We start from the raw sequence: 57671 nt of genomic DNA, 5'->3' as shown, positions 1-57671 counted from the left end.
CAACTTCGCCAGCAGGTAGTCCGAGCCCATAAATTGTTTGAGGTGGGTCAGAGCCGGGTTGGTTTCGATCAGGTATTTGTGCGGGCTGGTTACAACGTTTGTGTCAGGCAAGCCCTGAACACGGTTGATGGTCAGGCCGTCAATCGCTGTTGCAGAACCTGCTGCACCTGAGAGGTCGACCGGTAGGGAGGGAGAGTGAACGGCCGACACAGTGCTGCTGCCCTGCCCGCTCAGGCGAAACAGGCCGTTCTGGCCCTCAGGCAAGCTGAAGCCGGGCAGCTCTACCGGGTTCACTTGTTGCTGGGCCACATCCGCTGGCAATTGGGCGTTGATGTGGATCGGTGTGGAGTAGCCACTTCCCGCGCCCGTGTCGGTTGGCGTACGGCCGGCAGCGACATAACCGTAGTACGGCCGGATCACGCTGTTGTTAAGGCTTTGCCCGGCACTGAGGTTGACGTCGCCCCCGGCTTGGATCACAGCGTCATGGGCCTGCCCGTCGATGTTTTGGGTGCGGGTGGTGTGCGATAGCTTGCCACCGCCCAGCAGGCCAATAAAGTAACTCAGGTCAGACTCAACGGTGGCCGAGGGTGTGGGGCTGTTTTTGGCATTGAAATTGGCAGCCGCCGGGATGGCCGCAAAAATCTGTGTGACATAGTTCCAGTACGTGCGGGTGGTGGTGATCTCCTGCGCTTGCACGCCCAGGTTGTTAAGGGTCTCTGCGGTGGCCGTCACGTTGCCTGTGGCGGCAATGGTGCTGCTGTGGTTATTGAGCGTCCCGGCGTGGATCTGGAGGTCCGCGCCACTGCCCAAGAGCGAAGCCGCTGTGCTTCGGGTAACGTTCAGGCGATCGATTTCATCGATTTGCCACAGGCCGTTTCGCCGCCCTTTACGACGAAAGTCACACCCGGCACCAGGTATCAAGTTGCAATCGAGCTCAGTGATGGTCACCGAGCTTTTTTCCTGGGCCGTGTATTCCAGCACATCCCGCACGTTATTCACGGTCATGGCGCGGATGCTCAGGTTCTGCGCGCTTTCAACCGTGCCGGAGCGGTTGTCCAGCAAATCGGCCTGGTTGTGATCTGTATCTTTGGCGATCAGCACATCGCCCAGGCCATAGACCGTCGCATAGGCATTGGTGAAGGTGGTGGACAGCAGCTGCATGTCACCGCCGCTGAAAATCAGACCATCGCGATTGAGTGCTGTGTCGGCAGTGAGCACAAGGTTCGCGCCAGCCCCCAGTGTGCCGGTGTTGGACACCTCATTGGCAATGAGGTTGAGGTCGGTCGCAGACGTCATCCGCCCGGCGTTGTTCAACTGTCCTGCCACTGTGACCCGGGTGCCGTCACCACCGGCCAGGGTGGCGGTTTCGCTGAAGTGCAGTTGCGCGGCGCGCAGATCCAGGGATCCGAGGCTGCTCAGCCGACCACTGGCCGAATAAGTACCCTCCAGGTTGATACTCAGAGTGCCGTCACTGGCGAGCAAACCGTTGTTGGACCAGTTCCCGCCTGCGCCAACAAAACTGTTGGATGCCAGTAACTGGCCGCCCGCAACTTGATTGAGGCTGTTGACGTTGACTGTCAGGCGCGCGGCCTGAATCACGCTGCTGTTGGTCCAGCTGTCCTGGTTGAGGGTCAGGCCACCTCGACTCACCAGACTGCCGCCAACGTTGTCGAGGATCGACGGATCAATGGCGAAAGTGCCGCTGCCGGAATGCAGTACCTTGCCACCCGCGTTCTGGAAGCTGCCCGCGAGTAACGTCAACTCAGTATTGGCGCTTTCCAGGGTGCCGTTGCGGTTGTCCAGCAGCCCGCCAATCTGGAACAAGGTATCGCCGCTGGTACCCAGCGTACGCAACTGCCCCGTCCGGTTATCCACGCTGGCGGCGCTGACACTCAGGGTTCCTGTGCTTTCGATAAGGCCTTTATGGTTATTCAGGGCGTCACTCAGATCGAGGCTGACGTGCTCTGCTGCCACACGCCCACCTGTTTCGCCGCTGTTGTCGAAGGCGTAGCCGGTTATTGTCAGCAGACGCTTGACGTAGAGATTGCCGTCGCGATTGTCAAAAGCGTCGGTGGTCACGAGGGCATCGCCCACTTGCGCTGAGATTTTCCCGCCGACGTTATCGATACTGCCCGCGATCAGATTCAGACGCAGGCCCTGGATGATCCCTGCCACACCGTTGCGCAGTACACCGACTACGCGAGCATTGAGGGCTTGCTTGAGGCTGCCAAGCTCACCACCACGGTTATCCAGGTTGGCGGCCTTGATCGCCAAATCACCGTTTTGGGCAATCAGTTTGCCACCCTGATTGTCGATATTTTCAGTAATGTCCAGTTCTAAGCCGGTCTTGCCTTGCACCTTGCCCTTGGCGTTGTCCAGGCGGCTAGCGGTAAGTTTGAGCTCGCCGTCCTGGCTGTAGATCAGGCCGTCATTGCTGTTTTGCACCAGGCCACTGACGCTAATGTCCAACTTGCCATCTGCCGCGACTGTGCCGCGATTGCGGTTGTCCAGGCCAGCGGTCATCAAGCTCAGCACGCTTCTGCTGACCAGCTCACCGCCCTGGTTGTCGATCTGCGCCGCCCGCTGGATCAATAGCGGGCCACCGCTGGACAGCTTGCCGCGGGTGTTGGTCAAGGTGCCAGGCAGGTCGAGGGTTGTGGCGGCGGCACCTTTGATACTGCCAGCACTGTTGTCGAGATCACGTGCACTCAGATACAGAGCCGCACCACTGTCAATCACCCCGCCCTCGGCGTTGTTCAGCCAACCACTGATATCAAGGGTTTGGGCGCCAGCACTGGTTATATTGCCCTGACCGCTGTTGTCCAGGTTGGCCGCTGTGACGGTCAGGTTTTTTTGGCTGACCAGAATACCTGTACCGCTATTGAGAAGGCTGGAGCTGAGATGGGCATCAAGGTTGCCGTAAAGGCTGGACAGTTTGCCGCTGTTGCGATTGTCGAGCGTTGTACCGGTGGCATTCAAGCCCTGCCAGCCGGAGATCAGCCCGCCCTGATTGAGCAGGTTGTCACCATTGATGACCAACAGGTTGTTGCTGATCAGCTTGCCGCCCGTATTATCAAGGTTGCGGACACTCAGGCTAAGGGTTTGCGTAGTGGAAATCTCGCCGCCACGGTTGTTCAGGTCACGCAGGTGCTTGAGGGTCAAAGGGCCTGCTGTGGTGATCAGGCCGCCCATATTGTTGAGATCGCCTGTGGCAGTACCCAAGTCGAGCGTGATGGCCTTGCCCTGCAGCGAACCCTTTTCGTTGTTCAACCCACCACTGCTGATAGCAAGTTGGCCTGCGCTGGAAATGCTGCCCAGGTGGTTGGACAACTCAGTCGCAGAGAGGCTTAACCCGCCGTCACTGCTGATCAGGCCCAAGGTGTTTGCCACGCCGGCACTAAGCTCAAGACGGCTGTGTTTTTCGCTGGTAAGCCTACCGCCCGTGTTGTCCAGGCGAAAACCCGTCAACGACAAACCAGCCTGGCTCGACACTTCGCCTTCACGGTTATCGATATCGGCCACATCAAGCGTCAGCCCTTGAGCGCCGCCGACCAGGCCTTTATGACGGTTGTCCAGGATATTACTGCTCAGTTGGACGGCACCTTGGCCGATCAGTTGACCTTGCTGGTTGTTTAGATCCTGCACTTGAACCTTGAGGTTCTGCTTGCCGGAAATCCGGCCGCTGCTGTTATCGAGGCGGGTTGCAGTTACGCTTGCGTTGCCGTCGGCTATCACTACGCCACTGTAGTTATGCAATGTGCCATCAACGGCCAGGCGCATCTCACCCTGACTGCTGAGCATGCCAGTGCGGTTGTCCAGGCTGCCGATCCGGGCGTCGATGCTGCTGGCTGAAACCAGACCTTGGCTGTTAAGAAACCGATCAGTTTTGAGGTCGAGACTGGCGCTACTCAGAATCCGCCCTTTGTTCTGGTTATCCAGAGTGTCTGCACGGATGCTGGCGGCCTGTTTGGCGCTCAGCGTGCCACCCTGATTGCTCAGGATTTGGGCGCTAGCTGTCAGGTGACGACTGGCAATGATGCTGGCGTTTGTGTTCGCAAGCGTTTTTGCGTCGATGTACACATCGCCATGACTGTTGCGGGAATGGTCGGCATTGACCCCGGCCTCGATAATGCCGCGATTGGTCAACTGCGCGCCGCTGGAGAGCTTGATGCTGTCACGTGCGATAAGGTTTTTACGGCTGCTCAGGTCGCCTTGAGCCTGCATATCCAGTGTGCTGCCAGCATAGATCGCCTCTTGGGCATCGAGACTTCCAGCCTTGCCTGTGATCGCACTGCTGGCCGTGACTTGAGCCATACGCAAATGCCCATTGGCATCGAGCTGTATATCCCCGCCACTGGCCGCCAGCGTGCCATCCAGCTTGACCCCGACACCGGCCTCGGTACCCACCAGCCTGATGGCGCCCGCATACATTCCGCCCAAGGCGCTGGAGTCAATTGCCAACTGCGGCTTGGCGCTGCCGTCATCCGCGCGCGCAGTGGCGTGCAGGGTCCGGGCATTGACGTCGTTGCGACCGGCAATCACCGTCAAGTGACGCGCATTGATCTGGGCGTTGATCTTCGCCGAGCGGGTGATGATGTCGAAGCGATCGATATTACTGGCGTTCAAACCCTGACCGTCAATGGTCACCGTACCGCCATCAACCTGATAACGATCCAGACGACCATTATCAAACAGGGGTTTGCCCGTGCTAAGCGTGACACTGGGAGTATTGATAAAACCGCAGCCATTACAGGTAATACCGTAGGGGTTGGCCACGATCACCTTGGCCGACTGCCCCGCCACTTCGGTATAACCGCGCAACTGGCTGGGACTGCCGCCGTTGACTTCGTTGAGGATGATATGGGCGGCGTTGCCCTGCAGGTTCGGGTTGCCTAGGATGATGCCGCCCAGTTGGGTCGACTGGGTACGGTCAATGCCGTTGTTGAGGATCAGGCCATTGGCACCGACGTTGTAGTCATTGAACTGGTTATGCGACAGACCGCTGCCATTGGGTGCAGCAATATTGACGATCGGAACGCCATTACCCGCCGCTCCCAGGCTGGTGCCTGGCCCGCTGACAACGATGCCTTCGGCCTGCACCAGCAGTGGTTGCCAGAACAGCGCATTGGCCAAAATAAAGGCCAGGCCACGTTTAGGCATGCCCAGGAAAGATTCCCGGGCATGGAGTGCTGCTGAAGACTGGCGGGCCAAGAAGGCTGAATGCCGATCATCCCTGTCGGTTTCTGGGGATAACAAACCCAGCTTGGCCAGGCTGCCCGGTACAACCGGAATTAATGACCTCATCCCGAGATAACATCCAAACATGCTTACTCCATCCGTGATTCGCCAAACTTGATGAGTGAGGCAAAGTCTTTTCAACGAGACAATTCGCAGGCAAAAGCCTTGGCGCGTCTCCGGGTGGGGTAAGTCTTGGATATGTTTGAATGAAAAGAGTTAGGACGCTTCCGATATCAATAGCGAAACGTCTCTTCAGAGCAGCTGACTGTCACTGCCATAAATTTGATCTGTCGTAGCACGCCCTAGGGTTTGAGCCAGATATGCGCCGCAATAAATGCGAAACATATCTGGCCCTACTCTGCTTCAGATCACTGGAGTGATATTGCGTAAACCCGCAGATCAGAAACGATAGGTGATCGAAGTACCAAAACCGCTCGCGCTGTTTTTGTAGGTAGAGCTGTACGCGCCCTTGGAAGCCGAGCTGTCGTTGACCTTGGTACTGTCTTCCCACAGGTAGGAGTACGCCAGGTCGATCGTCATGTTACTCACCGGCGTCCAGCCAGCGCCGAAGCTGATGGCGGTACGGTCACCGGTGGGGATACGCGGCGAACGGTTGCTGTTGTTGGTCGGCGACTCATCGACTGACAAGCCCGTGCGCAACACCCATTGCGGATTCAACTGATACGCGACGCCAATGGCGTGGGCCCAGGTGTCGTGCCAGTTCTGCTCCTCGGTAATGGTGCTCAACGAGCCGCCAAGACGCGGGCTGACATCACTGTTCTGAGCGGTAATGTCCTTGAGGCGGCTCCAGCGGGTCCAGGTGCTCCCCGCATACAGAGTCCAGTCGTCATTGAGCTGGTGAGTGACCGAGAAGTCCACGGACTCCGGCGTGTCCAGGTCCAGCTTGGCATCGTAGCTCTGGCCGCTGAGGCCCAGCAGGCTGAAGGTACCGCCAGTGACCTTGGTAGTGCCCTTGAGGTTGTAACTGACCTTGGAGTGATACGTCAGGCCCACACGGGTGCTGTCAGTGGCCTGTACCAGGATACCGGCGTTGAAACCGATGGCCGTGTCATCGCCGCTGATCTTCACCTTGCCGTCGTTACTGCCCGGGGTAAGGGCATTTGGCACTTGTGAAGTCAGTTCACCGTCAATGCGGTTGATGGTCGGACCAAACCCGATCGACACCTTGTCATTGAAGGCATAGCTGACCGTAGGCTGGAACGTCATGACTTGAATCTTGCTTTTATTGGCGAAGTAGCGGCCGGCGAAACCACTGCCATAGTCCGTAATCAAACCAAACGGCACATAGAAACCGACACCGAAAGCCCAGTGTTCATCAATCGGCTTGACGTAATAACCCATTGGCACCGCAGTCAACGGCACCATATCGCCGTCTTCCTTGCCGCCAAAGGTACTGCGGGTATGGCTGATATCGGTTTTCGCCACAAGCAAGGCAGCACCTGCACTCACCTGCTCCTGTTTCAGGCGCGCCATGCCCGCAGGGTTGCCGTATACGGTACTGGCATCATCGGCAGAGGACGAGCGGCCGGCGAAGCCAGTGCCCATGCCGCTGATACTTTGTTCATTGATTGCAAGACCGCTGGCAAGTAGCTGAGACGACGCAAGTGCAACGGCAAGACCGAGGGTGGTCTTGAAGAATAGTTTTTTCATTATTAGAGGTCCAGTGATCAACGGGGCGCAAACTACCAATATTCCTGATCCGTTGCCAGAGCCTGTTATATAGAAATCAATTGCCTTGTAGGACAATACAACAAGAGCGCGCCGTTATTCAGCGGGCGAATACCCGCTGATGGGCAGAGCTGATCAACTGATTGATTTCGCTAACATATTAAAGCGCTAAAGATCATTAAACATGATGCACTAAACATGAAATCGCAATCTGCTGTCCGGGAGCTGATGGCGCCGGACTTGAGTGAAGTGGGTCGCTGGCGGGGCAAGTGCGCTTTTCTTGAAAGAGCTGCGAACTTTAAATAAACCCATATTCAACGTCTCAATCAAACAGGCCAGGGAATAGCAAACGGTTGGGCATTTAATAGATCAATACGCTGTGTCGGGCGCACATCATTTTCAGCCCCCGGCTTCAGAAGAGCGATTCAGCATCCCCGAATAAAACGCCAGAAACGAAAAAAGGACCCGAAGGTCCTTTGTTCTGCCCTTGCGAATCCGATTGAATTCACTGGGCCATGTTTGGAGCGGGAAACGAGACTCGAACTCGCGACCCCGACCTTGGCAAGGTCGTGCTCTACCAACTGAGCTATTCCCGCTTGGTGATGCGCATTCTATAGAAATCTAATAACGCGTCAAGCCTTTGTTTTAAAAAGTTTTATTTATTTTACCGAGGTGGTCTTCAGATGCGGCCAGGCAGCCCGCAAATACTGGAGCATCGACCACAGGGTCAGACCGGCAGCTACCAACAGCAACCCGTACCCTACCAATACCCAGAAGCTGAAGTCCGACGGATTGGCCAGCAGTATGACCAGAGCGAGCATTTGCGCTGCGGTTTTCCATTTGCCCATGTTCGAGACCGCTACCTGGGCCCGTGCCCCCAGCTCCGCCATCCACTCGCGCAACGCGGAGATGACGATCTCACGGCCAATAATCACCGCCGCCGGCAAGGTCAGCCACACGTTGTGATGCTCTTGCACCAGCAACACCAAAGCCACAGCCACCATCAACTTGTCGGCCACCGGATCCAGAAAGGCACCAAAAGGCGTGCTCTGCTCCAGCCGGCGGGCCAGGTAGCCGTCAAGCCAGTCGGTCGCCGCCGCAAAGGCGAAGACTGAGCTGGCGGCTGCATAACTCCAGCTGTAAGGCAGGTAAAACAACAAAATGAAGAAAGGAATAAGTAGAACGCGTAGTACGGTGATCAAATTAGGGATATTCATCGGCACAACTGGCTACGAGGTGAGGTGGCATTCTACTCGCTGTGCAGGTTTGCATAAATCAACTCAGCGAGCTTTTTACTGATCCCGGGTGCTTTGGCGATCTCCTCGATGCTTGCACGAGATAGCTCCTGTAAGCCACCAAAATGTTTCAATAAATCTCGGCGGCGGGTCGGCCCTACCCCTGCAATGCCTTCCAGCGTTGAGGTTCGACGGGTTTTTCCGCGTCGCGCCCGATGCCCGGTAATTGCAAAGCGGTGGGCTTCGTCACGGATTTGCTGGATCAGATGCAAGGCCGGCGAGTCACCCTTGAGGGTGAATTCATGGGCCGCATCATTCAGGTAAAGCGTTTCAAAACCAGCCTTGCGCGTCGTACCTTTGGCCACGCCAAGCAAAATCAGGTCGGGTACTGCCAATTCATTCAGCACATCACGGGCCATCGACATCTGCCCCTTGCCACCGTCGACCAGAAGAATGTCCGGCAGTTTGCCCTCTCCCTCCTTGAGTCGACTGAAGCGCCGCATCAGTGCCTGGTGCATGGCCGCATAGTCGTCGCCAGGCGTGACACCTTCAATGTTAAAGCGCCGGTAGTCGGACTTGATCGGCCCCTCGGGGCCAAACACCACGCAGGACGCCACAGTGGCCTCGCCGCTGGAGTGGCTGATGTCATAGCACTCCAGGCGCTGCGGAATCTCGTCGAGTTTCAATACCTGGGCCAAGGCTTCAAAACGCGCCGCCACATGCAGGCGATTGGTCAGGCGGGCCATCAGCGCTTGCTCGGCGTTGGTGACCGCCAACTGCTGCCAGCGCGCCCGGGTGCCACGCACACGATAGCTGATCGCCAGCTCTCGGCCACGCAGCTCGGCGATTGCATCGATAATCGCCCCGAAGCTCTCATGCTCCACGTTGACGATCAACTCGCTGGGCAGGTCGCGCTCGGGGCTGCTGATGTAGTACTGGCCAAGAAAGGCCGCCATGACTTCGGCGACATCTTCCTCAATACCTACCTGAGGGAAAAAATTCTTGCTGCCCAGCACACGCCCGCCGCGCACGTTGATCAGGTGCACACAGGCGCCGCCCGGGTTGACGAAAGCGGCAATCACGTCCACGTCGCCGTTACCGCCCTCCATGCTTTGCTGGTCCTGAACCCGGCGCAGCAAGGAAATCTGGTCACGCACCTCAGCGGCACGCTCGAAGTCCAGCGTGCTGGCAGCCTGTTCCATGGCTGCGTTCAACTCATCGGTCAGGGCACTGCTACGCCCTTCAAGGAACATGATCGAATGGCGTACGTCCTCGGCATATTCCTGCGGGTCAACCAGGCCGACGCAAGGCGCCTTGCAACGCTTGATCTGGTACTGCAAGCAAGGTCGCGTTCTGTTTTTGAAGTAGCTGTCGTCGCACTGACGCACCAGAAAAGTCTTCTGCAGGATACTCAGACTTTCACGGATGGCGCCGGCGCTGGGGTAAGGCCCGAAATACTTGCCTTTCAGTTTTTTGGCACCGCGGTGAATACTCAGCCGCGGGTATTGACCATCCGACAAAAACACATAGGGATAGGACTTGTCGTCGCGCAACAGGATGTTGTACGGCGGACGCCACTCTTTGATAAGCGTCTGCTCAAGCAACAGCGCTTCGGTTTCGTTGGCGGTAATAGTGGTTTCAATTTGCGCAATACGCGCAACCAGTGCAGCCGTCTTGGGCGCCAGGCCGGTTTTGCGAAAATAGCTGGCCAGGCGTTTTTTCAGGTGCTTGGCCTTGCCCACATAGAGAAGCCGCGCATCGCTGTCGAACATGCGATACACGCCGGGTCGACCACTGCAGGTCGAAAGAAATGCACTTGCATCAAACACGTCTGTCATCTCTAACCAGCATCAACCATGCCGTGACGAACGGCCAGCAAGGCCAGCTCAACATCGCTCTTGACCGAGAGCTTCTCGTAAATACGGTAGCGATAGGTGTTTACCGTCTTGGGCGACAAACAAAGCTTGTCAGAAATAACCTGAACCTTCTGACAGCCAACAATCATCAGGGTGATCTGGATTTCGCGCTCGGACAAGGCATCGAAGGGAGAGTCGCTGGCAGGCTGAAAAGATTTGAGCGCCAGTTGCTGTGCCACTTGCGGACTGATATAGCGCTGGCCTGCGAACACCTGGCGAATTGCCTGAACCATTTCAGCCAGACCGGCACCTTTGGTCATGTAACCCGCCGCGCCTGCTTGCAGCAAGCGCGTAGGAAAAGGGTCTTCTTCACACACGGTCACAGCGACAACCTTGATATCCGGGTGGCTGCGCATCATCTTGCGAGTAGCCTCAAGACCACCAATGCCAGGCATTTTGACATCCATCAGGACCACATCCGGCTTCAATTCACGAGCCTTGAGCAACGACTCTTCGCCGGACTCGGCCTGACCGACCACCTGCAGACCTTCGATATCGGCCAGCATTCGTGTGATCCCTGTACGCACAAGATCGTGGTCATCGACCACTAGAACCCGAATCAAGTCGACACCTCGCAAATTGGTCTTGGTTGATTGCCGACACCTTAGCAAAAACTAAAGCACCAACCTATCGACTTGCGTCAACTATCCCTGCCAAAGCATTAAATCCTTTTAAACATTCATTCCTTGACGGGATCTACCTCCTTAGGATCACGGCGTTCCTTTGCCGCTTGAGGTGCCGATAATTCTGCCAGGGTAGTGGTGAGGCGGCGAATGGCGTCCTGATCCTCCTTGTGCAGCACCCTGTAACTGATCAGCACCTTCTCTTCAAGATGACTCAAATTATCGAGCAGGGTCGGGGTTGGACTGCCGGTCAACACGTAAAGCACGTCAACACCCCGGGCAGCAACGCGCGACAAGTAATCTGCCTTGGGTGCGCGGTCACCATTTTCATATTTGCCCTGGGCATTAGCCTCGACACCACCGATTTCGCCAAAAGTTTTTTGCGACAAACCTAGCCGCTCTCGCTCCTGCCGCAAGCGCAAACCAATTCCACTCATTTGGATGTAGGATCCCATTTTAAACACCCACAAGGATGGTATAATCGATAAATATTAAACAACTTTGAACGGTTTTGAACTATGACCGGAATTCGTACCGCTGCACAAGCCAAGGCATGGCTGGAACACCAGGGAAAGTCCGTTCAAGAGTTCGCTCGGGAACATGGCATAGACCCGGCTACCACTTATCAAGTGCTCGCCGGGCGCAAAAAGGGGAAACGTGGTGAAGCCCACAAGGTAGCGGTTCTTCTGGGCATGAAGGACGGGATCATTCCGTCCCAGGGCACGCATCTGACAGAAGCTAAGGATGATGAGTTAGCTTGAGTATGCGCCTAATCGGGCGACAGGCCCGATTTAGTGTTTATACTGGCTCAGAGGCCCGATTACAGGGCTCTGCGCCCTGCCCCGGCATTGCACACGTGCAGGCCAATAGTGATCGTGGGAGTTCCAGATAGTATTTTCTTATTGAATCTGCCCGTTCGCCTCGCGTAAGCTGCAAACCATCAATCGGAGACCACCCATGTTGCATCACGCCACCACCGCCATCTGCATGACCATACGCCAATCGCGTCTGGCTGCTGCTGTGTGCGCGAACAACATGAACTCCACAGCACGATTTTATTTTGGGTATTGGTTTAGCCACTGGCGCGCCTGATACCCACACGGCGCCCACTACTTAGGGGTCGCCTGACAGAGAATTCTCACCCCCGGTCGGCTTCCCGACCGGGGGTTTTGTTTTTTTGGCACCTGACACTTTCTTGAATTGAGGATTTACCCCATGAACTACGCCACTTATTACCGTTTCGACCTTTGCACTGCATGGCGATTTATCAGCCGCCGTTCGGGACAGCCTGCCGCCTCCGAACGGACCCACATTGGTGGCACGCACGTACTTACAGCCAGTCTGGCCAATTGTCGAACACCCCACTAGGGCTGAGCGCGCGGGACAACCCGCCGCCTGCCCAGGAAGCCCGAACCATGAACGCATCCGTATCCGCCCTGCCAACCGTACACGCCGTATCTGCCCCGGTGACGACCCGTCGCCTGCCCACGGCAGCACAACTCAAACAGCAACTGCCCCTCAGCGATGCCCTGCGCGTCCAGATCAGCAGCCAGCGCCAGGCCATTCGCGCCATCCTTGACGGTGAAGATTCCCGTTTACTGGTGGTGGTCGGCCCTTGCTCCATCCACGATCCCGTCGCCGCCCTGGAATACGCCAGCAACCTGGCTGCCCTCGCCCATGATGTGCGCGACGACATGCTGCTGGTAATGCGTGCTTACATTGAAAAACCGCGCACCACCGTGGGCTGGAAAGGCCTGGCCTACGACCCGCACCTGGACGGCAGCGATGACATGGCCCACGGCCTGACCCTTTCGCGCGAATTGATGCTGGAGATGCTGCGCATGGGCCTGCCGGTCGCCACCGAGCTGTTGCAACCCATCGCCGCCGGCTACTTCGACGACTTGCTGGGCTGGGTAGCTATTGGCGCCCGCACCACGGAATCGCAAATCCACCGCGAAATGGCCAGCGGGCTTGATTTGCCGGTGGGCTTCAAGAACGGCACCGACGGCGGCGTGGCCATTGCCTGCGACGCCATGCGTTCCGCCGCCCACAGCCATCGTCACTTCGGCATCGACAGCCAGGGCCACCCGGCAATCGTCGAGACCCGTGGCAATCCCGACACCCATCTGGTGTTGCGCGGCGGCCACAGCGGTCCCAACTACGACCGCGCCAACGTCGCCAAGGCTCGTGCAGGGCTTGAGAAGTCCGCCATCCCGGCCCGCATGATGGTCGATTGCAGCCACGCCAACAGTGGCAAAGACCCGCTGCGCCAGCCGCAAGTCTTCAATGATGTGCTTGAACAACGTCTTGCCGGCGATCACTCGCTGATCGGCATGATGCTCGAAAGCCATCTGTTCGAAGGCTGCCAGTCCCTGGGTGCAAACATGCGCTACGGGGTCTCGGTGACCGATGGCTGCCTGGGCTGGGACGCGACCGAGCAACTGCTGCGTAACGCCGCACATCAGTTGCAAACACAGCGCCACACCGCCAAGGCCATCGCCTGACAGACGCGTTCGGCAAACCGCAGCGCAACCAGGGACAATGCCTACGGTTGCGCGAAGCCGGTATCGACTAAGGTGTTTTTATGGTTCAAAAACACCTGGAAAATAGCCCATGGACGACTCAGCCAATACCAAGTATCCGATATTACTGGTACACGGCCTCTTCGGTTTCGGCCGCATAGGCCCATTCAACTACTTCAAAGGCATCAAGCAAGCGCTCGGCGGATCGGGCGCCCGGGTTTTCGTACCGATCATCTCGGCCGCCAACAACAACGAGACCCGGGGCGAGCAGCTGCTTGAATACATACGCGGGGTTTGCTCGCGCACCGGGGCAACACGGGTCAACCTGATCGGCCACAGCCAGGGTGCCCTGACAGCCCGCTATGCGGCAGCCGTGGCCCCCCTTCTGATCGCCTCCGTCACCTCCGTCAGCGGACCGAATCATGGCTCCGAAGCAGCAGACCGCTTGCGCCAGGCCTTCGTGCCCGGATCGCTCCCCGAAACCGTCGCCGCCGCCCTGACCACCTCGTTTTCCAGTTTCCTGTCCGCGATCACCGGCCATCGGCAATTACCGCAACACGCCCTTGAAGCCCTCAACGCGCTGACCACCGAAGGCGTTGCCGCCTTCAACCTGAAATACCCCCAGGGCCTGCCCGCCACATGGGGCGGCATGGGCCCCGAGCAGGTCAATGACGTTCTTTATTACTCATGGAGCGGCATCATCAAGGGCTCACGGTTGTCGGAGTCGCTAAATCTGCTCGACCCTCTACACAATGCCTGCCGCATCTTTGGCAGTTTCTTTACCCGCGAGAGCAAACAGAACGACGGGCTGGTCGGACGTTTCAGCTCGCATCTGGGCCATGTGATCGGCTCGGACTATGCAATGGACCACTTGGACACCATCAATCACCTGGCCAGAATGAACCGCACACGCATTGACCCTGTCGCCCATTACCTCGATCACGCCAGACGACTAAAGGCAGCGGGAGCATAAGCCCACCGGCAAACCCGCAACGAAATATAGCTAAGCGCACTTTTTGCCGAGAAAAACCCTACTGAATCCGGTAGGCTCGGCACTTTCTTGAAAGGAGTACACCCTCATGGCCAAAGCCACTGCCCGTCATATCCTGGTTGCCACCGAAGACAAGTGCAACGAACTGAAAGCCCAAATCGAAGGCGGCGCTGATTTCGCCGAAGTTGCCAAGGCCAATTCTTCTTGCCCGTCCAGCCGTCAGGGCGGCGATCTGGGCTCTTTCGGCCCGGGCCAAATGGTTAAAGAATTCGACACTGTCGTGTTCAGCGCGCCAATCAACGTGGTGCAAGGCCCGGTTAAAACCCAGTTTGGCTACCACCTGCTGGAAGTCACCAGCCGCCAGGACTGATCCTCTGCGCGCTGCGTGAAGACGGCCCGCCTTTTGGCGGGTCGTTTCGTTTGGGCAACGGCAAATCCCCGTGCTACGTTTCCTCATTCACGAATCCGTCGTGACTCATCCGAGGAATTGATCATGAGCCTTACAGGTAAAACTGCATTGGTTACCGGCTCCACCAGCGGCATCGGCCTGGGTATCGCATTGAGCCTGGCCAAGGCCGGAGCCAACCTGATCCTCAACGGTTTTGGCGATCCGGCCAAAGTGATTGCCGAAGTCGAACAGTTCGGCGTCAGGGTAGGTCACCACCCCGCAGATGTCAGCGACCCGGCGCAGATCGCCGACATGATCGATTATGCCGAACGCGAATTCGGCGGCATCGACATCCTGGTCAACAATGCAGGCATTCAGCATGTAGCCAGCGTCGAAGAGTTCCCGGTAGAGCGCTGGGATTCGATCATCGCCATTAACCTGTCCAGCGTGTTCCACAGCACCCGCCTCACCCTGCCCGGCATGCGCAAGCGCGGCTGGGGGCGCATCGTCAATATTGCCTCGGTTCATGGCCTGGTGGGCTCGGTCGGCAAGGCCGCCTATGTCGCCGCCAAGCACGGGGTAATCGGCCTGAGCAAAGTGGTGGGCCTGGAAACCGCCACCAGCAATATCACCTGCAACGCCATTTGCCCGGGCTGGGTGCTGACGCCGCTGGTGCAAAAACAGATTGATCAGCGCATCAGCCAGGGCATTGACCCCTATCAGGCGCAGCACGACCTGTTGGCCGAAAAACAACCTTCGCTGGAATTCGTCACCCCGCCGCAACTGGGCGAGCTGGTGCTGTTTTTATGCAGTGAGGCTGGCAGTCAGGTACGGGGCGCGGCATGGAATGTCGATGGTGGCTGGCTGGCGCAATAAGATCGCGCATTGCTGCACGCCCAATATGCAAAAATGCACAGCAACCCTGCACTTATCAGGGTTGTAATGGGCAAATTTGCACTGTTAGCATCGGTTATCGTTCACCCGTGAACCCCCTTAAAAATAATATAAAGCAGGGAGTTAGTGATGACTGCTCAGGTTTCCTCCTCACCGACACCGGATATCGCGCAGCTGCAAAGCACCGTTCTGGCCGAGGTCCGCAACCATATTGGCCACCTGACCCTGAACCGCCCAGGCGGACTCAATGCCATCAATCTTGAAATGGTCCGCAGCCTCCAGCAGCAACTCGATGCCTGGGTCGAAGACCCGCAAGTCAAGGCCGTGGTACTGCGTGGCGCGGGCGAAAAAGCCTTCTGCGCGGGCGGAGATATACGCTCGCTGTACGACAGCTATCAAAACAACGACACCCTGCATACCCTGTTCTTTGAAGAGGAATATGCCCTCGACCTGACCCTGCACCGCTACCCCAAACCCGTTGTGGCCTTGATGGACGGCTTCGTTCTCGGCGGCGGCATGGGCCTGGTGCAAGGCGCGGATCTGCGCCTGGTTACCGAGCGCAGCAAATTGGCGATGCCGGAAGTGGGCATCGGTTATTTTCCTGACGTTGGCGGTAGCTACTTCCTGACCCGAACGCCAGGTCAGTTGGGCACTTACCTGGGCGTCAGCGGGGTCCAAATCCGCGCTGCCGATGCCTTGTACTGCGGGCTTGCTGACGGCTATCTGGAAAGCACCGCACTGCCTGAACTGGACAAGGGCCTCGACAGCCTCAACTGGCAAAAATCCCCTATCGATGACCTGACCGCGCTGGTAGCCCGATTCGCCGTAACCGTATTGCCCGACCCACCGCTGGCCAGGTTGCGCCCGCTGATTGACAGCGTTTTCGCCCAGGTCGACATGCCACGGATTATCGCTCATCTGCGCGCTGTCATAGCCCCGGAAACTCGCGACTGGGCCAATGAAACCGCCGACTTGTTGCAAACCCGCTCGCCGCTGGCGATGGCCGTGACCCTAGAAATGCTGCGCCGTGGCCGAGCGCTGCCCCTTGAGCAATGCTTCGCCCTGGAACTGCACCTGGATCGCCAGTGGTTTGATCGCGGCGACCTGATGGAAGGCGTGCGTGCATTGATTATCGACAAGGACAAGAAACCGCAGTGGAACTCGCCCAGCCTGGATGCACTGGATCCAGCCCATGTCGCCAGTTTCTTCACCGCATTCAACGCCAAGGGAGCCTGAGCCATGCAAGACATCGAACTGAGCGAAGAACAAGTGATGATCCGCGACATGGCTCGCGACTTTGCCCGGCGTGAAATCGCCCCCCATGCCCAGGCCTGGGAAAAAGCCGGCTGGATCGACGACGCGCTGGTGGCCAAGCTTGGCGAACTGGGGTTGCTGGGCATGGTGGTGCCGGAGGAATGGGGCGGCACCTATGTCGACTACGTCGCCTACGCCCTGGCCGTGGAAGAAATCTCAGCGGGCGATGCCGCTACCGGCGCCCTGATGAGCATCCACAATTCGGTGGGCTGCGGGCCGATACTGAAATACGGCAGCGAGGCACAAAAACAGACCTGGCTGGCGGAGCTGGCCAGCGGCCAGACCATCGCCTGCTTCTGTCTGACCGAACCCCAGGCCGGCTCCGAAGCCCATAACCTGCGCACCCGCGCCGAGTTGCGTGACGGTCAATGGGTGATTACCGGTGCCAAGCAGTTTGTCAGCAATGGCAAGCGCGCCAAACTGGCCATTGTCTTTGCGGTAACCGACCCTGATCTGGGCAAAAAAGGCATTTCGGCGTTTTTGGTACCCACCGCCACCCCCGGTTTTATTGTCGACCGCACCGAACACAAAATGGGCATCCGCGCCTCGGACACCTGCGCGGTAACCCTCAACAGCTGCAGCGTGCCTGAAGCCAATATGCTCGGCGAGCGCGGCAAGGGGCTGGCCATTGCCCTGGCCAACCTGGAAGGCGGGCGAATCGGCATTGGCGCCCAGGCATTGGGCATCGCCCGTGCGGCCTTCGAGGCAGCACTGGGTTACGCCCGTGACCGGGTGCAATTTGACAAGGCGATCATTGAGCACCAGAGCGTGGCCAATATGCTCGCCGACATGCAGACCCGCATCAATGCGGCACGCCTGCTGATCCTGCATGCGGCGCGCCTGCGCAGCGCGGGCAAGCCCTGTCTGTCAGAAGCTTCGCAAGCCAAACTGTTTGCTTCGGAAATGGCCGAGTATGTGTGTTCCAAAGCCATCCAGATCCACGGTGGCTATGGCTACCTTGAAGACTATCCGGTGGAGCGCTACTACCGCGATGCGCGGATTACCCAGATTTATGAAGGGTCGAGCGAGATTCAGCGCATGGTGATTGCGCGGGAGCTGAAGAATTACCTGCTTTAGAAACTGGCTCAAAACCAGTGGGAGCGGGCTTGCTCGCGATGCAGGCGGCTCGGTGCTTCTCACACACCGAGTTGAGGCTATCGCGAGCAAGCCCGCTCCCACATAGAGGCATGTGCAGTTATTGGTTCTTGAACTGCGCCTCGCGTTTTTCAACAAACGCCGCCATGCCTTCTTTCTGATCCTGTGTGGCGAACAAGGCGTGGAATACCCGACGCTCGAAACGCACACCTTCAGCCAGGTTCACCTCAAAGGCACGGTTGACGCATTCCTTGGTCTGCATCAGCACCGGCAGGGACTTTTTGGCAATGGTGGCCGCTACCTTCAGCGCTTCGTCGAGCAATTCATCCACCGGCACCACACGGGCCACCAACCCCGAACGTTCCGCCTCTTCTGCGCCTATCAAACGCCCACTCAGGCACATTTCCATGGCCTTGGCCTTGCCCACCGCACGGGTAAGGCGCTGTGTGCCGCCCATGCCCGGCAACACCCCCAGGTTGATTTCAGGCTGGCCGAATTTGGCGTTGTCCCCGGCCAGAATAAAGTCACACATCATTGCCAGTTCACAACCGCCACCCAGGGCAAAACCCGCGACTGCAGCAATAATCGGCTTGCGCCTGGCCGCCACACGGTCGCTGTCGGAAAACAGGTCATCAAGATAAATTTGCGGGTAGCTCAGGTCGGCCATCTCCTTGATGTCCGCACCGGCAGCAAAGGATTTCTTCGAGCCGGTGATAACGATACAGCCAATCCCGTTATCAGCTTCCAGCCTGTCCAGCGCGTGGTTTACTTCGCGGATCAATTGCGCATTCAGAGCATTCAGCGCCTGGGGGCGGTTCAGGGTAATCAGGCCCACTTGCCCATGGATGTCCAACAGAATGGTTTCGTAGCTCATCGCTAATGTCCTCGATTCAAAGATTGCGCGAAATGACCATGCGCTGAATATCACTGGTGCCTTCATAGATCTGGCACACCCGCACATCGCGGTAGATCCGTTCCAGCGGGAAGTCGCTCAAATAGCCATAACCGCCCAGGGTTTGCAACGCCTTGGAGCACACGCGCTCGGCCATTTCCGATGCAAACAGCTTGGCTTGCGAGGCCTCGACCAGCGCCGATTGCCCACTGTCACGCAGTGCCGCAGCGTAATGGACCATCTGCCGGGCGACGGCGATTTCCGTCGACATATCGGCCAGGCGAAACGCCACCGCCTGATGTTCCACCAGGGGCTGGCCAAAGGTCACGCGTTCGCGGGCATAGTCGCGGGCCGCTTCAAAGGCTGCACGGGCCATGCCTACGGCTTGTGCGGCAATACCGATGCGCCCGCCTTCCAGGTTGCCCAGGGCAATCTTGTAGCCTTGCCCCTCTTCGCCCAGGCGGTTGGCCACCGGTATCTTCAGGTCAGTAAACAGAATCTGGCAGGTGTCCGATGCATGCTGCCCCAGTTTGTCTTCAACCCGGGCCACGCTGTAACCCGGAGTATCCGTGGGTACGATAAACGCGGTAATGCCACGCTTGCCCGCCGCCGGGTCCGTCACCGCAAACACGATCACCACTCCGGCGTTTTGCCCTGAGGTAATGAACTGCTTGCAGCCATTGAGAATGTAATGATCGCCTTCGCGGCGGGCTCGGGTTTTCAGGTCACTGGCATCGGAGCCGGCCTGCGGCTCGGTGAGGGCAAACGCGCCGAGCATTTCACCGCTGGCCAGGGGGATCAGAAATTGCTGTTTTTGCGCCTCGCTGCCGTATTTGAGAATCGGCACGCAACCCACCGAGTTATGCACGCTCATGATCGTGGAGCACGAGCCGTCACCGGCGGCGACTTCTTCAAGGGCCATGGCATACGCCTGATAACCCGTGTCACAACCGCCCCACTCCTCGGGCACCAGCATGCCGAAAAAACCCAATTGAGCCATCTCGGCAATTGCCTCACGAGGAAACCGATGCTGCTTGTCCCACTCGGCGGCAAAGGGCTTCAGGCGCTCTTGGGCAAACTCTCGGGCTGCTTCGCGTATTTGTAATTGTTCGGGTGTAGGCAGCATACAAAATCCTTAATACAGACATTCCACGGCAATGGCCGTGGCTTCACCGCCGCCGATGCAGATGGCGGCAACACCGCGTGTAGCCTTTTGCTGGCGCAATGCCGAGAGCAAAGTCACCAGTATTCGCGCACCCGAAGCCCCAATCGGATGCCCCAGGGCACAGGCGCCGCCGTAGATATTGACCTTGCTGTGGGGGATATCCAGCTCGGTCATGGTTACCAGGCTGACCACAGCGAACGCTTCGTTGATTTCAAACAGATCGACCTGGTTCAGATCCCAGCCAGTGCTGCTCATCAGGCGCTTGATTGCCCCCACCGGTGCAGTCGGAAACAACCCCGGCTCATCGGCAAAGGCGGCGTGGCCGTGGATAACCGCCAACGGCTTGAGGCCACGTCTTTGCGCTTCGCTGCGACGCATCAGTACCAGCGCCGCCGCACCGTCGGAAATCGAGCTGGAGTTGGCCGCCGTCACCGTACCGCCCTCGCGGAACGCCGGTTTCAGGGTTGGAATTTTTGCCAGATTGGCCTTGGGCGGCTGCTCGTCATCACTGATCAGGCGCTGCTCTTTACCCACGGTCACCTGCACCGGGACGATCTCGCTGCTAAAACTGCCGTCCTTGATGGCCTGCTGCGCACGGGTCAGGGAGGCCACGGCAAAGGCATCCTGAGCTTCACGGGTAAAACCGTGATTCTGGGCGCAGTCTTCGGCAAAAGTCCCCATCAGACGGCCACGGTCATAGGCGTCTTCCAGGCCGTCAAGGAACATGTGATCCAGCACCCGGCCATGGCCCATGCGGTAACCGCTGCGGGCGCGATCAAGCAGGTACGGCGCATTGGACATGCTCTCCATGCCCCCTGCCACCACCACATCGGCACTGCCGGCCAGCAGCCTGTCGTGCCCAAGAATGGCCGCTTCCATGCCCGAGCCGCACATCTTGTTCAGTGTGGTGCAACGGGTACCCTTGTCCAGCCCGGCCCCCAGGGCGGCCTGACGGGCAGGTGCCTGGCCGATGCCTGCCGACAGCACACAGCCAAACAACACTTCTTGCACACCATCGGCAGCAACACCCGCGCGTTCAACCGCTGCACGGATCGCCGCAGCGCCCAGTTGCGGCGCGGTCAGGCCCTTGAAGTCCCCCTGAAAGCCGCCCATGGGCGTACGCGCAGCACTTACGATTACAACCGGATCATTGCTGATTGTCATATCTCACCTCTTATTTCGCGGCCATGCGCAAGGCACCGTCGAGTCGGATCACCTCACCATTGAGCATGCTGTTTTCAATAATGTGACGCACCAGCGAGGCGTACTCGTCAGGCTTGCCCAAGCGTGGTGGAAATGGCACACCGGCGGCCAGCGATGCACGCACTTCAGGCGTCATGCCAGCCATCATCGGGGTTTCAAAAATACCCGGGGCGATGGTCATTACCCGAATGCCGAAGCGTGCCAGTTCACGGGCTGCAGGCAAGGTCAGGCTGGCAATCGCGCCCTTGGATGCTGCATAAGCTGCCTGACCGATCTGACCGTCGAATGCCGCGACCGAAGCCGTGTTGATGATCACCCCGCGCTCGCCCTCGGCATCGGCAGTGGTTTCGGCAATCGCCGCTGCAGCCAGACGCAACATGTTGAAGCTGCCAATCAGGTTGACGTTGATCACCTGGCTGAATGAGTCCAGCCCATGGGGGCCGTTTTTACCGAGGATCTTTTCACCGCGCACAATGCCGGCACAGTTGACCAGCCCGTTGACCGCGCCAAAGGCGGCCACTGTAGCGGCCACGGCCGCCTGGGCGGCATCTGCCTGGCTGATGTCCGCCACAGCGCTGCGCGCCTGCTCGCCCAACGCCAGGGCCTGGGCGGCCACTGCTTCGGCGTTCAGGTCCACCAGCATCACTTTGGCACCTGCCTTGACCAGCATGTGCGCCGTGGCGGCACCCAGCCCCGATGCACCACCGGTGACGATAAAAACCTTGTTTTCGATTTGCATGATGATTCCTGAAAGTTAGACGCTGGCGCTTGCGGCCAGCTCAGCCTTGGCGATTTCCTGATTGCGCAAAATAAAGCGCTGCAACTTGCCGCTGGGTGTTTTCGGCAATTCGCTGACAAATTCGATTTCACGGGGGTAAGCGTGGGCAGCCAGCCGTTGACGCACGTGCAGGCGCAGGGTTTCAGCCAGTTGTGCATCCCCCAGATACTGAGGGTTCAACACCACAAAGGCTTTGACCAGCTCGGTGCGTTCACGGTCCGGCTTGCCCACCACGGCGGCCTCTACCACCGCCGGGTGTTCGATCAGGGCGCTTTCCACATCAAAAGGCCCGACGCGGTAACCGGACGTGGTAATCACGTCGTCGCTGCGCCCGACAAAACTGATGCTGCCGTCCGGGTTCAGCTCCACGGTATCGCCACTCAGGTAATAGTTGCCGACAAAAGCCTTGGTCTTGAAGCCTTCGTAGCCACCAAACCAGCACATCGGCGACTGGCTGCGATCAACCGCCAGAATCCCTGGCTGGCCAACGGGCAGCTCCTGATGATTGTCATCGAGCACCACGATGCGGTGGCCCGGCGAGGCAAAACCGGCGGCGCCCATATGCACCGGATGATCGAGCCCGTGATGGTTGCACAGCACCATGCCGACTTCGGTCTGGCCATAGTGGTCGTGGATGGTGACGTTGAGTTCATCGGCAAACCAGCGGATGACTTCGGGGTTGAGCGGCTCCCCGGCACTGCTGACCACGCGCAACTGGCCCTTGATCTTGCTGGCGAAGGCGTCACCGGCCGCAATCAACAGGCGATAGGCGGTGGGCGAACCGGTCAGGTTGGTAATACCGTATTTCCTGATGACCCGGCAGGTACTTTCGACCGTGAACGGGCCGTCGTACAGGGTGATCGGGTGGCCCATCGACAGTGGCCCGGTGATGCCGAAATAAATGCCATAGGCCCAGCCCGGATCTGCCAGGTTCCAGAACGAATCCTCGGGGCGCAGCCCCACTGCATCACGGGTGTAGCTCTGGAATGCAACGATGGCCTTGAGCGGTACCAGCAGCGGCTTGGCCGGGCCGGTAGTGCCCGAGGTAAACATCAGCAGGAACGGATCTTCACCGCTCAGCATCACCGGCTCGCAGTTAGCCGGGTAGTTGTCCAGCTCTGCCCAGAAACTGAAGTCGCCACGTACCAGACCCTGCCCCTTGGCTCCTGCCACGGTGACAATGGCCGGACAGTCATTGACCTCGTCCAACTTGACGCGGTTGACCGCATCGGTGACCACCAGCACGGCCCCCGAGCTGTTAAGCCGGTGTTCAATGGCCTTTGGCCCGAATGCAGTGAACAGGGGCTGGTAGATGGCACCAATGCGCCAGGCGGCGAATGCGACGATCAACAACTCGACATTGCGTGGCAGCAAACCTGCCACCTTGTCGCCCTGCTTGACACCCTGGGCGAGGAGAAAATTGGCAAAGCGCGCGGCCTGCTCCTGCAACTGAGTGAAGGTATAAGTCGCGCTGCTGGCATCGCGCCCCTCCCAGAACAACGCAATGCGGCCCGGCAAGGCATGACGGTCGCAGCACTCGACACAGGCATTGATCGCTGCCAGATGGCCATCCAGCGCACCGGCTACCGTGCGTTGGTAGTCAAAATCAGTCATCGAACTCAGATAGTCGCGCATCAGCAGAATCCCTCGGTCTTTATTTTTAGGATGGGAACCGTGAAAAATCCTGCTGATAATCGCCCTGCGAAGGCTCTGCAACAATGGTCAAAACACTCAAGCTGGGTGACTGCTTTGGCCAATGCCTACGAGCTTCTTGCGCTGATGAGAACCGCATGGCATTCAGCCAGTCACTTATCTATATTTGAGCCTCATAAGGAGATGCCCGTGACCACTGACAACCGCCAAAACAGGATCGACAACATCGAATTCAACGTCCATGACATCGCGCGCAGCAAAGCCTTTTATGGCGCCGTATTCGGCTGGACCTTCACCGACTTTGGCCCCACCTACAGCGAATTCAGCGATGGGCGCCTGAGCGGCGGCTTCACCACTGGCGAACCTGTACGCCCCGGTGGCCCGCTGATCATTCTGTACGCCGACGACCTGGCCCAGGCTCAGCAAGCCATCAGCGCTGCCGGAGGTCGCATCAGCCGACCTGAATTCAAGTTTCCCGGCGGCAGCCGCTTCCACTTCACCGACCTGGATGGCTACGAACTGGCCGTGTGGTCGCAGGCATAATTAATCACTCCCCTTCGACACAACCCTCCCCCTCCCCCGGCAATGACGTGTTGCATTACCGGGGTCTGCCGCTGCGCCGCAATTGCGCCTATGTAATAAAACCTGCACAACCTTGCGATCCATCCTAATTGCCCTCGCTACACCGCAGCCCTAGCTTTGCCACGGCCACCTTCAATCACATTGAATGTGGGTCTGCACTGACGAACAGCCGTGCTTGGCGGTTAAAAATAATTGACCAAAGGGTAGCTTCAAAGCTACATTTCAAATGCTAGAGATAAGACACTACCTCAGCGAAACAGGTAACGACCCTTACCAGCAGTGGCTGGACCACTTAAAGGATCGCACGGCCAAGGCACGCATCACCGTGCGGGTCAACCGGCTTTCAGCGGGCGCTTTTGGTGATTGCAAAGCCCTGTGCCAGGGCGTATGGGAATTGCGTATAGATCACGGACCAGGCTATCGGCTGTATTACGCTCGGGACGGCAAAAAACTGGTGTTGCTGCTGCTGGGTGGCGACAAGCGCCAGCAACAGGCCGATATCGAAAAAGCCGTGCGCTGCTGGAACGAGTATCAGAAGAGGAAGCCATGAACAAAACCAAGAATCACGACGAATCCGTTATCGAGATGATCCGCCAGGATCCCGAATTTGCCATTGAATACCTGCGTATCGCCATTGATGAGCTCGATGAAGAAGGTGGCCAGGCCAGCTTTCTGACCGCGTTGCGCCATGTTGTCGAAGCACGGGGCGGCATGGCACAAATAGCCGAAAAGGCCGGGCTTTCCCGCGAAAGCCTGTACCGCGCCCTTTCGCCCAAGGGCAACCCGACACTGCGCACCATGCGTCAGGTCGTCCATGCCACCGGAATGACGTTTGCCTCACTGACCTGAGCCCATGAAAAAGCCCCGCAGGCGTTACACCGACGGGGCTTTTACCTGCAACCCTGCTGTTTACCTCCCCATCGCCCGCGCCGCATCAGCGGTGTACTGGTCAGGGGTGAACTTGCCTTCGTTGAGGATCGGGCCTTTCTTGGCTTCGTTGGTCATGCCGTAGCCGGTGTACTGCCCCGAGTTCAAGTCCATGAAGAACTGTGAACCGGCCTGCCAGCCACTCATGTCCGGGTGGTAGTAGTAGTTGATCATGGCGTGTTTCCACAACTGGCCACGCGCGTCGTAGTTGTCCGCCAGCACCGAGTTCCAGGTGTCTTCGTCGAGGAACAGTACACGCTTGCCGTATACGTGGCGGTAGCCTTCCTTGAGGTCGGCTTCAACCACCCACACCCGGCGCAGCTCATAACGCATCAAGTCCGGATTGGGGTGATTGGGCGTCAGCATGTCAGCGTATTTCACCGTACCTGCGTTGGGCTTGTAGGCGTTGGCCGGGATGTAGATTTCGCGCTTGCCCAGCAGCTTCCAGTTGTAGCGCTCCGGCGAGCCGTTATACAAACGGTCTTCGTCCACAGTCATGGTGCCATTGGTACCGATCATCGGCTGGTCGTAGCCGTAGCCTGGCAACAGTCGCACACGACGGGTCGAAGGGCTGTAGCTCCAGGCCTGGCGCGGGTCGGTGGCGAAGTTGTAGGGTTCGTGGGAGATGCTCAGCGTGCCGTTGTCACGGGTCGGCTTGAGGGTCATGTTGTTGCTCATGGCCTGGAGCTTGTTTTCAGTCCTGGGTTCTACCGTAGGCGAGTTGGCCATGGCCAGGTTACGGGCATAGGCACGGCCCCAGCCAATGCTGCCGTTGGGCAGCACGGAGGCCAGGTCACTGGTTTTTTCTTCGGTCCAGGCACGGGCCGGCAGTTGGTGGTTCCACAGCGCTTCCATGCCGTTTTTAGGAATCGGGAACGGCACTTGTCCCAGCCCTTCAAAGCCCATGCCATCATTGACCAGCTTGGCGTTCAAGGCGTTGTTCATGACCCGCTGGCACACGTAATCCGGGTAGCGGTAGTCACGGTGACCGGTGTAGATGTTCATCTTGTAGGTGGTCGGATAACGCTTGAGCAGCGCCTTCTGGCCTTCGGTCAGTTTGTCTTCGTACTGGGCCATGTTCTGCGCGGTAATCACCAGAATCGGCTTCTCCGCAGCGTAGGGGTCAACCGGCTGGTCGCCGGAAAACTTCACATGGTTCCAACCCGGCACTTCGCCCAGGTACTTGCCGGTATACGCAGGGATGGTGCCCGCGGCGTTACCCGCCTGCTCTGCCCCTACACAGGTCAGCTCCTTGCCCAGTTTGGCCGCTTCTGCGGGCGATACCTGAGCAGATGCCGTGCCGATGGCGACCACGTTGACGGCCATGGCGGCTGCGAGCATTACGCCTGTTCTTGTTATTTTCATGTATTGCCTCCTACGCGAATAAGGCTTGCTGGGGGTGTGCATCCATTCTTCGCCAATCAGCGGCGAGCACATCGTCCACAGAGACTACTCAGGCCGTTACCAGCAGTTCCTTGAGCACACTTTTTAGCGTCTTGCCCGAGGCATTGCGGGCAAAGGGTGTGTGCTGCACATGGATCTGCGCCGGCACCTTGTAGCTGGCCAGGCGCTGGGCGATAAAACTGCGCACGGCTTCGCTGCCTGGGGTTGCATCCGGCTCGCCCCGCACCACCAGAAACACCACTTCACCCAGCACATCATCAGGTACGGCAAATGCTGCCGCTTCAATCACCCCGGGCATTTCACAGGCACAGGACTCAACTTCGGCAGCAGCTATTTTCTCGCCGCCGCGATTGATCAGATCCTTGGCGCGATCCGTGATGTAGAGGAAGCCTTCGTCATCCAGCAAGCCGATATCGCCGGTGTCGAGCCAGCCATCGCACAGGGTCCGCGCACTGGCTTCGGGCAGGTTCCAGTATTCGCTCATCAGGGTTGGCGAGCGCATCCAGATCAGCCCGCTGACCCCGGCCGGCACGGGGCGATCCGGGCTGTCACCGATACGCACATCGACAATCGGCAAAGGCCACCCGGCCGATGCCGGTTTGTAGACGAACTGGTCGCCACCATGGGCCGCACAGATGCCATTACTTTCGGTCAGGCCATAGCCGCTGCCACCGATTGCTTCGGGCTTGCGCCGGGTCAGGTTGTCCAGCAGGCTGCTGGAGGGTGCCGCACCGCCCAGGCCCAGCCCGAACAGGCTCGCAGTGTCGGAGCTGCCAAAACGTGGCGAAGCCAGCAGTTGCTGCATCATCACCGGCGCACCGTTGAACTGGGTGCATTGTTCGTCACGTATCAGGTCGAGGGCTTTTTCCACGTCCCACTTGTACATCAGCAGCAAGCGCCGCCCACTGCGCAAGGCCAGCAGAAACTGGGCATGCAGGCCACTGACATGGAACAGCGGCACCGCCATCAGGGTGGCGGGAGCATAGCCGCTATTGATTACCACACTGATGCGTTCCGGCGAACTGACCGCACAGAATGCCCCCTGGAACTCCAGGGCGACCAGCGCCTGGCAGACTGCGCCATGGGTCGACAACACGCCCTTGGCCAGGCTGGTGGTGCCCGAGGTGTAGAGGATCATCGCCGGATCACTGGCACTGACCGACTGTACCGGCACGCTCAGCGCCGGGGCTGCCAGCAGGTCCTCCAGCCGATGGCAATGCTCCTCCAGCGGCACGCCTGCGCGCAGCCCCGCCACCACGGTTGCCAGCCCCTGCTGGCGCAGGTCATTGGCGAGCAACTGCAAGCGTGGCTCGTCGCACAGCAACAGGGATGCGCCGCTGTCCTGCAGACCGTGGAACAGTTCGTCACGCAGCCCCCAGCTGTTGAGCGGTACACACACCGCACCGCAACGCTGGATGGCGGCAAACGCCACCAGCCAGGCGGGCTGATTGCGCATGGCAATGGCCACGCGATCACCCTTGCGCAAGCCAAAGGTCTCGACCAGTTGCCCCGCCAGGCGATCCACCTGATCGAAAAACTGGCTGAATGTCAGGCGCTGCTGCTCCCACACCAGAAACTCTCGGTCACCGTGGATGCGCCCGCTATCAATCGCGGCCCAGACGCTGGCGGCGGTATGACGAAAAAATTTCGGCCCGCCATCGGCGGGTGTCTGTACTTCAAAAGGCGAGCCGGCACCAATCAGTTGCTGCCAGGCGCTCTGCCATTGTTCAAGTTTCATCTTGTTATTCTCCTGACTCGAACTGCCCGCTACAGGCTCAAGCGTGCGCCAGCTCCAGGGCTCCATAACGCTCGCAGTGATAATCGGCATCGCCAAGGGTTGCCTGGGCCACCCGAATACGCTTGAGAAACAGGCCCACATCCAGCTCGTCGGTGACGCCGATGCCGCCGTGCATCTGCACCGCCTCGTTGACCACCTTGATCGCCGTCTGCCCGGCCTTCCACTTGGCCAGACTGGCCAGGCGCTGACGCTCGGCCTCGCTCAGGCTGCTGTCGTCCAGCGCCGCCAGACCGGCCATCACGGCGCTGCGTGCCAGCGCCAGATCCACATACAACTGCGCCGCGCGATGTTGCAGGGACTGGAAGGTGCCTATCGCCACATCAAACTGCACACGGGTCTTGAGGTAGTCGAGGGTCAGTTCAAACAGCTTTTCAGACATGCCCAGCATCTCGGCAGCCAGACACACGCGGCCGCGATCCAGGGCGATATTCAAGGCCGGCATGGCAGACCCGGCGGCACCCAGCAAGGCATCAGCCCCGACCTGTACCTGATCCAGCTGCAAGCGCGCATGGTTGCGCGAGTCAATCAGCGGCAACGGGCTGACGGTCAGGCCCGGGGCATCTGCCGGCAGCAGAAACAGACTGATGCCTGCCGTGCCGGTGCGTGCCGCCACCAGATAAGCGTCGGCCCCCACCCCGTCGATAACGAAATATTTATCTCCGCTCAGGCTGTAGCCGTCGCCATTGGCCACAGCTTGCAACGCCACTTTCGCCGGGTTGTGCCGTGGCTGTTCGTCCAGCGCCAGCGCCACCCGCTGCCCCCCGCTGATGGTCGCCGACAGCCAGCGGTCCTGCTGCTGTGCATTGCCTTGCAGGTGCAGCAGCGATCCGCTGAGCACCACACTCGAAAGCAACGGCGTGGCACTGAGATTACAACCGATGGCTTCAAAAATCGGCCCCAGGCCCATGCAGCCAAAATCCAGCCCGCCGAGGTTTTCCGGGAAAGGAATTGCACTCCAGCCCAACGCCACCGCGTCTTGCCACAGTAGCGGGTCAAAGCCGTCCACCTGCGCTTCATCCCGCAAGGCGCGCTGACGGGACACCGGGCTGCGCGCGGCGAGAAACTCGCCGGCGCTGTCGGCCAGCAGTCGTTGATCTTCGTTGTAAAGCAGGTTCATGGTGAGTTTCCTTACTTCACGTCAGGCAGGCCCAGGACCCGCTTGGCAATAACGTTGAGCTGCACTTCCGACGAGCCGCCAGAGATGGTCAGGGCGAAGCTGTTCAACCAGCCGCGGGTGATTGCCTGTTGCTGGGGGCTGAAAGCATCCGGGTCCCAGCCCAGTCCCTGATAGCCCATGACATCGAGCAGCACTTCGAACTTGTCGCGCTCCTGTTCGGTGTGCACCAGCTTCATGATCGACATCAGCCCGCTGACGTCCTGCCCGACGCGGGCGGCTTCGCCCATGCGCTGCACGGTCAGGTTGTAGCTGTGCTCGTTCATGGCCGTGGCCACCGCTCGTGCAACCAGTGCCGACTCGCTCTGGCCGGTGGCCTCGGGCAAGTACTGTTTGACCAGGGGCAACAAATGAAAATGGGTCGGCAAGCTGAACTCGCCAAACTTGGACATGGCCTTGCGTTCGTGTTGCAACAGACGCTTGGCCAGGTTCCAGCCGCCGTGCAGCGGCCCGATCAACTGGCTTTTCGGAACTTTGACGCCATCGAAAAACACCTGACAGAACGCCGACTTGCCGCTGATCAAATCAATCGGCGCAACGCTGACTCCGGGGCTCTTCATGTCCAGTACGATCAGGCTGATGCCCGTGTGCTTGCTGGCCTTGGCATCGGTGCGCACCAGAGCGTACATCCAGTCCGACTTGTCGCCGTAGGAGGTCCAGATTTTGCTGCCATCGACCACAAAGTGATCGCCGGCATCCCGGGCCGATGTTTTCAGGCTGGCCAGATCAGAACCAGCATTGGGCTCGGAGAAGCCCTGGCACCAGCGCACCTCTCCACGGGTCATGGGTGCCAGCAGCTGTTTTTTCTGCTCTTCGGTACCGAACTCCAGCAGCACCGGGCCCAGCATCCAGATGCCCAGGTTGATTTGCGGCGGGCGGCATTTGAGGCGGCGCAGCTCGCTTTCGAGCACGGCGTTGTACTCCGCACTCAGCCCGGCGCCACCGTATTCAACGGGCCACTCGGGGCAGAACCAGCCTTTGTCGCGCATGCGCTCGAACCACAATTGCGCATCTTCACTGGGGAACTCCATCTTGCGGGCCCCCCACACCATTTCGCCTTCAGGGATGGCCTTGCGTTGCGATGGCGGGCAATTGGCCTCAAGCCAGCTGCGGGTCTGTTCTCTGAACTGGTCAATCGCGTTCATGTTGTTTCACCTTTCGGTTCTTGTAGCCGCTGACGAGGTACGAGGCTGCGACGGGATGAGCAGCAGCCCCGGTGATCTGCAGGGCCTGCGCCCCTTGTCGCAGCCTCGTACCTCGCCAGCGGCTACAGGTTTTCGGCAATGTTTAACGCTGGGTACGCGGCATGCCCAAACCGAACTGGGCGATCAGCTCGCGCTGGATTTCATTGGTGCCACCGCCAAAGGTCAGGGTCACTGAAGCACGCACTTCGTACTCCAGTTCGCCGTGCAGCAGCGCCGCCGGTGAACCGCTGCGTATCAAGCCCGCGGCACCGACCATGTTGCTCAGGACTCGCAATATCTCGATCCCCGACTCCGAGCCGTAGACCTTGGTGGTCGACGCCAGCGCCACGTCCATGCGGTCGCGCTCGAGGTCGGCGGCAATGCGCAGGTTGATCAGGCGCATGGCTTCCAGCCGCGCGTAGCACTGCGCCAGTCCCGCACGCACCCAGGCCTTGTCGGTGGCACGCACGCCACGTTCATCGGCTGCATTGGCCCACTTCAAGACCCGGCCAAACAGCCCCACGACCTTGTCCGACCAGGCGCCCAGGCCCAGACGCTCGTGGTTAAGTTGTGCCGTGATGAGTTTCCAGCCGCCATTCAACTCGCCCACCAGCATGTCGGTGGGCACCCGCACGTTGTCGTAGTAGGTGGCCGCCGTCGGGATGCTGGTGGTCGGGATCACCGTGCTGGCAAAGCCCGGCGCGCGGGTGTCGAGAATCAGGATCGACACGCCTTTGTGCCGCGGCCGCTCGGCGTCGGTGCGCGCCGCCAGCCAGATGTAGTCAGCCGACTCCGCACCCGAGGTCCAGAGCTTGTTGCCGTTGACCACGAACGCGTCGCCTTCGAGGCGCGCCGTGGTTTTCAGCGCAGCCAGATCGCTGCCTGCATCCGGCTCGGAGTAGCCGATGGCGAAGATGATTTCCCCTGCCGCGATACCCGGCAAAAACCGCGCCTTTTGCTGCTCGGTGCCGTGGGCCATCAACGCCGGCCCCACGGTGCTGATGGTTACGAACGGCAACGGCGCACCGGCGATATTGGCCTCTTCAAAGAAAATAAACTGCTCGGTAGGGCCATAGCCCTGGCCGCCGTGTTCCTTGGGCCAACCCACCGCCAGCCAGCCGTCACGGCCCATCTGGCGGATGGTGTCGCGGTACAGCTGGCCGCCCTCTTTGCCGCGCAATTGCTCACGCAACTGCGGGGTCATCAGGTTCTGGAAGTAGTCCCGCACCTTCAAACGCAGGGCATGTTGTTCTGGCGTCAGGTCGACGAACATTCAGGCTGCTCCCAGAATCAGGCCGCTGGTTGGCACACCGGTGCCGGCCGTCACCAGTACGTTCTCGACATTGTCGACCTGGTTGACCGAGCTGCCGCGCACCTGCCGCACCGCTTCGGCCACGCCGTTCATGCCGTGGATATAAGCCTCGCCCAGTTGCCCGCCATGGGTATTGATCGGGAATTTGCCGCCACGGGCATGGTGCCCGGCGCGAATAAACTCCTTGGCCTCACCGCGTTCGCACAGGCCGAATTCTTCCAGTTGCGGCAGTACAAACGGGGTGAAGTGGTCATAAATGATCGCCGTTTGCAGCGCCTCGGGGCCAAGTCCCGACTGGCGATACAGCTCTTTGGCGACAACGCCCATTTCCGGCAGTCCGGTGATGTCGTCGCGGTAGAACGAGGTCATGATCTGCTGGCCCGAGGTAATGCCCTGGGAACCGGCCTTGATCATCACCGGCTTCTGGCGCAAGTCCCTGGCGCGCTCGGCCGAGGTGATCACCATCGCCACCGCACCGTCGGATTCCTGGCAGCAATCGAGCAGGTGCAGCGGCTCGCAGATCCAGCGCGAAGCCTGGTGTTCTTCCAGGGTGATCGGCTTGCCGTAGAAAAACGCCTGGGGGTTGGTGGCGGCAAAATCCCGTACGGCTACCGCTACGCGGCCAAAGTCTTCGGAGGTGGCCCCGTAGGTATGCATGTAGCGCTGGGCAAACATCCCGACCCAGGATGCCGGCGTGTGCAGGCCGTGGGGCATATACCAGCCGTAGTTGACGTTCTCGAACGTCGGGGTCGAGGCAAAGCCGTAGCTGCCGCTGCCGAAGCGATACCACGAGCGCTCGTTCATGGCACGGTACACCACCACCACTTTGGCCACACCGGTGGCCACGGCCATGGCTGCGTGCATGATCGGCCCGCAGGCAGCACCGCCGCCGTGGGGTACCTGGGAGAAGAACTTGACGTCCTTGCACCCCAGCAACCGGGCGATTTCATATTCCGGCACTTTATCCACCGAGTACGAGCTGAAGCCCTCGACCTCGGAAGGGTCAATACCGGCGTCTTTCAACGCAGCCAGAGTGGCCTCCAGCGCCAGACGCAGTTCGGTGCGCCCGGAGTTTTTCGAAAATTCGGTCGCGCCCAGGCCAACAATGGCCGCGCTGCCGGAAAGTGACGATTGCGTCATGAGTACTGTCTCCGCGATCAGGGCAGAACCAGCGCGACCGTACCGGTCACGTGGTTACCCATGGAATTTTTGCCGCTGAGGGTGATTTCCACCGTGCGGGTAGTGGCATCCTGACGGGTGACCGCGCCATTGAAGGTCATGCTGTCGCCGGGATAATTCGGCGCGCCAAGCTTGATCTTCAGCGAGGCAAAACGCGCCTCGGGGCCGGCCCAGTCTTCGATATAGCGTTGCACCAGGCCGTTGGTGGTGAGGATATTCATGAAGATATGTGGCGAGCCCAACTCCCGCGCCGCCTCTACATCATGGTGGCCGGGGAAATAGTCGCGGGTGGCGATGGCACCACCGGCGATCAGGCCCACGGTGATCGGGATCGCCAGTTCCGGCAGGGTTTCGCCGGGGCGCACGTCGTCAAAGCGCTTGGTGTTCTGCAAGGTCATATTTCCATCCCAGCTTGTCGTTATGGCTCAGCCAGTCGCCGAGGCGTTCAAGGCATGCTGCCGATCCACCCAGGGCACAACCCAGGGCGCGGCTCCAGTAGAGGAAGCGGTGTATCGGGTAGGTCAGGTCGACACCTATGCCGCCATGTACGTGCTGGGCGTTGTGCCCAATCAGATGCCCCGCTTCACAGGCTTGCCAGGCTGTGGCCAGTGCTTCGCTGGGCGCCGGCAAACCGGCGTCCAGGCGGTAGCACAACTGCCACAGGGTGCTGCGCAGCGCTTCGAGGGCGATATGGGCGTTGGCCATGCTCATTTGCACCGCCTGAAAACTGCCAATGCTGCGTTCGAACTGGCGCCGCTCGGTGACGTATTCCACGGTGCGGCGGATCTGCTCGGCACTGACGCCCAGCTGCAGCGCCGCCAGTGCCGCGATGCTGCGCGGCTCCAGCCAGTCCAGCGCGGCTGGCGGGAGCAGGCACTCGGCGCGGATCAGCAGCCCGTCGATATGTACATCGGCAATGGCCTCACCATGGGTCATGCGCCCGGGCACGTGAGTGATCGCCTTGTCGCCCAGCTCGACCAGCGCCAACCGCGGCTGCCCGTCAACACTGACCAGCAGCAATGCCGCCTGCGATTGCTCGGCCAGCGCCAGAGCGCCAACACGGCCTTTGACACGCCAGCCACCGTCAGTCTCTACCCCGTGCAATTGAATGCCATGGGCGTTGAACAGGCCGCTCAAATCCAGGGTCAGCAATGCCCTGCCCGCGGCGGCCTCCTCAGCCCACGCCTGCAATGACGGATCGGCAAACTGCGCGACAGTGGCAGCCGCCAGTTGATGGCGCCACAGCGGCACCTGCCCCAACGCACGGCCCTGAGCCTGTAACACCAGCATCAATTCGGTCATGCCCAGGCCGCTGCCACCCTGTGCTTCAGGGATGGCCAGGGCTTGCAGGCCGGTTTCCACGCACAGTTCCCACAGCGGCTGCATATAGGCCTGCTCACTGGTATCGAACTGGCGCAGGCGGTCATCGGTGCAATAGTCGGCAAACACGCTGCCGGCCATTTCGGCAATGGCGCCCTGGTCTTCGCTAATGTCGAAATCCATGCTGGCTCCCTTACTCGACCACAGGTCGGAATAGCGGCAAGGTCAACTCGCCATCGAAGGTCTGGAACTCAAGCTGCAAGGGCTGGCCAATACGCAGGTCCTCGCGCTTGGCGCCTGCAAGCCCCGCCACCAGACGCACGCCCTCCTCCAGCTCGATCAGGCCGATCGGGTTGGGATGGTCGAACGGGGCAACTTCGGGGTAATGCATGATCACAAACGAATACAGGCTGGCGCGGCCGCTGGCCTGCACACTGTCCCAATCAAACGAGTGGCATTCGATGCACACCGGCGCCGGCGGATGACGCAAGGTCTGGCACTGGGTGCAGCGCTGGATCAGCAGCTTGCCGGCGTCACAGCCTTCCCAGAAAAACCGCGTGTCATCGCTCATGCCCGGCTTCGGCCGTTTGACCACCGCAGCCGCTTCGGCCTTGGCCGGAGCGGCCTCGACCGCATGGTTGTTGGCCGGGCGAAACTTGAATACGCGAAACAGCAACTGGCCAACGGCCTCGTCGCCACTTTTGTGTTCAACGAAGTAGTCCATCACCAGGGTGACAAAGAAGCCGGTGCCCAGACCGGTGGTTTTTTCGTCGCCCACCGAGTCAAGCCGCGTGGTGTAGTAGAGCTTTTCACCCGGACGCAGGTTGCGCTCGAAGGTCAGTTCGGAGTTGACCGCGACCACCGACGGATAACCGTAGGACTCAATCAGCTTGAGCACTTCATAGGGGTTTTCGGTGGTCGAGCCGGGCGCATAGTTGTTTATGTGAAAACCTTCCATGCACCACACCTGCAACATCGCAGGCGGCGCCACCAGCCCGTCCTGGGCGCTGTTGGCGGCAAAGGCCGGGTCGGTGTAAAGCGGGTTGTCGACGCCCATGATCTCGCACCACTGGCGGATCATCGGGGCGTTGACTTCGTCCCAGGCGTAGACGCGACCATATTCACGCCCCACCAGGGCGCGCACGTCGGTTAGCAATTGAGAATCAGCCAAGTTCGTCTCCTGCGTGTCAAGTGCAGCAACCGGGTGGTCGCCGCTGAAGGTCGTCAGTGCGCAGCGCTCAAAAAAGCCGGGCGTTCGCCGCCGCCGTGCAACAACAGGTTGCAGCCGCTGGCATAGCCGGCCAGGGGTGATGCGATAAACAGGCAGGCGTTGCCGATGTCTTCGGGCAGCGCCATGCGCCCGGCCGGGATCCCGGCGCTGACCGCCGCGATGCCTTGTTCGTCGCCAAAATGCAGATGGGCCTGCTCGGTGCGTACCAGCCCCGGACTGACCGCCACTACCCGCACCCTGGGTGCCCACTCCACGGCCAACGACTGCACCAAAGCCAGCACCCCGGCCTTCGCCGCGCCATACGCGGCGGTGCCCGGCGATGCGCGCAAGGCACTGATACTGCCGATAAACACGATGCAACCACCCTCGTCCTGTTGCTGCATCAGGGCATTGGCCTGCTGGGCAACGTTCAGCGGGGCGATCAGGTTGAGACGGATAATGCTTTCGTGAAAACGCGGCGAGACGCTGGCCGCATCGGCCGGCGGGCTGCCGCCGGCATTGTTGATGAGCACATCGAGGCAGCCGAAATCGGCGCGAATGCCTTCGAACAGTGCCTGGAGCGAGTCCGGGTCGCGCACATCGCAGGCCATGAACACCGCCTGTGCCGACCCCGCCCGCGGCAACACCTCGGGGGTTGTCCTGCCACACACGATCACCCGTGCCCCGGCTTGCAGAAAGCTGCGGGCGATTCCGGCGCCGATGCCTTTGGTGCCGCCGGTGACCAGCACCACCTTGGCGCTGTAATCCAGCCCTGAGAGTTGACCCATGACATGCTCCTTTTCTACTGATGGAGCCACTCTAGGGGCAATCCGGGGGCTGCTCGTCGTCTGAACGGACGATGAATCACGACCGGGTGAACGCAACAATCCAGCGCATGCTGTGGTGACAGCCCCCGTCAATGAGGAACCCCATGACAGATCCATCTGCCGCGCCGGTACTACTTGAATTCCCGAGCCCGGGCGTGGCCCTGCTGCGTCTGAACCGCCCCCAGGCCACCAACGCCCTGAGCCTTGAGCTGCAAGCGCTGCTGTCGCGTCACTTCACCGAGCTGGCCGAGAACCCGAACGTGCGCTGCATCCTGTTGACCGGTGGCGACAAAGTGTTTGCCGCCGGTGGCGATATCAACAGCATGGCCGGAGTCGGCCCGATCGATATTTACCAGCGTCATACCGAACGGCTGTGGGCACCCATCCAGCATTGCCCCAAGCCGGTGATTGCGGCGGTGTGCGGCTATGCCTATGGCGGTGGCTGCGAACTGGCGATGCTGGCGGACATCATCGTGGCCGGGCGCAGCGCCAAATTTTGCCAGCCGGAAATTCGCATCGGCATCATGCCGGGTATCGGCGGCACTCAACGGCTGGTGCGGGCGGTCGGCAAGGCCAAGGCGATGCGCATGGCCCTGACCGGGCAGCCGATTACCGCTGAAGAGGCCTGGATTTCGGGACTGGTGAGCAACGTTGTGGACGATGCCGAGGTCCAGGCCTATGCCCTGGAGATGGCGCAGCTGATCGCCGCCATGCCGCCGCTGGCAGCAGAACAGATCAAAGAAGTGATTTTGGCCGGGGTTGACGGGCCACTGGAAACGGGCCTGGCGCTGGAGCGCAAAGCCAATGCACTGCTGTTTGCCTCCAGGGATCAAAAAGAAGGCATGCAGGCGTTTATCGAAAAACGGGCGGCTCGCTTTGAGGGCAATTAAGTCATTTCAAACAAAAGCCCCCCCAACCCCCTGACTGCGGGAGAGGGTCGGGGGGGGTATTACAGCGACGCCAATCGCTCAGCCAATGCCTTGGCCTGCAAGGCAACATCGGTTACCGCGGTACTTTCCCACCACATGCCGCGCAATGGCGGGCCCATCGCAAACAACCGCTGTGCGGGCTCGGCCTGCGCATTCAAAACCGCCCCGCCCGCATCGGCGGCAATGCCCAGCCCCAGATTGCCGGGCCGTATCAACCCGCGCTGCAACAGCTGGCGTGGCAAGGGTTTATCCACCCGGCGCCAGTCGTACTCGATGCCGGTGGAGTTGATCAGGCCATCACCCTCAATCCATACCGCTTCGGATTGCCCGCGATAACGCAGCCGGATCCGTGGCCCTGAGCTATCAACCCCTTGCAGCGACGCCGCATGGATGGTCAGCCGCCCTTCCTCGAGCAGACGCTGCAACAAGGCATCACCCTGAGGCGGCGAACGGTGATGATGGCTCTCCCACCAGGGCCGCACATGGCGTACAAACTGACGGCGCTGGGTATCATCGGCCTGACTCCAGAGCCTGGCGATATGCACCCGCACGGTGTCCAGCGGTGCCTGCCAGTCGATCCCGAGGGACTGGGCCAGGGCACATTGGCGGCGCAGTTCACGCAGCAGCTGCAAAGGACTGCGAAGGTCCGGGGCCAGGCTGAGAAAATCTTCCCATACCGGTGGCTGGCGTCGCACATGGGGCAACAGACCATGCCGGGAAAAAACCTCGATCGGCCCTCGGTGTCCCGCCTGGTTCAGGGACTCAAGGGCATCCACCATGGTCAGCCCCGAGCCGATAATCAGTACCCGGGCATCCACCGGCAGCGCACGCAAAGCCTGGACATCCCAAGGGTCCAGCGCTGCCGCGTTGAGGCCACTGGACTGGCGCTGCGCCGTGCGGGCCGCCGGGAACATGCCGGTGGCCAGGACCGCAACACCGGCCTGCCACTGGCTACCGTCCTTGAGTGTGGCGATAACACCCTGCCCCGGGGTTTGCAGATCGATCACTTCATCACGCACATGGCTCAGGCTTGAGCCCTGCGCTGCGCCGATGGCCTGTGCTTCGGCCAAACGCTGGCGGGCATACACACCAAACAGCCCTCGCGGCGGGAACAGCTCGGCAACCGGCACCTGCTGCACCCCGGACTCGGGCCAGCCACCCCCGGCGATATGAGCCTGCAGCCAGCGGGTCAGGTCGTCGGCATCATCCGGTTCGACGCTCATGCGCGCGGCATTGCCGTTAAGGGTATGGCCCAGCTCGGTGGCGCTGTAGGCCTCGCCCCGGCCCAGTTCGGCCCGGGGTTCCAGCACCACGATATGCCGGGCACCCGGCAAGCGCAGCAGTTGCATGGCCAGCAAGGTACCGCTCAGGCCACCGCCAACAATCAGAATATCGGCCGTGCGGATGGCAGGGGTTGCCTGTCCGCTTGGCACATCACTTGAGGTCATTCACTCGTTCCTGGATTTATTGAGCGCTGAACGCAGAGTCAGTCACTGACCCTGCCTGTGTCCAGCCCCTGGTTTCAAGCAGGCTCTGTTGCGCGGCTGCGGTTGAGTTCGCCCAGGTTGCGGTAGCCCGCCCCCGGATGCCCGTGTGCCAGACGCGGACCTTCGCCAAACAGCTTCTCGCGCAGGGTGCCCGGCGCGTAGTCCTTCTTGTACACGCCGCGCTTTTGCAGTTCCGGCACCAACAGCTCGACGGCATCGATAAAGGTCTCGTGGGTGATGGCGTAAGCCAGGTTGAAACCGTCCACATCGGTCTCGGCCACCCATTCTTCGAGCAGGTCAGCCACGGTTTCCGGGCTGCCGACAAACAGCGGGCCAAAGCCGCCGATGCCCACCCAGTCGGCCAGGGCATTGGGGGTCCAGACAGTGTTGGGGTCCGCCGTGGAAAAGGTCTCGACCGCCGACTGAATGGCATTGGTGTGCACATGTTTGAGCGGCTCGTCAGGCTTGAACTGACTGAAATCAATGCCGGTCCAGCCGCTGATCAGGGCCATTGCGCCTTCGTAGCTGACGTAGCTTTTGTATTCTTCGAACTTGGCCTTGGCCAGGGCATCGGTCTCGCCGAGGATCACTGTCTGCAGATTGAAAATCAGGATTTTGGCAGGGTCTCGTCCGGCTTCGGCCGCACGGCGGCGGATATCGGCGACGGTTTTTTTCAACAGCAACTTGGACGGCGCCGCGACAAACACGCACTCGGCCTGCTCGGCGGCAAACTGCTTGCCCCGGCCGGACGCCCCTGCCTGATAGAGCACCGGAGTGCGCTGCGGCGAGGGTTCACAGAGGTGAATGCCCGGCACCTGGAAATGTTTGCCGTAGTGGTGGATTTCATGAATTTTGCTCGGGTCGCTGAACACCCGTCGCTCGCGGTCGCGCAGGATGGCGCCCTCTTCCCAGCTGCCTTCCCAGAGCTTGTAGCAAACTTCCAGATATTCCTGAGCATAGTCATAGCGCGCATCGTGCTCGGTCAGCGCTTGCTGCCCGATGTTCCTGGCGCCGCTTTCCAGATACGAAGTGACAATATTCCACCCTGCACGGCCTTTGGTCAGATGGTCAAGGGTCGACAGCCGACGGGCGAACGGGTACGGATGCTCAAACGACAATGAGGCGGTCAGGCCAAACCCCAGGTGCTCGGTCACCAGCGCCATCGGCGGGATCAGTTGCAGCGGGTCATTGACCGGCACCTGCACGCCCTGGCGGATCGCCGCATCGCCATTGCCGCGATACACGTCATAGATTCCCAGCACATCGGCGATAAACAGTCCGTCGAACTTGCCACGCTCAAGGATCCTGGCCAGGTCTGTCCAGTATTCAAGGTCCTTGTACTGCCACGAGCGATCACGGGGGTGGGCCCACAAGCCCGGGGATTGATGACCGACACAGTTCATATCGAAGGCATTGAGACGGATTTCACGGGACATCTAATTACTCCACAGCAAGGCTTTTGAAAGCGCTATTGCACAGGCCGTGCCGGACATGCCCCAGCCTTGCGAGTACGAGCCTGCTTGCCCGCGCAAGGATTCTTGGTGCTCATTGCTGTGCGATTTGCGTACAACCTGATTGTTAACTGTTGCTCAGCAGTCAGTTGCCAAGGCCTGACTCCCGGTTTTGCGGGCTCGTCGCCTGCGGCACAAACCCTGCAACCCCCCACGACAGGAACCTTCCATTTCAGGAGAACTGCCATGACCGCATCACCTCTGTCCGTGGGCACCGACTACGAGACCCTGGCCAATCGTTTTCGCCCGCTGTTTCGCAAAATCGCCGCCGGCACGCTTGAACGCGAACAGGCCCGCGAGTTGCCCCATGAACCTATCCGCTGGCTCAAGCAGGCAGGTTTTGGCGCAGTGCGGGTGCCGATTGAATACGGCGGCTCCGGAGCGTCCATCGGCCAATTGTTCCAGTTACTGATCGAGCTGGCCGAGGCCGACTCCAATATCCCGCAAGCCCTGCGCGGCCATTTTGCCTTTGTCGAAGACCGTCTCAACGCTTCGCCAAGCCCGGAACGCGGGGCATGGTTCGCACGTTTTGTGGCGGGCGAGCTGGTGGGCAATGGCTGGACTGAAGTGGGCGCGGTAAAACTGGGGGAAATCCTCACCAGGATCACCCCCCACGGCGACAAGTACCTCCTCAACGGCGCCAAGTACTACAGTACCGGCAGCCTCTTTGCCGACTGGATAGATGTCTATGCCCAGCGTTCGGACAACGGCGCCGATGTGATTGCCCTGGTGCATGCCCATCACCCCGGCGTCACCCAGAGCGATGACTGGGACGGCTTTGGCCAGCGCACCACGGGCAGCGGCACCTCGGTGTATGTTGACGTGCCGCTGAGCGCCGAACACGTAATCCCCTTCGAAACACGTTTCAAATACCAGACCGCTTTTTACCAACTGGTGCTGCTGGCCGTACTCGCGGGTATTGGTCGTGCGGTGGAGCGCGATATTGCGCAAGAAGTGCGTGAACGCAAGCGGGTGTTCAGCCACGGCAATGCCGAGACCGCCAGTGGCGATGCGCAAATCCTGCAAGTGGTCGGGCAGATATCGGCTCAGGTCTACGCAGCCGAGGCGCTGACCCTACGCTCGGCCGAACCGCTGCAGAGGGCCTATGTCGCACGCCTGGCCGAGGACATTGAGGCCGAGCGCCTGGCCAATATCGACGCCGAAATCGAGACTTCCAAAGCCCAGGTAGTGGTGTCGGAATTGATTCTGCGGGCCACCAGCGATCTGTTCAATGCGCTGGGAGCCTCCGGGGTCAGCGTCAGCAAGGCGCTGGATCGCCATTGGCGCAATGCTCGCACTGCGGCCTCCCACAACCCGTGGATCTACAAGGCGCGGATTGTCGGGGACTGGGCGGTTAACGGTACTGCGCCGCTGTATGTTTGGCAGATCGGCAATAGCCTCAAAGCAGGCTAGACAGCGGTGTGGCCGCGGGCCTCGCGATGCAGACAGCGCGGGGCATTCGCACCAGCACAGGGCTGCCACCGCAGGCAAACCAGCCCCTTCAGGCTTACTGCTGCGCCTGCAATCGCCGACTGCCAAAACTGAACGCCAGCACCAGCAAAATCAGCGCCCCGGTCGCCACCTGTTGCCAATAGAAATTCCAGCCGATCAACAGCAACCCATTGGCAATCACATTGATAAACAACACCCCCAGCAACGTGCCGGGGATGTTGGCGCGTCCGTTGCGACTCAAGGTAGTGCCCATAAACACTGCACCGATGGCATTGATCAAAAACGCATTGCCCGACATCGGTACATAAGCATTGACCGTGGAACTGAGCACAACCCCGGCCACGGCACAGGCCAGCGCGCTGGCAATAAACACCTTGAGGCTGATCTGGCGGATCGACAGGCCCGAATATCGCGCCAGTTGCACCTGAGTGCCAACCGCGAGAATTTCTCGCCCCAACCGCCCTCGGGCCAGAATCACCCCGTATACCGTCGCCACACCCAGCACCAGCCACAAAGGCAAGGGCACACCCAACCATGACATCGCGCTAAGCCCCGGCAACAGGTTCTGCGCGATATAGATCGGCTGCCCACCCTCGGACAGCAACTGCTGAACACTGGTGCCGATAAACAAGGTGCCCAGTGTCGCCAGAAATGGCGTGATGCCAAGACCCGCGATCAGCCCCGCATTAAAGCCCCCCACCAGCGCCCCGGCCAGCAGGGCGCCGGGGATGGCAACGGGCAGGCCATGACCGCCATTTAGCAGCACGACAAAAGCCAGGCTGGCGAAATCCGCCGCGGTGCCCACCGACAGGTCGATCCCCCCTGCCGCCACAGCCCAGGTCATGCCAATGGCAACAATCGCCAACAGCACGAAGTTGTTCAGCAGCAGGCTGCTCAAATTGCCCAGGGTCAAAAATCCCGGCGCAGCCACAGCGAAAAAAACCACGATCACAACGATCAAGAGCGGCAGAATACCGCGCAGCAGGCGGGATATAAGCACCGCGGATACCGGCGTTGCAGCGAGCGTAGTCATTGTCCACCCTCCTCTTTGCGCAAGGCACTGGACATGGCCACCACCAATAGAATCAGCACCCCCTGCACACCGTTGACCCAGAAGCTGGCGATGTTCAGCAGTTGGAAACCGTTAATCAAGAAACCCAGCAGCAACGTTGCCAACAAGGTGCCGGGGATATTCGCCACCAGCCGCCGGGAGAACACCACACCGAGAAAAGCAATGGCCACAACCGACAGCAGCATGTCCCCGGAACCGGTGGTGCTGCCGCTGAAAAATGCCGCCGAACAAAATGCTGCAACCGCTGCACACAGCCCGGCAATCAGGTAGCTGGAAAACACATAGCGGCCTACGCCCAGCCCGGCCGCCCGCGCCGCCTGGGGGTATTCGCCCACCGCATACAGGCGCAAGCCATAAGGGCTGTGCTGAATCAACAAGCCCAGCAGCAAGGCAACCCCCAGCAACACCCAGGCCAGTACGGGTACCCGCAGCCATTCACCAGTGGCCAGGATGTCGAGCAAGGCCGAGTCGGTGGGCAGCACGCTGTTTTGGGTCAGCACCAGCTCCAGCCCGGCAATCAGGTTCATGCTCGCCAGGGTGGCGAGCAGCGGCGGCAGACGCAGCACCACTACGGTAAAACCGTTCAGGGCACCCACCGCCAGCCCGCAGAGCAAGGTCAGGCCAATTGCTTGCGCGGCGTTCAGCCCCGCATTGTTCAGGCTGCTGTAGACCGCTGCACAGAGGCCCAGATTGGCCGCCAGCGACAGGTCAAGGCCACCCGAAACCACATTGGAACCACCACCAATCACCACACAGGTAAGGCCGAAGGCGAGAATGCCGAGGATCGCCGACTGGGCAAACACGTTGGCGATATTGCCCGGGCTGAGGAAGTTTGGCGCACTCACGGCGAACACCGCCAGGATCAGCAAAAGCGCCAGCAGTGAGCCGCGCCTCAGAAGTAGCAAGCCAAGCCGTCGGGACAGCGGTTGGACGAGGATTTCAGACGAAGGCATGTGCAGGCTCCCGCTCGCATTCAAGGGCCACAGTGGCTAATTCCCGCGCCCCCGTGGCACAGGCCAGCAAACGATCGCTGTCGACCTCACGGGCATCGAATTCACCGGCCAGCGCACCACGGTGCATCACCAGAATCCGGTCACTAATGCCAATCAGCTCCGGTAAATCAGAAGACAGCACCAGCACCGCCGCACCTTGCTTGGCCAAGCGGCCGATCAGGCGATAGATCTCGACCTTGGCGCCGATATCGATGCCGACACTGGGTTCGTCGAGCAGATACACCGCACAGCCCTTCCCTAGCCATTTACCCAGCGCGACTTTTTGCTGATTGCCGCCACTCAACTGCGAGACCCTGGCGTCATGTCCGGCGGTCTTGATCCCCAGTTCGGCAATCAGCCGATCGCTTTCCCGAACCTGTGCCGCAGAACTCAACAGCCCCCAGCGACTAAAGCGCGACAACCCGGCCAGGGTCAGGTTTTCCATGACCGAAAGCAGTGGTGCAACCCCGTGGCTGCGGCGTTCTTCGGGCACCAGCGCGATACCTTTGCGCACCGCATCGCGGGGCGACTTGAGGCGCGTAAGGCGTCCCTGCAAATGCACGCTGCCCTGCTCGGGCTGCACCAGACCAAACAAAGTCTTGAGCAGTTCCTTGGCACCAGAACCCACCAGCCCGGTCAGCCCCAACACTTCACCTTTGCGCAGGCTCAAGTGGATATCGCGATACGCCAGACCAGCACTGAGCCCCTTCAGTTCGAGCACCACCTCACCCGGCGTTACCACGGCCTTGGGGTACATCTCGCCGACCTCGCGATTGACCATCAACCGGGCAATCTGCGCGGTTGAAGTGCTGCGTGGATCGACCACGGCCACGGCACGACCATTGCGCAACACGGTGACCCGGTCGCACAGGCTTTGGATTTCTTGCAGATAATGGGAGATGTACACAATCGTCAGACCCTGATCGCGCAGACTGCGGATAATGGCCAGCAACTGGTCAACCTCGCGCTTGACCAGTGACACGCTGGGCTCGTCGAACACCAGGACTTTCGGCTTGGCCAGCAAGGCCCGGGTAATTTGCAGAATCTGTCGCCGGGCGCTGTCCAGCTCGCTGACCAGCGCCCCGGCGGGGAACTCCAGGTCGAAATACTCACGCAACAACCGTGCGGCCTCGCGGTCCTGGGCACGCCGGCGGATAAAAGGCCCGCGCCTGAGTTCGCGGCCGAAGAACAGCGCTTCACCTACGGTAAAACTGGCGGGCAACAAGCGTTCCTGGTGAATGAAATGCACGCCCAGCGCCTCGATCTGCCGCGGGCTCAACACCGCAAAAGACTGCCCGTCCACTGCCAGGGTGCCACTGTCGGCCCGATGGATACCTGCCAGCACTTTGATCAGGGTTGATTTACCGGCACCGTTTTCACCGACCAGCCCGTGAATGGAGCCTTGCTCGACGCGCAGATCAACGCCATCCAGCGCCCGGGTGGCCCCGAAAGACTTGGTGATGCCCTGCAAATGCAGGGCGGGAGACGTCACTGATCGCCTCGCAGCTTTTGCACCTGCTCAAGGTTCGCAGCAGTAGTCAGCAGGGTCGGCACCTGGGTTTCCCTGGGCAGGTCATGTTGCCCGGCCAGATAGCGCGCCACGTTTTGCACAGCGGTTTTGCCGATCAAAGCCGGTTGCTGGGCTATCACCGCACCGACCGGCGAGTCGCTGCGTTTGAGCAACTCCAGCACTTCGGGCGTGCCATCGACGCCATAGGTCTTGATCTCCGTACGCCCGGCATCCACCAACGCCTTGCTCGCGCCCAATTGCGGAATATCCCAGGCAGACCAGATCGCGGTTACGCTGCCCTTGGGGTATTTGTTGAGCAGTGCACTGACCTGACTGTAGGCGTCCTGCACGGTATTGGGGATCACATCACGCAGTTCGGGATCAATGATTTTCAGCTCGGGATGATCCTTGAGCGCCAGTTTGAGCTGGTCATAGCGGATCGCACACACCGGCACCCCGTAAAAGCCGTTGAACACCAGAATATTGCCCTTGGCGCCACTGTCGGCTACCAACTGGTCGGCCAGATGCTTGCCGGTGGCGACGTTGTCCGATGTGGTGTTATTGAGGCTGTATTGCGACGGCGCATCAATCGTAAACAGAGGAATGCCGGCCTTGCTGATACGCTTGAGCCAGGGATCGATCACGCTCAGGGTGCCCAGGGTCTGGATCACCGCATCGGGTTTCTGGGTGACCACGGTTTGCAGTTGGGTCACCAGGTTTTTATCGTTGCGCCCGGCATCCAGGGTGATCGGTGTGCCGCCCAGGCGCCTGACTTCGGCAACCTGGGCGTCGAAGGCTTTGACATCAAAGTAGTGACTGGTGCCGGTCATGCTGATGGCAATGCGTTTGCCGGCCAGGGAAGGCACATCGTTGTCGTCGGCATGGGCCAGTGTGCCCAGCCCGACGCTGACCACCGCCAGCGCCATGGCCTGCCAGAAGCGTGTAGGGAAAAAGTGCGGTTTGCGCGAGGTGGCTGCAGGCATGACAGTGTTCCTGAAGGGTATTTCCAGGAGCTTTGCACAGACCATGCCGCAGCCCTTTGAGCCAGTGGCGCCGGCGGGCAGCGCTGTGGCACGGTTCCCAGAGCTGCCTGTTTGCCAACAGTCTGTCGGACCACTGTTGCCGGGCAAACACTTGCAGACCGGCACGGGTTCTCAGGCCGCGCTGCAGCCTGCTGTCAAACCTGCTGCAAGGCCCGCGGGCGATGGCTGCGCTGTTCGGCAGCAGGCGCGACGGCCTGTTGCAACTGGAAGTCAAACCTCAACTCGGCATAACGCCCGGCAACACCACGGGCACCGTCGTCGCGAAACTGCACTTCACCTACCAGGCCGTCGCGGGTGGCATAGGCAAAGTCGTCCCACAGGTACTTGTCCCCGGACAGGTTGATCTGGGTGGTCAGGTGACGGTGACCGGGAGCCGAGATAAAGAAGTGCACGTGGGCCGGACGCTGGCCGTGACGGCCCAGTTGGTCAAGGCATTCCTGGGTCGGTCCCTGCGGGTCGCAGCCATAGCCCGAGGGCACGATGCTGCGGGCACGGTAGCGGCCCTGGGCATCGGTGATGATACGTCGGCGCAGATTGTACTCGGACTGGCTCTGGTCAAAGAACGAGTAGGTACCCTTGGTGTTGGCGTGCCATAGATCAACCGTGGCACCGGCCAGCGGTTGGCCCGAAAGATCGTACACCTGCCCTTCGAGGAACATCACGGTGGCAACGCCCTCCTCGCTGCCGTCGTCCATCCGCGCCAGCCCTTCGCACACCGGGGCACCGGCCACATACAGCGGGCCTTCGATGGTACGCGGGGTGCCGCCAGTCTGACCGGCCTGCTCGTCCTTGGCGTCCTGCAACAGGTCGATAAAATGCTCGATGCCCAGCCCGGCCACCAGCAGCCCGGCTTCCGAGCGGCCGCCCAGGCGGTTGAGATAGTCCACGGACTTCCAGAATTCATCTTCAGTGATGTCCAGGTCTTCGATGATTCTGGCGCTGTCCTGCAAGATGCGCAGGATGATGCTTTTCAGGCGCGGGTTGCCGTTATCGCTGGAAAAACCTGCGGCTTCCTTGAAGAAGCGCTGGATGACTTCGGTGTGGGAAATTTTCACGGTCATGGGGCTCACCTCATCTTGTTCTTGTGCAAGGGATAGAAAGCGTTAGCGGTCGTCGCTGTGGATCGAGGACGGGTGGCGGCACAGCCCTTCAATCTCGATATCCATGTAGGGAAAGAGCGGCAATTGCAGCAGGGTGTCATGCAGTTCTTCGACACTGGCCACGTCGAACACGCTGTAGTTGGCGTAGTGCCCGGCGATGCGCCACAGATGGCGCCAGGTGCCTTCCTGCTGCAGCCGTTGAGCCAGTTGCTTTTCGTCGGCTTTGAGTTTTGCGGCCTTGGTCGGGTCCATGTCCAGGGGCAGATTTACGGTCATTTTTACGTGGAAAAGCATGGGGCTCTCCTTGAAGAAATAGGGGAAGTGGCTGTGGGAGCGGGCTTGCTCGCGATAGCATCAGCGCGGATGCACCGAGTCGTCTGCATCGCGAGCAAGCCCGCTGCCACAGGGGTTTTTCAGAGTGTCAGCGGCTAAAACGGGCCAGGCGCTCTTCGTCCAGCGTCAGGCCCAGGCCTGGAGTGCGCGGGATATGCAGCTCAAAATCACGGTACTGCGGCGCCTCGGTGACGATGTCTTCGGTCAGCAGCAGTGGCCCGAACAGCTCGGTGCCCCAGGTCAGTTGCTTGAGGGTGAGGAAAACATGGGCCGAGGCCAGGGTGCCCACCGAGCCTTCAAGCATGGTGCCGCCATACAGGGCGATACCGGCGGCCTCGGCGATATGAGCAGTGCGCAGCACTGCACGGGGCCCGCCGTTTTTCGCGATCTTGAGGGCAAATACACTGGCCGCACCGTCCGCCGCCAGACTGAAGGCGTCCTCGACACTTTCGATGGATTCGTCGGCCATGATCGGCGCCGGGCTGCGCAGATTCAGACGCACCTGCCCTGAACGATTAGCCCGGGAAATCGGCTGTTCGATCAGGTCGATACCGTGGTCACCGAGCACCTGGCAACCACGAATGGCCTGGGACTCGTCCCAATACTGGTTGACGTCAACCCGCACACTGGCGCGCTCACCCAGGGCCTTTTTGATCGCCAGCACATGTTTGAGGTCCTGCTCCAGCGGGTTGGCACCGATCTTCAATTTGAAGATGCGGTGGCGTCGCAGGTCGAGCATCTGCTCGGCTTCGGCAATGTCACGGGCAGTGTCACCGCTGGCCAGGGTCCAGGCCACTTCCAGACTGTCGCGCACGCGCCCGCCCAGCAACTCGCTGACCGCCAGCCCCAGGCGCTTGCCCTGGGCGTCGAGCAACGCGCTTTCGATACCCGATTTGGCAAAGGTATTGCCCTTGGCAATCTTGTCCAGGCTGTGCATGGCGGCGTTGATATTGGCCGCTGGCTTGCCCACCAGCATCGGTGCCAGATGCGCATCGATATTGGCCTTGATGCTTTCCGGGCTTTCGTAACCGTAGGCCAGGCCGCCGATGGTAGTGGCTTCACCGACACCTTCGATACCGTCGCTGCAACGCAGGCGCACAATCACCAGGGTCTGTTTGCGCATGGTGTGCATGGCCAGCGTATGCGGGCGGATGGTGGGCAGGTCGACGATCAGGGTCGTCAGGCTTTCAATCAGAATTTGGCTCATGGCAGTTGTCCTTTTTTATCAGAGAAGTCAGCCGAGGTCGCCGCCACCCACCGGCAGGGTTACGCCGGTGATATAGGAGGCTTCGTCGCTAGCCAGAAACAGGATCGCGCCGACCTGCTCATCGAGGCTGGCGTAACGTTTCATCAGGCTGCTGTCGAGGGTCTGGTCAACGATTTGCCGGTACCAGACTTGCTCCTCGGGGCTTTGCTCGTTCTCATTGCGCGCAATCCGCCGCGGTGGTGCCTCAGTGCCCCCAGGGGCAGTGGCGTTGACACGAATCCCGCGCTGGGCATTCTCGAACGCCAGGCAGGCAGTCAATGCATTCACGCCGCCCTTGGCCGCGCCGTAAGGAACGCGGTTGACGCTGCGGGTGGCGATTGAAGAAACATTCACAATCGCCCCGCTGCCCTGTTCGAGCATGTAGGGCAGCGCCGCATGGCAGCACCACAGAGTGGGGAACAGCGAGCGACGAACTTCGGCCTCGATTTCCTCGGCCCGGTAATGCTCGAACGGTTTGGCCCAGATGGTGCCGCCCACGTTGTTGACCAGCACATCGAGGCGGCCAAAGGTATTCACCGCTGCAGCCATCACCCGCACACAATCGGTGTATTGCTCCAGATCTGCAGTCAGGGCCAGCACGCCTTCGCCCTGCAGCTCAAAGACCAGCTCGGAACGGTCCACCGCAATCACTTGCGCGCCCTCGCCCAGCAGACGCTCGCACACGCGACGGCCAATGCCCTGGGCGGCGCCGGTAACCAGCGCGACCTTGTTGTGGAATCGGTTGTTCATGGCTAGCTCCAATCAAAGTGTCAGGCCGCAGCGGCAAACTTCTCGTAGTAGAAATTGGCCGGGGTAATGCCCTGCTCGCGGATATACAGGTTGACCGCTTCCACCATCGGCGGCGGGCCGCACAGGTACACATCGACGTCGCCCTGGTTGAGGTGGCCCGGCTCGATATGCTGGGTCACATAGCCCTTGAGCGGGTGCTGGCTCTGCGGGTTGGCCACGCAGGCGCTGAAGCTGAAATTGGCGATGCGCTCACTCAGGGCATGCAGGCGATCCAGCTCCACCAGATCGAAGTCGTTGCTCACGCCGTAGATCAGATGAACCGGGTAGGCACTACCCTGCTCGGCGATTTTTTCCAGCATCGCGGTGAACGGCGCCAGCCCGGTACCACCTGCCAGCAACAACAAGGGCCGCTGGATCTGACGCAGGTAAAAGCTGCCCAAAGGGCCCGCCAGGGTCATGCTGTCGCCAGCCTTGGCGATGCCTGTCAAAAAGCTGCTCATCAGCCCGCCCGGGACATTGCGGATCAGGAAGCTGACCTCGCCATCCTTTTGCAGGGTGCTGAAGGAATAGGCCCGGCTCTGCCCGCTGCCGGGTACCTGCAGGTTGACATACTGGCCCGGCAAAAACGCCAGACTGCCCAGGGACTCGCCCTTTATCGACAGAGCGATGGTGCTCTCGGACAACTGCTGCACATTGCTGATAACGGCATCAAAACTGGCCTGCTGGGTCTTGCACAAGGTCGAAGAAGCAGGCACCCGCAATACGCAGTCGCTGGCGGCGCGCATCTGGCAGGTCAGCACATAGCCCTGCCCGGCCTCCTCTGCGCTGAGGGCGTCTTCGATATAGTCCTCGCCCAGCTCGTAGCGGCCAGCTTCGGCAAAGCACTTGCAGGTACCGCAGGCACCGTCGCGGCAGTCCAGCGGGATATTGATGCCCTGGCGGTAAGCGGCGTCAGCGACGGTTTCCTGGCCATTGGTCTCGATAAAACGGGTAACTCCGTCTTCGAAGTTGAGGGCAATTTGAAAACTCATAATGTACCTCGCAGGCAATGCCCGGCCCGGGCACCCACAGGCACTCCCAGGCACGCATCACAGCCTTGATCAGATGTGGTAGATGTCGATGACCTGACGCACGTAGTCATTCTTGAGCACGACTTTCTTGGCCTTGATCAGCGGCTGTGGGCCGCGCATGTCGAGGGTGTAAAAGCTGGTGCCGAAGTAGCTGTCGGTGGTCTTGTAGCGAAAGCTGAGGGTGTGCCAGTTAAAACGCACTTGGCACAGGCCGTCGGCCTGGTCGACGATCTCGATATTGCTCAGGTTGTGCGAAGTGCGGGTGTCGGGCACGGTCGCGCTGGAGCGCTCGGTCTTGATGCGGAACACGCGATCTTCCAGGCCACCGCGGCTGCCGTACCAGATCAGCGAGATTTCGCTTTGCGGGTCTTCGGTAAGGCGGTCGTTGTCATCCCAGCACGGCATCCAGAAACTGGCATCGGCGGCGTACAGCTCAAGCCACTGATCCCACTGGCCGTCGTCCAGGTAACGCGCTTCGCGGTACAGAAAATCCCGCACAATGGGGTAAAGGCTGTTCATTGCACAGCCTCCACGGGGATCAGCGCGGGCTCGCCGCCAGCCGCCTTGAGCATGGTTTGCTGCCAGTATTTATGTTGCAGCACAAACAGGCCTTCGTCTTCGGTACGCACCCCGGACAACAGCGGCTTGAGGTCGATTTCTGCGGCGGCGGCATCGGCGCCTTCGACCCAGTGTTCGGCCCCGCGGGACATGTCATTCCAGCCGCGACCTGCACCGTAACCGGTCTGGCAGGAGCGGAACTCTTCCAGATCGTCCGGAGTGGCCATGCCGCTGACGTTGAAGAAATCTTCGTACTGACGGATGCGCTTGGTGCGCGCCTCACTGCTTTCGCCTTTGGGCGCGATGCAGTAGATGGTGATCTCGGTCTGATTCACGGAGATGGGCCGGGCAATGCGGATTTGCGAGCTGAACTGGTCCATCAGGTACACATTGGGGTACAGGCACAGGTTGCGCGAGTTCTCGATCATCCAGTCGGCACGGGCCTGGCCGAAATCACGGGCCAGTTCGTCGCGGCGCTCGTAGGCCGGACGATCTTCGGGGTTGGCCCAGCGAGTCCAGAGCAGCAGATGGCCATGGTCGAAGGAGTAGAAACCGCCGCCGCCCTTGGCCCAGCTGCCGGCGCTCATGGTTTTGATTTCTTCACCCGCTTCACGCAGGGTGCGCTGGTTTTGCGTGGCCGCGTAGTTCCAGTGCACGGAGCTGACGTGATAGCCATCGGCGCCGTTTTCGGCGGTCAGTTTCCAGTTGCCTTCGTAGATATAGGAACTGGCACCGCGCAGCACCTCCAGGCCATCGGCGGACTGGTCGACGATCATGTCGATGATCTTGGCGGATTCACCCAGATGCTCGGCCAGGGATTTCACATCGGGGTTGAGGCTGCCAAACAGAAAGCCGCGATAGGACTCGAAGCGGGCCACTTTGGTCAAATCATGGGAGCCTTCGCAGTTGAAGCCTTCGGGGTAACCGGCGGCACCCGGATCCTTGACCTTGAGCAGCTTGCCGCTGTTGTTGAAGGTCCAGCCGTGAAACGGACAGGTATAGCTGGCGCGGTTGCCGGTTTTGTGCCGGCACAGCATGGCGCCGCGATGGCTGCAGGCGTTGAGAAAGGCGTTGAGTTCACCGGCCTTGTTACGCGCGATAAAAATCGGCTGGCGGCCCATGGTGGTGGTCAGGAAGTCGTTGACGTTGGGGATCTGGCTCTCGTGGGCGAGGTAGATCCAGTTGCCCTCGAAGATATGGGTCATTTCGAGTTCAAAGAGGTCGGGGTCGGTGAACATCTCACGCTTGCAGCGGTAGATACCCTTGTCTTTGTCGTCTTCCAGCATGGCATTCAAGTAATCGATACCCAGGGACATGGCCAGGGCCTCCGTTGTTATTATCCAGGCCGGGTCAGGTTAGGGAGTCGATGTCCGGGGCACTATCCGTTTACTGCGGATCGTTATCCGGTTAGTGCAGGCAAGACGGGTATTTCAGTGGGAGCGGGCTTGCTCGCGATCCAGGCAGCGCGGTGTTCCGCTGACACCGCAGCGATCCCATCGCGAGCAAGCCCGCTCCCACAAAAGCCGTTGCTCAGTGCCGGCGCTTGAAGGTGCTTGAAGGCAGCTCGCCGTACTGCAAACGGTAGCTTTCGGAAAAACGGCCCAAGTGCATAAAACCGTAATCGAGCGCCAGCTCTGTGAGGCTGCGTACCGTGCAGCTCGGGTCGTTCAGGCAGGCATGAATCCGCGCAAGTTTGCGCTGGCGAATGTACTGCAAGGGCGTCACGCCCAACTGGCGCTCAAACAGGCTGTACAACGAGCGCTGGCTGATACAGGCCTGTGCTGCCAGGTCTTCACCGTTGAGTTCCTGTTTGAGATTGCGCTCGATGTAATCGAGTATGCGCTCAAGACCGGCACTGGCTGATGCCAGGTTTTCACGGCTGATATTGGTCTGCATCAGGGTCAACAGCTTGCTGCCGACAATCTGCGTGTAGTGCTCCTGCACCCGCAGCAGCGGATCGCTGGCCTCGGACTCCTGGCACACCATGCCCAGCAAACCGATAAAGCCCTCCAGCTCATCGAGCCGGTAGTGATTGCGCATAAAGCGCACACCGCCTGACGGCCGCCGCCAACGCTGATCGTCGCACACCGATTCGAGCAATTTGGCCGGTATTTTGAGGATGAACTTTTCGCAATCCTGAGAGTAAGTCAAATCGACCGGATCATCCGGATTGATCACCAGCAACTCCCCCGGCACCAGGTGCTGCTCGCGGTTCGGGCCGCGCCACAGGCAATTGCCGCTGAGCAGCACCTGCAAGTGAAAGATGGTTTCCAGTGCGGGCGAGGTCACGCGCACACTGCCGCCATAACTGATGCGGCACAGATCAAGCTCGGCGAATTTACGGTGATTGAGGCTGGCCAGCGGCCGGGTGGTTCTGGAAAGGCCGATGCAGTGCTGGCCAACATGCTGGTTTACATAGTCGGACACGGCATGTGGGTCGGCGTGTCGGAACACGCTACTGCGTTCACTCAGCAGGCGGCTATCCATCGGCAAGGTACTCGGTGTTGTCATTATTATGGGTGTTGTCTGCGCCAGAGTAAGCACGACGGCAATGGCAGGGCAATTGGACACTCGGCTAATGGGCGGTAATCGAACGCTTTTAGCCCGGCGGTTGCGCCGCCTGTGCGAAAAACTGGCTTACCCTGAGCGCCCTAAAAACAACAAACAAGAGACCTTCAATGCTGCCCCGCCTTCGCCATGCCCCTTTGTACCTCGCACTGTTGAGCACGCTGACCAGCACCGGCCATGCGGCTGACCTGAGCTGGGTCGACCCCGCCGTCGCGACGGTCAATGAGCAGGTAATCTCCCTGCGCCACACCCTCCACCAGAACCCGGAGATGGGCAATCAGGAATTCAAGACCGCCGCCCTGGTCGCCGAGCAACTCAAAAGCCTGGGCTTACAGGTGCGCACCCAAGTGGGCAAGACCGGTGTAGTGGCCGTGCTCAAGGGTGGCCTGCCTGGCCCGGTGATGGCCCTGCGCGCCGATATGGACGCCCTGCCGGTCAAGGAAATGACCGGCCTGCCCTGGGCCAGCACGGCCACGGGAGTGCGCCTGGGCAAAACCGTACCGGTGATGCACGCCTGCGGCCATGACACCCACACCGCCATGCTGCTGGGTGCAGCCAGAGTGCTGGCCGAGCATCGCGATCAGGTCGCCGGCACCGTGGTATTCCTGTTCCAGCCCGCTGAAGAAGGCGCGGCAGACCTGGACGAATTCGAAACCGAAACCCTGGTGGGTGCCCAGGCGATGATCCGCGACGGCGCCCTGGACTCCCCCAAGGTCGAAGCCATATTCGGCGTGCATGTGATGGCGGGTTACCCCACCGGTCATCTGTATTACAAGGCCGGTACCGTGCTCAATAGCAGCGACGGTTTTCGCATCATCGTCAAAGGCCAGCAAACCCATGGCTCGGCCCCCTGGAGCGGCGTCGACCCGGTAGTAGCCAGCGCAGGCATTATCAACGGCCTGCAAACCCTGGTCAGCCGCCGGGCTGATCTGACCCAGGGGATGGGCGTGATCAGTGTTGGCACCGTCAATGCCGGTTCTGCAGCCAATATCATTCCCGAAAGCGTGGAAATGACCGGCACCATCCGCAGCAACAGCGCGGCAGTGCGCGACACCCTGCTGAAAAAGATGCCACCCCTGGTGCAAGGCATTGCCAGTGCCTACGAGACCGAAGCCAGCCTGCTGCTGGTCAATCATGCGCCGGTCACCAGCAACGACCCGCAATTGACCGCAGCCATGGTCCCGGCACTGGAACTGGCTGCGCCAGGCAAGGTGCAGTTGCTGCCGGCGTCCCTGTCGCCCAGCGAAGACTTCTCCTACTACGCCGAAAAAGTCCCGGGCTTGTTCGTATTTTTGGGCGCTACGCCTGAAGGGCAGGACATGAGCAAGGTCGCGAACAACCACAGCCCCTACTTCACCGCCGACGATGCCACCCTGGCCACGGGCGTGAAGGCTCATGTGCAATTTGTGATGAATTACCCTGGGCGGGTGCGCAACAGCAACTGAGTAGGGCTCGCCTACCTTGAACTGCCGAAATAACGGGGGTATCGGCTACGGTTGGGGCATTTATCGGGGATGACCGGCATGCTGAAAATCGACCCGCCAGTCACATATGTAGTGCCATAAAATAATCACTACATAAGTATTGACGGCTCGATTTTCCCCCAGCATTATGCAGACGTCTTCCCCACCGGAAGCGCTGGAAAGGGTTGTTGCAAGCATGCTCGACGAGCTGTCGGGCTGTTCCGGGATAGGTACTGCCCACAAGGCAGAATTGATGAAGCTGACCTGGCTTGATCGTCCGCGTCAAAGACGACAGGGGCTAGCGAAACGTCCTCAAGAAGCTTGTGGCTGATGCGTCATGTCACTCAGGCATCCTGGTTCACGCTGCTCTCCTTCGCTTTACGCTCTGTATGTAGTGCCGGGTTTTACTACTACATATGACGAACTCAAGACAGATCTGCTTTGGATGGACACTACGTAGCGCTGCATGTGCAGTTGCGCGAATCAATTAGACAGATCAACGAGTAGTCAAGGAGTTAGCCATGAACCTGAATAACCAACCGACTGTTAACGAGCTGGCTCGACTCTTCGCCGCCCAGAAAGACACGCTGAACGACCATATCCTGTGGATCAGCGAAGCCGGCGATGTACGTATCGATCCCGTGACGTCGTGCAAGGAAGAAACCAGATTCGAGGAGGAACGTCCACAAATGCGCGCCCACCTCAAAATGTACCGCCGTGGCCAAGGCTACGTGGGCAAGAAGGCTGCGGCCGATAGCGACTATATGGCGCGCGTGCTGCAAACCCTGACCCTGACCTGGCAAAAGGCTCAAACCGAGCCTGCCCTGGTAAAAGTTAACAGCTACAGCTGATAAGCCGGGCCGTACAAAAAAGCCCCGGATAATCTCCGGGGCTTTTTCAATTTCAAACTTGCGGGGTTTTAATGCATGTTTCCGTACCATGGCCACCGCCATTGTAGTCGGGCGCATAGTATGACTTGTGCAGCGTGGTAGTGTATTGCCCCTTGCTGTCCTGGTCACGGGTAATGGTCGCAAGCCCGATGCCTCGATCCGTGGCGGCCTCCTGGCTGTCATTGGCAAAATACATTGCCAATTGCTGACCCTGGGCGGCGGCGTAGCCTGAATAAGTGGCCTTGTCGCCTCCAAGATCCACTTCAAGCGTGAAGGTATAAGCGCCGAAGTTCTGGCTGAAGTTGCTGGATTTCTCATTCACTTTGACACTCAGGTCGCCCTTGAAGGCCCCGTCATGACTGTCAAACCCTGTGCATTTATAGTTGCCGGTTATATACAGCGGATCATTGACTGCCGTATCGGCCAGTGCAGAACCGGTAAACGCCAAACTAAGCGCAACCACAAGAGTATTCATTACATTCCTGGAGAAGTTACCCGACATAGTCTTACCCTCGATACAACGTAATTAAGGATGGGATATTACCGTCGGGAATCTACACTCGAACTTGTACTTGCATCTATAGAACTACAAAACGGATTGTGGCAAAAGTTGTGCTGCAAGCAGATGGCTTTATTCCTGCGGGAGCGGGCGAACCCGCCCCCTACAGAAGTTAGATCGCCTGCTCCAGCTCAGGTACCGCTTCGAACAAGTCCGCTACCAGGCCGTAATCGGCCACCTGGAAGATCGGCGCTTCTTCGTCCTTGTTGATCGCAACGATCACCTTGGAATCTTTCATCCCGGCCAGATGCTGGATCGCGCCGGAAATACCGACCGCAATGTACAGCTGTGGCGCAACGATTTTGCCGGTCTGGCCGACCTGCATGTCGTTGGGTACAAAACCCGCGTCAACTGCAGCACGGGATGCACCCACACCAGCGCCCAGCTTGTCGGCCAGCGCATACAGGTACTTGAAATTGTCACCGTTCTGCATGCCACGACCGCCCGAGACGACGATTTTGGCAGCGGTCAGTTCCGGGCGGTCCGATTTGGCCAGCGCTTCGCCAACAAACGACGAAGTGCCTGCATCGTGAACCGCTGCAACCGCTTCAACCGCTGCCGAACCACCTTGCGCAGCAACCGGGTCGAAACCGGTGGCGCGTACGGTGATCACTTTGACCGGCGC

General features: G+C 60.0%; 51 protein-coding genes and 1 tRNA gene (1 of these 52 running past the window's edge). 14 read left to right on the top strand and 38 right to left on the bottom strand.

Going from position 1 to position 57671, the window contains the following annotated elements; translation table 11 throughout:
- The 7 genes from EQV96_RS00260 to EQV96_RS00230 form a co-directional block, all read right to left on the bottom strand.
- Positions 1 to 5304, bottom strand: partial view of a hemagglutinin repeat-containing protein gene (locus EQV96_RS00260; protein WP_240880995.1) — the 5' portion only. Its footprint begins 4869 nt before the window's first position; the window shows 5304 of its 10173 coding nt (coding positions 1-5304); its start codon is at positions 5302 to 5304; its stop codon lies off the left edge, out of view.
- A 333-nt stretch (positions 5305 to 5637) separates the two neighbouring features.
- The gene (locus tag EQV96_RS00255) at positions 5638 to 6909 is read right to left on the bottom strand and encodes an outer membrane protein transport protein (RefSeq protein ID WP_095018457.1); all 1272 of its coding nucleotides are present in this window, start codon (positions 6907 to 6909) and stop codon (positions 5638 to 5640) included.
- A 538-nt stretch (positions 6910 to 7447) separates the two neighbouring features.
- Positions 7448 to 7523: transfer RNA gene (locus EQV96_RS00250), tRNA-Gly, on the bottom strand.
- Between the two features lie 63 nt (positions 7524 to 7586).
- Entirely contained in the window at positions 7587 to 8144 is a 558-nt protein-coding gene (pgsA, locus tag EQV96_RS00245; RefSeq protein WP_016781234.1) for a CDP-diacylglycerol--glycerol-3-phosphate 3-phosphatidyltransferase, read from the bottom strand.
- A gap of 32 nt (positions 8145 to 8176) precedes the next feature.
- A complete protein-coding gene (uvrC, locus tag EQV96_RS00240) occupies positions 8177 to 10000 on the bottom strand; it encodes an excinuclease ABC subunit UvrC (protein ID WP_095000028.1) in 1824 nt (607 codons plus the stop codon).
- Between the two features lie 2 nt (positions 10001 to 10002).
- Positions 10003 to 10641: a UvrY/SirA/GacA family response regulator transcription factor gene (gene uvrY / locus EQV96_RS00235; RefSeq protein ID WP_095000027.1), complete on the bottom strand. Its 639-nt coding sequence runs from the start codon at positions 10639 to 10641 to the stop codon at positions 10003 to 10005.
- A gap of 116 nt (positions 10642 to 10757) precedes the next feature.
- Complete coding sequence (locus EQV96_RS00230) at positions 10758 to 11138, bottom strand: helix-turn-helix transcriptional regulator (protein WP_095000026.1); 381 nt, start codon at positions 11136 to 11138, stop codon at positions 10758 to 10760.
- Between the two features lie 81 nt (positions 11139 to 11219).
- Between EQV96_RS00230 and EQV96_RS00225 the strand changes: the two genes are divergently transcribed.
- From EQV96_RS00225 to EQV96_RS00195, 7 genes are all read left to right on the top strand, one after another.
- Positions 11220 to 11462 (top strand): DNA-binding protein, encoded by a 243-nt coding sequence (locus EQV96_RS00225; RefSeq protein ID WP_095018455.1) that lies wholly within the window; start codon positions 11220 to 11222, stop codon positions 11460 to 11462.
- A 654-nt stretch (positions 11463 to 12116) separates the two neighbouring features.
- On the top strand, positions 12117 to 13205 hold the full coding sequence (locus EQV96_RS00220; RefSeq protein ID WP_095000025.1) for a 3-deoxy-7-phosphoheptulonate synthase: 1089 nt from the start codon (positions 12117 to 12119) through the stop codon (positions 13203 to 13205).
- A 109-nt stretch (positions 13206 to 13314) separates the two neighbouring features.
- The gene (locus tag EQV96_RS00215; RefSeq protein ID WP_095000024.1) at positions 13315 to 14196 is read left to right on the top strand and encodes a triacylglycerol lipase; all 882 of its coding nucleotides are present in this window, start codon (positions 13315 to 13317) and stop codon (positions 14194 to 14196) included.
- Between the two features lie 106 nt (positions 14197 to 14302).
- Positions 14303 to 14584 (top strand): peptidylprolyl isomerase, encoded by a 282-nt coding sequence (locus tag EQV96_RS00210; protein ID WP_016781241.1) that lies wholly within the window; start codon positions 14303 to 14305, stop codon positions 14582 to 14584.
- Positions 14585 to 14707: 123 nt separating this feature from the next.
- Complete coding sequence (locus EQV96_RS00205; RefSeq protein WP_186348372.1) at positions 14708 to 15478, top strand: 3-hydroxybutyrate dehydrogenase; 771 nt, start codon at positions 14708 to 14710, stop codon at positions 15476 to 15478.
- 147 nt (positions 15479 to 15625) lie between these two features.
- Complete coding sequence (locus EQV96_RS00200) at positions 15626 to 16732, top strand: enoyl-CoA hydratase/isomerase family protein (protein WP_240880994.1); 1107 nt, start codon at positions 15626 to 15628, stop codon at positions 16730 to 16732.
- Positions 16733 to 16735: 3 nt separating this feature from the next.
- Positions 16736 to 17887, top strand: a complete 1152-nt coding sequence (locus tag EQV96_RS00195) for an acyl-CoA dehydrogenase family protein (protein ID WP_095000022.1) — start codon at positions 16736 to 16738, stop codon at positions 17885 to 17887.
- Between the two features lie 118 nt (positions 17888 to 18005).
- On the opposite strand, the gene EQV96_RS00190 is transcribed toward EQV96_RS00195, so the two are convergent.
- Genes EQV96_RS00190 through EQV96_RS00170 form a run of 5 tightly spaced genes read right to left on the bottom strand, consistent with a single transcriptional unit; the run spans position 18006 to position 23578 of the window.
- Positions 18006 to 18779: an enoyl-CoA hydratase gene (locus tag EQV96_RS00190; protein ID WP_095000021.1), complete on the bottom strand. Its 774-nt coding sequence runs from the start codon at positions 18777 to 18779 to the stop codon at positions 18006 to 18008.
- 16 nt (positions 18780 to 18795) lie between these two features.
- The gene (locus EQV96_RS00185) at positions 18796 to 19923 is read right to left on the bottom strand and encodes an acyl-CoA dehydrogenase (protein WP_095021148.1); all 1128 of its coding nucleotides are present in this window, start codon (positions 19921 to 19923) and stop codon (positions 18796 to 18798) included.
- Between the two features lie 9 nt (positions 19924 to 19932).
- The gene (locus EQV96_RS00180; protein ID WP_095018451.1) at positions 19933 to 21126 is read right to left on the bottom strand and encodes an acetyl-CoA C-acyltransferase; all 1194 of its coding nucleotides are present in this window, start codon (positions 21124 to 21126) and stop codon (positions 19933 to 19935) included.
- A 10-nt stretch (positions 21127 to 21136) separates the two neighbouring features.
- On the bottom strand, positions 21137 to 21904 hold the full coding sequence (locus EQV96_RS00175) for an SDR family NAD(P)-dependent oxidoreductase (protein ID WP_095021149.1): 768 nt from the start codon (positions 21902 to 21904) through the stop codon (positions 21137 to 21139).
- A gap of 15 nt (positions 21905 to 21919) precedes the next feature.
- The gene (locus EQV96_RS00170) at positions 21920 to 23578 is read right to left on the bottom strand and encodes an AMP-binding protein (RefSeq protein ID WP_150629024.1); all 1659 of its coding nucleotides are present in this window, start codon (positions 23576 to 23578) and stop codon (positions 21920 to 21922) included.
- Between the two features lie 201 nt (positions 23579 to 23779).
- On the opposite strand from EQV96_RS00170, the gene EQV96_RS00165 reads away from it, so the two are divergent.
- From EQV96_RS00165 to EQV96_RS00155, 3 genes are all read left to right on the top strand, one after another.
- Positions 23780 to 24139, top strand: coding sequence for a VOC family protein (locus EQV96_RS00165; RefSeq protein ID WP_240880993.1), 360 nt, complete (start codon positions 23780 to 23782; stop codon positions 24137 to 24139).
- A 265-nt stretch (positions 24140 to 24404) separates the two neighbouring features.
- Positions 24405 to 24728: a type II toxin-antitoxin system RelE/ParE family toxin gene (locus tag EQV96_RS00160; protein WP_095023299.1), complete on the top strand. Its 324-nt coding sequence runs from the start codon at positions 24405 to 24407 to the stop codon at positions 24726 to 24728.
- Entirely contained in the window at positions 24725 to 25027 is a 303-nt protein-coding gene (locus EQV96_RS00155; protein ID WP_095000014.1) for an addiction module antidote protein, read from the top strand. Before EQV96_RS00160 ends, EQV96_RS00155 begins: the two co-directional genes overlap by 4 nt.
- A 60-nt stretch (positions 25028 to 25087) precedes the next feature.
- Here the strand turns inward: EQV96_RS00155 and EQV96_RS00150 are convergent, their stop codons facing one another.
- The 10 genes from EQV96_RS00150 to EQV96_RS00105 all read right to left on the bottom strand — a co-directional run bounded on the left by EQV96_RS00150 (position 25088) and on the right by EQV96_RS00105 (position 36474).
- Positions 25088 to 26470: a DUF1329 domain-containing protein gene (locus EQV96_RS00150; RefSeq protein ID WP_232527576.1), complete on the bottom strand. Its 1383-nt coding sequence runs from the start codon at positions 26468 to 26470 to the stop codon at positions 25088 to 25090.
- Positions 26471 to 26558: 88 nt separating this feature from the next.
- The gene (locus tag EQV96_RS00145; RefSeq protein WP_130871347.1) at positions 26559 to 28247 is read right to left on the bottom strand and encodes a class I adenylate-forming enzyme family protein; all 1689 of its coding nucleotides are present in this window, start codon (positions 28245 to 28247) and stop codon (positions 26559 to 26561) included.
- Between the two features lie 37 nt (positions 28248 to 28284).
- Complete coding sequence (locus EQV96_RS00140) at positions 28285 to 29424, bottom strand: acyl-CoA dehydrogenase family protein (protein WP_240880992.1); 1140 nt, start codon at positions 29422 to 29424, stop codon at positions 28285 to 28287.
- 11 nt (positions 29425 to 29435) lie between these two features.
- Complete coding sequence (locus tag EQV96_RS00135) at positions 29436 to 30626, bottom strand: acyl-CoA dehydrogenase family protein (protein WP_095018446.1); 1191 nt, start codon at positions 30624 to 30626, stop codon at positions 29436 to 29438.
- A gap of 142 nt (positions 30627 to 30768) precedes the next feature.
- Positions 30769 to 31938: an acyl-CoA dehydrogenase family protein gene (locus EQV96_RS00130; protein WP_095018445.1), complete on the bottom strand. Its 1170-nt coding sequence runs from the start codon at positions 31936 to 31938 to the stop codon at positions 30769 to 30771.
- Positions 31939 to 33117 carry a lipid-transfer protein gene (locus EQV96_RS00125; RefSeq protein WP_095000008.1) on the bottom strand — a complete coding sequence of 393 codons (1179 nt, stop codon included), beginning with the start codon at positions 33115 to 33117 and terminating at the stop codon, positions 31939 to 31941. It abuts the gene before it with no gap.
- Between the two features lie 17 nt (positions 33118 to 33134).
- Positions 33135 to 33554 (bottom strand): MaoC family dehydratase, encoded by a 420-nt coding sequence (locus tag EQV96_RS00120; protein WP_095018444.1) that lies wholly within the window; start codon positions 33552 to 33554, stop codon positions 33135 to 33137.
- Positions 33526 to 34659 (bottom strand): acyl-CoA dehydrogenase family protein, encoded by a 1134-nt coding sequence (locus tag EQV96_RS00115; RefSeq protein ID WP_095018443.1) that lies wholly within the window; start codon positions 34657 to 34659, stop codon positions 33526 to 33528. The genes EQV96_RS00120 and EQV96_RS00115 overlap by 29 nt, the downstream gene beginning before the upstream one ends.
- Positions 34660 to 34669: 10 nt before the next feature.
- A complete protein-coding gene (locus EQV96_RS00110) occupies positions 34670 to 35647 on the bottom strand; it encodes an OB-fold domain-containing protein (RefSeq protein ID WP_095021156.1) in 978 nt (325 codons plus the stop codon).
- Positions 35648 to 35700: 53 nt separating this feature from the next.
- Positions 35701 to 36474 carry an SDR family oxidoreductase gene (locus EQV96_RS00105; RefSeq protein WP_240880991.1) on the bottom strand — a complete coding sequence of 258 codons (774 nt, stop codon included), beginning with the start codon at positions 36472 to 36474 and terminating at the stop codon, positions 35701 to 35703.
- Between the two features lie 143 nt (positions 36475 to 36617).
- Here EQV96_RS00105 and EQV96_RS00100 point away from each other — a divergent pair, with 143 nt between their 5' ends.
- Complete coding sequence (locus tag EQV96_RS00100; protein WP_169917220.1) at positions 36618 to 37403, top strand: enoyl-CoA hydratase; 786 nt, start codon at positions 36618 to 36620, stop codon at positions 37401 to 37403.
- A gap of 59 nt (positions 37404 to 37462) precedes the next feature.
- Here EQV96_RS00100 and EQV96_RS00095 read toward each other — a convergent pair whose 3' ends face one another.
- Positions 37463 to 38890, bottom strand: a complete 1428-nt coding sequence (locus tag EQV96_RS00095; protein ID WP_095000002.1) for an FAD/NAD(P)-binding protein — start codon at positions 38888 to 38890, stop codon at positions 37463 to 37465.
- 74 nt (positions 38891 to 38964) lie between these two features.
- Positions 38965 to 40365, bottom strand: coding sequence for an LLM class flavin-dependent oxidoreductase (locus tag EQV96_RS00090; RefSeq protein WP_240880989.1), 1401 nt, complete (start codon positions 40363 to 40365; stop codon positions 38965 to 38967).
- Between the two features lie 261 nt (positions 40366 to 40626).
- Here EQV96_RS00090 and EQV96_RS00085 point away from each other — a divergent pair, with 261 nt between their 5' ends.
- On the top strand, positions 40627 to 41853 hold the full coding sequence (locus EQV96_RS00085; protein ID WP_095018437.1) for an acyl-CoA dehydrogenase family protein: 1227 nt from the start codon (positions 40627 to 40629) through the stop codon (positions 41851 to 41853).
- Between the two features lie 94 nt (positions 41854 to 41947).
- Here EQV96_RS00085 and EQV96_RS00080 read toward each other — a convergent pair whose 3' ends face one another.
- The 12 genes from EQV96_RS00080 to EQV96_RS00025 all read right to left on the bottom strand — a co-directional run bounded on the left by EQV96_RS00080 (position 41948) and on the right by EQV96_RS00025 (position 54053).
- Positions 41948 to 42925: an ABC transporter permease gene (locus EQV96_RS00080; RefSeq protein WP_240880987.1), complete on the bottom strand. Its 978-nt coding sequence runs from the start codon at positions 42923 to 42925 to the stop codon at positions 41948 to 41950.
- Positions 42922 to 43917 carry an ABC transporter permease gene (locus EQV96_RS00075; protein ID WP_095026157.1) on the bottom strand — a complete coding sequence of 332 codons (996 nt, stop codon included), beginning with the start codon at positions 43915 to 43917 and terminating at the stop codon, positions 42922 to 42924. The genes EQV96_RS00080 and EQV96_RS00075 overlap by 4 nt, the downstream gene beginning before the upstream one ends.
- On the bottom strand, positions 43904 to 45448 hold the full coding sequence (locus EQV96_RS00070) for a sugar ABC transporter ATP-binding protein (RefSeq protein ID WP_240880986.1): 1545 nt from the start codon (positions 45446 to 45448) through the stop codon (positions 43904 to 43906). Before EQV96_RS00070 ends, EQV96_RS00075 begins: the two co-directional genes overlap by 14 nt.
- Positions 45445 to 46392: a sugar ABC transporter substrate-binding protein gene (locus tag EQV96_RS00065; RefSeq protein ID WP_238705493.1), complete on the bottom strand. Its 948-nt coding sequence runs from the start codon at positions 46390 to 46392 to the stop codon at positions 45445 to 45447. Before EQV96_RS00065 ends, EQV96_RS00070 begins: the two co-directional genes overlap by 4 nt.
- A 251-nt stretch (positions 46393 to 46643) precedes the next feature.
- A complete protein-coding gene (gene catA / locus EQV96_RS00060; RefSeq protein ID WP_240880984.1) occupies positions 46644 to 47570 on the bottom strand; it encodes a catechol 1,2-dioxygenase in 927 nt (308 codons plus the stop codon).
- Between the two features lie 42 nt (positions 47571 to 47612).
- Positions 47613 to 47903 carry a muconolactone Delta-isomerase gene (gene catC, locus EQV96_RS00055; protein ID WP_094999994.1) on the bottom strand — a complete coding sequence of 97 codons (291 nt, stop codon included), beginning with the start codon at positions 47901 to 47903 and terminating at the stop codon, positions 47613 to 47615.
- Positions 47904 to 48030: 127 nt separating this feature from the next.
- Positions 48031 to 49149, bottom strand: coding sequence for a muconate cycloisomerase family protein (locus tag EQV96_RS00050; protein WP_095018431.1), 1119 nt, complete (start codon positions 49147 to 49149; stop codon positions 48031 to 48033).
- 27 nt (positions 49150 to 49176) lie between these two features.
- Positions 49177 to 49938: a 1,6-dihydroxycyclohexa-2,4-diene-1-carboxylate dehydrogenase gene (locus EQV96_RS00045; protein ID WP_095018430.1), complete on the bottom strand. Its 762-nt coding sequence runs from the start codon at positions 49936 to 49938 to the stop codon at positions 49177 to 49179.
- A gap of 20 nt (positions 49939 to 49958) precedes the next feature.
- Positions 49959 to 50969: a benzoate 1,2-dioxygenase electron transfer component BenC gene (gene benC / locus EQV96_RS00040; protein ID WP_094999991.1), complete on the bottom strand. Its 1011-nt coding sequence runs from the start codon at positions 50967 to 50969 to the stop codon at positions 49959 to 49961.
- Between the two features lie 69 nt (positions 50970 to 51038).
- Entirely contained in the window at positions 51039 to 51527 is a 489-nt protein-coding gene (benB, locus tag EQV96_RS00035; protein WP_094999990.1) for a benzoate 1,2-dioxygenase small subunit, read from the bottom strand.
- The gene (gene benA, locus EQV96_RS00030; RefSeq protein WP_094999989.1) at positions 51524 to 52882 is read right to left on the bottom strand and encodes a benzoate 1,2-dioxygenase large subunit; all 1359 of its coding nucleotides are present in this window, start codon (positions 52880 to 52882) and stop codon (positions 51524 to 51526) included. Before benA ends, benB begins: the two co-directional genes overlap by 4 nt.
- A gap of 214 nt (positions 52883 to 53096) precedes the next feature.
- Complete coding sequence (locus EQV96_RS00025) at positions 53097 to 54053, bottom strand: AraC family transcriptional regulator (RefSeq protein WP_095023288.1); 957 nt, start codon at positions 54051 to 54053, stop codon at positions 53097 to 53099.
- A gap of 191 nt (positions 54054 to 54244) precedes the next feature.
- Here EQV96_RS00025 and EQV96_RS00020 point away from each other — a divergent pair, with 191 nt between their 5' ends.
- The gene (locus EQV96_RS00020) at positions 54245 to 55579 is read left to right on the top strand and encodes an amidohydrolase (RefSeq protein ID WP_095018428.1); all 1335 of its coding nucleotides are present in this window, start codon (positions 54245 to 54247) and stop codon (positions 55577 to 55579) included.
- 539 nt (positions 55580 to 56118) lie between these two features.
- Complete coding sequence (locus tag EQV96_RS00015) at positions 56119 to 56448, top strand: hypothetical protein (protein WP_094999986.1); 330 nt, start codon at positions 56119 to 56121, stop codon at positions 56446 to 56448.
- A gap of 52 nt (positions 56449 to 56500) precedes the next feature.
- On the opposite strand, the gene EQV96_RS00010 is transcribed toward EQV96_RS00015, so the two are convergent.
- Positions 56501 to 56962: a hypothetical protein gene (locus EQV96_RS00010; RefSeq protein WP_095018427.1), complete on the bottom strand. Its 462-nt coding sequence runs from the start codon at positions 56960 to 56962 to the stop codon at positions 56501 to 56503.
- 196 nt (positions 56963 to 57158) lie between these two features.
- Positions 57159 to 57671: FAD-binding protein (locus EQV96_RS00005; protein WP_218723395.1), on the bottom strand; the 513-nt coding region annotated here is incomplete at its 5' end.

The organism is Pseudomonas sp. TMW22080 (assembly GCF_022496745.1).
In the GTDB taxonomy this organism is placed as follows: Bacteria; Pseudomonadota; Gammaproteobacteria; order Pseudomonadales; family Pseudomonadaceae; genus Aquipseudomonas; species Aquipseudomonas bubulae.
This window is presented reverse-complemented; position numbering and strand designations above follow the sequence as displayed.

Coding starts and splice junctions, on each gene's coding strand:
- catC (WP_094999994.1), bottom strand. CDS start 47,903: ATGCTTTTCCACGTAAAAATGACCGTAAATCTGCCCCTGGACATGGAC.
- uvrC (WP_095000028.1), bottom strand. CDS start 10,000: ATGACAGACGTGTTTGATGCAAGTGCATTTCTTTCGACCTGCAGTGGT.
- EQV96_RS00065 (WP_238705493.1), bottom strand. CDS start 46,392: ATGGCGCTGGCGGTGGTCAGCGTCGGGCTGGGCACACTGGCCCATGCC.
- EQV96_RS00050 (WP_095018431.1), bottom strand. CDS start 49,149: ATGAGCCAAATTCTGATTGAAAGCCTGACGACCCTGATCGTCGACCTG.
- EQV96_RS00175 (WP_095021149.1), bottom strand. CDS start 21,904: ATGCAAATCGAAAACAAGGTTTTTATCGTCACCGGTGGTGCATCGGGG.
- EQV96_RS00120 (WP_095018444.1), bottom strand. CDS start 33,554: ATGACCTTGCAGAACACCAAGCGCTTTGACGACGTGCGCCCCGGCGAA.
- EQV96_RS00155 (WP_095000014.1), top strand. CDS start 24,725: ATGAACAAAACCAAGAATCACGACGAATCCGTTATCGAGATGATCCGC.
- EQV96_RS00230 (WP_095000026.1), bottom strand. CDS start 11,138: ATGAGTGGAATTGGTTTGCGCTTGCGGCAGGAGCGAGAGCGGCTAGGT.
- EQV96_RS00100 (WP_169917220.1), top strand. CDS start 36,618: ATGACAGATCCATCTGCCGCGCCGGTACTACTTGAATTCCCGAGCCCG.
- EQV96_RS00160 (WP_095023299.1), top strand. CDS start 24,405: ATGCTAGAGATAAGACACTACCTCAGCGAAACAGGTAACGACCCTTAC.
- EQV96_RS00045 (WP_095018430.1), bottom strand. CDS start 49,938: ATGAACAACCGATTCCACAACAAGGTCGCGCTGGTTACCGGCGCCGCC.
- EQV96_RS00180 (WP_095018451.1), bottom strand. CDS start 21,126: ATGACAATCAGCAATGATCCGGTTGTAATCGTAAGTGCTGCGCGTACG.
- EQV96_RS00170 (WP_150629024.1), bottom strand. CDS start 23,578: ATGCGCGACTATCTGAGTTCGATGACTGATTTTGACTACCAACGCACG.
- EQV96_RS00080 (WP_240880987.1), bottom strand. CDS start 42,925: ATGACTACGCTCGCTGCAACGCCGGTATCCGCGGTGCTTATATCCCGC.
- EQV96_RS00255 (WP_095018457.1), bottom strand. CDS start 6,909: ATGAAAAAACTATTCTTCAAGACCACCCTCGGTCTTGCCGTTGCACTT.
- EQV96_RS00195 (WP_095000022.1), top strand. CDS start 16,736: ATGCAAGACATCGAACTGAGCGAAGAACAAGTGATGATCCGCGACATG.
- EQV96_RS00130 (WP_095018445.1), bottom strand. CDS start 31,938: ATGTTCGTCGACCTGACGCCAGAACAACATGCCCTGCGTTTGAAGGTG.
- EQV96_RS00210 (WP_016781241.1), top strand. CDS start 14,303: ATGGCCAAAGCCACTGCCCGTCATATCCTGGTTGCCACCGAAGACAAG.
- EQV96_RS00095 (WP_095000002.1), bottom strand. CDS start 38,890: ATGACCTCAAGTGATGTGCCAAGCGGACAGGCAACCCCTGCCATCCGC.
- EQV96_RS00015 (WP_094999986.1), top strand. CDS start 56,119: ATGAACCTGAATAACCAACCGACTGTTAACGAGCTGGCTCGACTCTTC.
- EQV96_RS00185 (WP_095021148.1), bottom strand. CDS start 19,923: ATGCTGCCTACACCCGAACAATTACAAATACGCGAAGCAGCCCGAGAG.
- EQV96_RS00200 (WP_240880994.1), top strand. CDS start 15,626: ATGACTGCTCAGGTTTCCTCCTCACCGACACCGGATATCGCGCAGCTG.
- EQV96_RS00165 (WP_240880993.1), top strand. CDS start 23,780: ATGCCCGTGACCACTGACAACCGCCAAAACAGGATCGACAACATCGAA.
- EQV96_RS00115 (WP_095018443.1), bottom strand. CDS start 34,659: ATGGATTTCGACATTAGCGAAGACCAGGGCGCCATTGCCGAAATGGCC.
- EQV96_RS00025 (WP_095023288.1), bottom strand. CDS start 54,053: ATGGATAGCCGCCTGCTGAGTGAACGCAGTAGCGTGTTCCGACACGCC.
- EQV96_RS00215 (WP_095000024.1), top strand. CDS start 13,315: ATGGACGACTCAGCCAATACCAAGTATCCGATATTACTGGTACACGGC.
- EQV96_RS00145 (WP_130871347.1), bottom strand. CDS start 28,247: ATGAAACTTGAACAATGGCAGAGCGCCTGGCAGCAACTGATTGGTGCC.
- EQV96_RS00220 (WP_095000025.1), top strand. CDS start 12,117: ATGAACGCATCCGTATCCGCCCTGCCAACCGTACACGCCGTATCTGCC.
- pgsA (WP_016781234.1), bottom strand. CDS start 8,144: ATGAATATCCCTAATTTGATCACCGTACTACGCGTTCTACTTATTCCT.
- EQV96_RS00140 (WP_240880992.1), bottom strand. CDS start 29,424: ATGAACCTGCTTTACAACGAAGATCAACGACTGCTGGCCGACAGCGCC.
- EQV96_RS00020 (WP_095018428.1), top strand. CDS start 54,245: ATGCTGCCCCGCCTTCGCCATGCCCCTTTGTACCTCGCACTGTTGAGC.
- benB (WP_094999990.1), bottom strand. CDS start 51,527: ATGAACAGCCTTTACCCCATTGTGCGGGATTTTCTGTACCGCGAAGCG.
- benC (WP_094999991.1), bottom strand. CDS start 50,969: ATGAGTTTTCAAATTGCCCTCAACTTCGAAGACGGAGTTACCCGTTTT.
- EQV96_RS00135 (WP_095018446.1), bottom strand. CDS start 30,626: ATGAACGCGATTGACCAGTTCAGAGAACAGACCCGCAGCTGGCTTGAG.
- EQV96_RS00090 (WP_240880989.1), bottom strand. CDS start 40,365: ATGTCCCGTGAAATCCGTCTCAATGCCTTCGATATGAACTGTGTCGGT.
- EQV96_RS00150 (WP_232527576.1), bottom strand. CDS start 26,470: ATGAAAATAACAAGAACAGGCGTAATGCTCGCAGCCGCCATGGCCGTC.
- benA (WP_094999989.1), bottom strand. CDS start 52,882: ATGTCCCTGGGTATCGATTACTTGAATGCCATGCTGGAAGACGACAAA.
- EQV96_RS00125 (WP_095000008.1), bottom strand. CDS start 33,117: ATGACGCAATCGTCACTTTCCGGCAGCGCGGCCATTGTTGGCCTGGGC.
- EQV96_RS00190 (WP_095000021.1), bottom strand. CDS start 18,779: ATGAGCTACGAAACCATTCTGTTGGACATCCATGGGCAAGTGGGCCTG.
- EQV96_RS00085 (WP_095018437.1), top strand. CDS start 40,627: ATGACCGCATCACCTCTGTCCGTGGGCACCGACTACGAGACCCTGGCC.
- EQV96_RS00225 (WP_095018455.1), top strand. CDS start 11,220: ATGACCGGAATTCGTACCGCTGCACAAGCCAAGGCATGGCTGGAACAC.
- EQV96_RS00105 (WP_240880991.1), bottom strand. CDS start 36,474: ATGGGTCAACTCTCAGGGCTGGATTACAGCGCCAAGGTGGTGCTGGTC.
- catA (WP_240880984.1), bottom strand. CDS start 47,570: ATGACCGTGAAAATTTCCCACACCGAAGTCATCCAGCGCTTCTTCAAG.
- EQV96_RS00010 (WP_095018427.1), bottom strand. CDS start 56,962: ATGAATACTCTTGTGGTTGCGCTTAGTTTGGCGTTTACCGGTTCTGCA.
- EQV96_RS00205 (WP_186348372.1), top strand. CDS start 14,708: ATGAGCCTTACAGGTAAAACTGCATTGGTTACCGGCTCCACCAGCGGC.
- EQV96_RS00075 (WP_095026157.1), bottom strand. CDS start 43,917: ATGCCTTCGTCTGAAATCCTCGTCCAACCGCTGTCCCGACGGCTTGGC.